Source organism: Mesorhizobium kowhaii, assembly GCF_003253745.1.
GTDB classification, from domain to species: Bacteria; Pseudomonadota; Alphaproteobacteria; order Rhizobiales; family Rhizobiaceae; genus Mesorhizobium; species Mesorhizobium kowhaii.
In genome coordinates this window covers 956,940-1,010,858 of the sequence record NZ_MZXV01000013.1, presented here as the reverse complement: position 1 = coordinate 1,010,858, position 53,919 = coordinate 956,940, and the positions used below count along the sequence as shown (strand labels likewise).

Below are 53,919 nucleotides of genomic sequence, written 5' to 3'. Positions count from 1 at the left end.
ATCGCCGGTGCTTTTGCTCTTGTAGATCTCCGGGAAGCCTGGCGAGGCCGGCGTCAACCGATCGTGCGCGGCGATGTCAGCCATGGCGATGATCCCTCTTTAGGCTGCCGTGCCGTTCAGGCGCGCGATGCGAACCTGGGCAAGATTGGACGCAAAATCACTGACATTGGCGGCCAGCGCCTCGAGTTCGAGAACCGACTTGCCGCTGATGTCGCTGCCGATGTCGGTCAGCCTGAAATTTTGGGCGGCACCGGAGGGCTGTTGCCGCGCCCTTTCCGCCGATATTTCCCGCTCGACTTCGGCGCTAGCGGTAGCCATCCATTTGTCGAACACCGGTTCCTGACCAGCGAAGCCGGCTTCATCTTTCACCGTGCTGATGGCGATCTCGAAAGCCGCCTGGGCGAGGGCAATCGCTTCCTTGGCGTCGTCCATAGCTTCGATTGTTGCGCCGTGGTTCTGTTCGACCATCCGCTTTTCCAGGTCCGCGCGAAGCTCTTCCGTCAGGCCGGAAAGCGCGGCCGGGCCTTCGAAGGCGGCGGCTTGAAATGCCGGGTCGTTCATCACGAGATTGACGATCTTGCCGTGGTCCATGCTGCGAAGCATCGTTCGGATTTCAGAGCGCAGGACGGCGCCGGCCATGTCGGTCTTGTCTGGCTTCGGCACGGCCAGGCGCGACATTTCGCTCTTGATGCTGTTTGCGGCCTTCTCAGCCTCCCAGGCGCCTCGGCGAAGCTCGGGAACGATCTTTTCAGCGGCAATGGCGCGAACGGAATCATTCAGGCCCTTCTGCGAAAGGGTTCCCGGCTTCGACAGTTCAGCGCGATGCGCCGGCAAGCTCTCGATGAAATGCAGCGCCTTGTGAAAAGCGCCGTGCAGGCGCTTCAGATCCGAGCGTTCCGACCATTCAGGACGCCACCGGGCTTTCAGATTATCGATGCGGTTCATTGGTCGTTCCTCCTAGGCCGCCGCGGCCACTACGGTGTTGATGATGTCATTGCCGCGCGACCGGATGGCGTCTTGCCAGTTCGGTCCAACGTCGGGTGCAAAGATCGGATGACGCAGAGGCCAAGGCACGGAATCCGGGATGCCGACGAACGAGCGAACCGGAACCGGACCGACTGGAACGTTGCGGTTTTCAAGGGCCATGTCGTGGCCGGCCAGGTCGATAAATGCCGCCTGCAGTTCGGCAAGAGCAGCTGTGTAGCGCTCACCGGCTGCGGCATGGCTTTCGAGGAGTTCAGAGGGAGTCATGGTGGGGTTCCTATCGTTGGATTTGCGCAAGCGCGCGATCTAAGGCGTCGTACGGGCTGTTGCCGCCCATCCGCACGGAATATGCTGACGATTTGCCGCCGCCAGTTGTGTATGAGGTTGTGTAAAGCGTCGGCGCCGGCTCTTTCTGCAGGAGCAGGTAGACGACGCCCGCAACAGCGTTTGCGACGTCGTCGTGGCCGCCCGGGGCATGGTCGACACTATCGCGGCCGGAGCGGCTGGTGCGGCGCTCAAGCCCAACAAGCTGATCAATCACGCGATCATCGTCCAATAGTGCGATACGACCAGAGTTGAGGGCAGGCACAAGGGCGAGGTAGAGCTCGCTCTTGGGCGCCTCGCTCAGAAGGTATTCGATGCCGCGGCGCCTGAAGGGTTCGCGGCACCACTCACCGCCGAACCTGTCGCCGGTGATGCGCCGGATGCCGTAGGACAGCAGCACCTTGGCAAACTCTTCCGTGACTGCCTCCGGGCTGTAGGGTGGCCGCTTCTCGATGGTCCGATCAAGAACAGCCTTGGTTCCTTCCTTGTGGCCAATCGCGAGCGTCATGCTGTCAGCAGAGCCGCCACTCGGGTCGACAAAGGCGAAGTAGGCCACGCCAGGCACAGGCTCGCGAACCGTCGTGTTCAGGTCGACAGCAGCTTCTACGGTTTCCCGAACAAGCAAGGTCTCGACATCGGTGCGGAACTCGCCGCCATACTCAGCAACGGCCGACGACGCATCGCGCGCATAGGCCTTGTCGATCTCAGCCTGTGGCAGGCTCGGATTGAAGGTGTTGGATGCGCCCTTGGCCACCAACAGCAGCGGATCGGCCTCCGGCCCGTAGTCGCTGCGATATGCCCGGTAAAGCTCTCCTCGGCGTGCGTAGGGCGAGGAGATGACCATCAGCGGGCCACCGGTGGTGATCAGCGCCGGACGGATGGCTGCCAGGATCTCCCGATCGGGGTTCTTCGATCCCTCAATGGCCCAAAAGGCGATCTCGTCGCAGATGGCAGCAACCGCAGTGATCGATCGGACGGTGCGGAAGTTGGCCGGCCTGATCTGCACATCGATCCTGGTCGACAGGCGGATGGTGTCGGCAGTGGGTTGGCCTTCGATCATGCTCGAGAGCACAGGCGAGTGCTGAAGCACACCAAGGACATGCGAGAAGGCTCGATCGGCCTGTGATGTCGAGGCCGCCAGGACTGGCAGCACGCCACGTTCGCCGGGTGCAAGCTTGTCGGTCCAATCGCAGAGGGCGGCCACGTAAGCGCCCATGGTGCCCGCTGCACGCGTCTTGCCACCGCGGCGCCCGACGATGCACCAAAGCTCGTCGATGCGCTCCAGCGGCTCGCGCTCGCGTCCTGTGATGGCAGCGAAGGTTGCGCGCTCGTCATCGGTCAGGGCCTCGCCCATGGCCGCAATCAACAGCGTGCGCCAGATTGACCAGCTCTCGCCAGGAAGCGCATTGCCGAGCAGTTGCGGGTCCGTCAGGGCCTGCCTCATGGTGACACGCGGCTTCAAGCGGCTGCACCGGACAGATAGGCCTCAAGGCTGGGTTTCTGTGGCTTGGTCCTGGCAGCGATGCCTAGGGCCTTCTCGGCCCGCTGCGCTTGGTTTGCGGTGCGCACGACGTCATCGGCCGTGGCGCCGGTGCCAGCCATGAATGCCGCTCGGGTCATCTCGGCAACGACGGCAAGCTCGGCAGCGGCTTCGATCTTCGCGGCCAGCATTGGCGAAACAGCACTGCCCCCGAGTGCAGCAGTGAAGACCGCGATCAACTCGCCACGACGGCGCCATTCGCGCGTGCGGCGATCGATCATATCAACGGCAAGCGGACGGCTCATCACGTGGCTGTCGGCTACGTTGGCGGCGGCTATCGCGGCGGTATCTGCCAGCACTTCAGAAGGCTCCTTATTCGATGCATATGCGATATGTATCACAAATGACAAGCTAAGTCATTGATTTATAATGTTCACGTACGTTCACCGGCATACATGTTTACGCCTTTAGACGGCGAGGACGTGAATGGCGAAGCACTGAGCCCGGTGACATTTGCTGCTCCGGGGAAAAGGCACGGGCTCCGTGCGCGCGTCCGGCAGAACTATGATAAAATAAGAACCGGCATGCGCGTTCGATTGCTCGTCGTCGTGGCCGTGCTTGCGGCCTTTGCCTACGGACTCGCAGAACTCGTCAAGTGTTCTGGCGACATCCCAGGCACGACGCCCGTAGAGCACGGTTCCAAACCTGTAGAGTAAGAACCTCATGCCGGATCACCACAGGCATAGAACAGCTTTGTTCATCCGCTTGGCGTCGGGCGGGGTAATTGTTCTTGGTCGTAAAGCACTGGCTTAGGAGAATGGCTTCCCCTCCCAAGCGAACCTCTCTCGAGGTCTCCTTTCGGTTTCTCTCTCCCTTTCAGGTCTGGTGTCTCTCTCGGTCTCCGTCTGTGTCTCAGGTCTGCAGTCTTCGGTCTGCTCTCTTGGTCAAGGTCTGCGTCTGTGGTCTCTGTCTCTCTCTTTTTCTCGGGTCTTATCTCGGTCTGTGTCTGTGTCTGTGTCTGTGTCTCTATATATCGATAGGGTCTGCATACCGTTTGGAGACAGTATTCAAACCGTACCGGCCTACCGGCCAGGCAAACGGGGAGAACGGGCCTGGAGGGCTGTATAGGCTGGCGCGAACTCCTGCTCCGCCTGCTCTCGGAGCCTGTCGCTTTCGATGTCAGCAATCAGGGCCATAGTGCCGGCCGCGTGTTTCGGGTTCATCGGTGGGCAGAACCTGAACCATCCCGAGACGAACACCTCCTCGGTGTCATTGTCGAAGGCAATGAGCCCGCATTCGACCAGGGGATCACGCGCTGTCCGGTAGTCTTCCGGTAGCCATCCGAGGTCAGAGCACGCATAGCCCTCGCTGATCCGGTAGCAGCCAGCTGAGGTCTGGTGTCCGCAGGTCATATAGAACACCAACAGCAGCCGGCAGCGGTCCTTAGGGAGCGCCAGGAAGCGCTTCGAGCGCCAGAGGGCTGGCGAGACCTTGCTGAACTCGCGCTTGCTCATGAGGGGCGCCCTCCGAGCCTGGCAAGCTCGACCACGGCGCGCGCCGTCGGCGCCGGCAGATGACACCGGGCGGCGATGGTGGCAATCGCGAAATCCATTGCCGAAAAACTGAACGTCGGGTAAGTTCCTCGGGTTGCCATACTTTTCGAATTCCCGCCGTTCCCGATTGCCGTCGGGGCGGCGGTTTCAGTTTCAGGCGGCCACATCGGCGCCTCCCGATCGTAGCTTTTGCGCCAGGCGGATGGCGTCGACCGCTTGGAGCGTCGTGACGCCAAAACGGGTTCGGATCTCGGGCACAAGCGCCTGGCCGACCTGATTGCGACCGCGGACAATGAACTCGGCCGCGAGGCGAACAGCTTCGTCAGGTTGAAGGTCGATCTGTTCCATTTATGCGGCCTCCCGCACAGGAAGAGATTTCAGGTACTCCGAAAGCTCCTCACTCAGGATGATCGTCCGCCTGCCGGCCTTACGCGCGGTCAGCTTGCCGAGTTTGATGGCTTCGAAAATCTTCGTGCGGCCGATGCCAGAGCGGTCAACGGCTTCCTCGATTGTCAGGCCAAATTTTTGGTTTTCCAAGGTTTTGCTCCATGAACGGCGGAACGTCCGCGTGAATTCATGGGCGTATGGTCACTGAAACGGCTGGAACCGTCCAACGCACGAAATGGGCATTTCGTGCTTTCGCAGAAAACCCGGCTACGGCTTGATGAAATTTGAAAGCCGCGTTTCGGCAGCCACGCGATAGCGATCATAGGCACGTTCCACCGTAGCTTCGGAAAGCCGCTGGTCCCGAGCAACTTCGCCAATAGATTTTTCCTGGCTCCACCCATTGACCTCAATTCCGCAGACTACCTGTACCGCTATTTTCGTATCACGATCCTGCAGCGTGACTTCCCGAAAGGCAGATGTTTGCCCCTTGCCATCAGCGCCGAAGCCGAGCATCCGGCCAACCGACTCCGTTTCCTTGCGGCCTCCTCGTCGCGTTCCATCGCGGATCAGCTGATTGAGTATTCCCGCGCTCTCATAGAAATAGCCGAGCACCCATTCCGGAATGGGCAATTCGCTGTCCATTGCAAAGCGAAGGCCAACCCAAGGAAGGATGGGATTGAAGTTTGCCGCGTAACTTTCGCCCAGGCGTGAAATCGCCAGTCTCCTCCACTTCGCCTGCCAATCCGGCTGGCTAACATCAATACCGTTTTGTTTGGCCTCGATCTTGTCCGTTGCTTCGTCCCAAGGCTTGTTGAGGGCCATCACGCGCCGCCCCTCAACTGCACCACGCGGGCGCCGTCATCCTGCGGCACCAGCGGCACGATCGCCGCCCGTGCCATCTCTTCCAGACCAGACGTAATCCACTTCGAATAATGCCGCTCAATCATGGCCGTGCTGGTGTCGTGAAGGGCGGCCACCAGCCGGATCGGGAGATTAGCGCGGATGCCCTTGACGATGCTGGAATGGCGCAGGGCGTAGGGGATCATGTCGGGCAGTTCAGCGCGTTCCTTTATCGCCTGCCAGGGTCGGACCATTTCCGCTGACTGCCATGGGCCGCGCCCTGCCCGCTGCCATTGAATGCCCTTCACCTGTTCGTAGCGCTGGCGCTCCAGCAAGATAGCGTCGGGCGAGCGTCCAGTGGCAACAGGCACAAGTGCATCGATGACATCTCGCCCCACCGGCACCGTGATGGAACCGGATTTTGCTCGGCGACCCTTCCGACTGACGGGAACCATGATCCTGCCGGCGGCAATCTGGCAGTCACTCACCCGAATCCTCGCCACCTGAGAGAAGCGGGCGCCCGTGGCGGCAAGGACAAGAACAATCCTGAAAAGATCCCCGCCCATGTCGTTTTCCGCGTCCACCTCCCGGGCGGCCCGAAGCACCCGGGCGATATCGGCATCTGAGAGAATTTGATTGTCACGCGCAACGGGCTCGGCCTCGTCGGTATGCTCGGGTGCTCGCAATCCGTGCTTTACGATCGCCGGCACGGAAGGCAGGAGCTTGGCCCTGTTGGCATTGTAGGCTGAATTTAGAGCTGCCTTTAGGTCGTTGATAAGCCGCTGGCGCGTGGTCGCCTTCATGGTGGATGGCAGGCTTGCCCGCCATGCTTGCAAATCGTTCTCAGTCATCATGTAGAGCGTAACGCCAGCCAATGGCGTTGCCGGGATTGCCTGTTCTTTGCCCCGCGCGGGCTGTCCCAGGACGTGCCGGCCAAGCCTTCGCGCGGCATCGGAACGGATCGCCCGCCCTGCTCTCTTGGCGTCCCTGTCGTCTCTGGAGGCGATATAGTCCGCAACGGCCTTTGCGATGGTTAGCGCAGGGCCTTCGGCCTCGGAAGCGGCAAGCTGGCGTTCCCGTTCGACCAACGCGCGAGCGGCTTTCTCTGCCGCCTGGAAATTGAGGTTTCCAGCCTTGATGGTATCGTCCGCAATGCCGACGGGAGCCTGTTTGTATCCGACCCCGTTGCGCCAACGAACCAGCCAGACACCGCCCCTTTTCCCCTTGCGGTAGCCAAGGTGAACCTCACGGTCCAAGCCTCGCCAATGCAACCCGGCAGGCAAATCCTTGCGGGCGCTGGGCGTCGTTATCTTCGCTTCAACTAGGGTCTTGGCCACTGTGCTAGCCTCCAAAGTCGTCTAATATGCGTCAAATATATACCCGCGCACCTAGATGAACAATAGCGAACGACTAGCAGCAAAATCCTTTATTTTCTGGTACTTATATGAATGACCCTGAACGGGTTGGCAGGATAGACAGCGCCCTTTGAAGGCGTGAATCGTGGTTCGAGCCCATGAGCGGGAACCAGCCAAATCAATCGCCTAGTCATCCTCGCCGGTGGCAATGCGCATGACGCGGACGGCGTTGCCGATCACGTCGGCGAGCGCCTCTGGCCTTTAGGTCCGGTCGGCATCGGGCTTCTTCCGCTTCAGGAGAGTTACAAGCACGGTCCGCATTGACGAGTGCTCCGCGCTATCAAGCTCAACAATCCAATCAGCATTGCGCTTGTGCCAAGGGAACTTCGCGTTTCGCAATGCCTGCCGAAATGCCGTCGGATCAACACCAACGGTCCCGGCCATATCAGCAGCGTTCGTCAGCTTGGCCATGATGCCTCCTATCCTGTCCTCTGAGCATAGGCCTTTGCACAAGTCGGGCAAGGAATTAGGCGTTTCCGCAAATTTTAACTGAGGCACGACCTGAGATCATCGAGGAAGCGATGTGCGAAACATCGCTACTGCGCCGGCGCGGCGTTCCGGTTTGAGCAATCAGGATTTGACCATTCCGCACACGGAGAGGGAGCATCGCCAACACTGCCATAACGGTCAACGAGTTTTGCGAATCCGTAGGCGAAGGCGAAAAGGAGTGCCAGGACAACAGCTATTCGGACGGCCATATGGGATTGTAGCAGGCCCAGAGCGAAGCGGGCACTATCGAAAACAACGAGAGGCAGGCGCGACTGCGAACTGTATCATTTTAATACAATCCCCAATTGGTAGACTCGCGCCTTGCACCGGCAGTTAGTAGCTCCTCCGCGGGCCAGAGGAGGGCGAAAACGCCCGCGAAGGAGGAAGCGATGTCTGTGCAAAAAGACGACTATCGAACGAACCGAGCCGACTATGCGATTGCTGCGAAGCGGAGTGCGGATGGCGATCGCGATGAGCTGCTGGCAAGAAAAAAGATATCCCTGTGGCTAAGAGACAGGCGATCCGCCAGATTGGCCGCAAACCCATCGGAAAGCAGGCCAGGGCCGAAAGCCAGACCGCGCGGTTAGTTGGCGATCGCGGCATCTATCTTAGGGCTCGCGCTGCCGGTGACTGGTTATGCCTGGCATTTGACGGCGCCGGATTTACGACCTTAGGTCCACGGACCATGGTCCAGCTTGCGACTGTGCGGCAACAGGCGCACTCTTCGAACGAACCCGACGACAAGGGCCTGTGATCGCAACTCTTTCGCGGCCAGGCCCTTTGTCGTATTAGACCAATGCATTGCCTGATGGCGATGTCGTGGGAGCACCGAATTGTTCATTGACTACTACGAACTTCTGGAAATCAGCCCGAACGCCAACTCGGAAACGATAGAACGGATATTTCGTTATTTTGCCATGCGCTACCATCCCGATAACCGGGATACCGGCGACGAATCCCGCTTCAGTGAAATCATAGATGCCCATAATACGCTCAAAGATCCGGTCAAGCGCGCGCAGTACGACATTCAGTACAAAGATCATTTGAACGTTCGCCGCGAGTTGACCGAGGAAGCCAGCAACACCAAAGGCATCGAACGGGATGTCGTCATTCAGGCCAAACTGCTCTCGCTCCTTTATGTCAAACGCCGACAAGACGTGAACAATCCTGGCATTGGCGATTCGGAACTCGAACGCCTGGCAGGCTGCCCGCGTGAACATCTGGAGTTTCATCTCTGGTATCTAAAAGCAAAAGGCTGGATAGCAAGGATCGAAAACGGGATGTACGCGATCACCGTGGAAGGCATCGATCGCACCAACACCGAACATAGCCGTGATATCACCACCAGACTACTGGACCACACAAGCTGAACTGGCAGCTCGCCGCCGAAGTGCCTCGCGCGTCCCAGCGCTCTCTGAGGCCGCGGGCAACACCACAAAAGCTCGCCGGGTTGGGCAATGCGGATCGGTTTTTTAGCGACAGCGAAACCAAGGTCGCACTTCCGCGTTGAGTCTCGTCCAGCATGGGAGCTCAGGGAGTGGATCCGGCAACCGCGGCAGTGATGCTTTTGCTTTCGTGCAGCCCGGGAGAGGCTTCCGTATGCAAGCCCATCGATATGGCGCCAACAATGTACACATCGCTTGATCAGTGCCGGGCTTCACTGGCGCAAAGGCTGGCGAGCTCTCCCAATGGCGAAATCGTCGGAAGGTGCAAGTCAATTGACCCGAACGTCACCGCTTCGCTACCGGCGGAATACACGACGGTCGTGGTCAAGCGAGGCATCGGGCAAGGCACCGTGACGAGCTATTTCGTGCCACGCGATACGAAATGAAAAGGGGCAGCGCCGGAAACCCTTGGCCAGCCTGGCCATCATCGATGATGACGCAGCTCGCCGGGGCAGCCCCAACGCCCTCCCCAGCGAGCCTGTTGCTCCCGTAGAATGGAGCAACTGCTGCTCTATACGAACTCAAGCGTCAATAAGTTTCGGGCGCCATTAAGTTTCACCTCCAGCCATCCTGCTGCCGCATCTCGATCGACAACCGGCCGGAAGCCACCGATGCCGTTTTCCAGGCGGTTCGCCGGATCGGCGAAAGCGTTTCCCTGTCGATCAACGGAAATGCGCAGGATCTGCGGGTATCGCGTGTCGTGCATGTGACGAATGGCACGCCGGAAGGTGCCGCGATCGTCGTCGAAGTGACGACCAACATCCTGTAGGGTCGCGAGCAGTCGGGTCCGGCCTGTCAGCCGGCGGCCCGCTGCTTGCACATCCCAGCGAGCCAACGCCGCAGAAGGCGTGCTGACGCAGATCTATGACAACGGATTGGATGCGCTTGCCGCTCGCATATCAGGGATTGCGCATTCCCGACCCGACCAGCCCTAGCTACCACCGGTTACTGAGCTGGCCGCTACTGGCATTAGCGTCCCTTCCCCGAGATGCAGCGAGGCAAAGAGACCCGCCGTCGGAACGATTCTGGGGACGGTTGAAGCCCGTCGGCCATGTGACGGCGGGCTCGCTGATGAAACGGATGGGCGACTATATATTTGACAGACCCGGTGAACGGGCGGCTAGCGTTTTCGGGTTAGAAAGCGGGCCTCCCGGATAAGCGAAGGCCAATCGTATCCCAAAAAAGCGATAAGCTCGCGAGCCTGCTCTTCTGTGATATGCGCCTCTTTAACCAGGCGCCGAACGACAGAGTTGTCGGGCACGCTGGGTGTTCTGTCCTGTTCGTCAGTCATCGAAACAATCCTTAGGCCGCTAACGCGACCATTTGGATTGAGTTCCCCCGCGGAATGACTCGCCAACCGATTGTCGGAAGCGTACTGTCCTATCGTCGCTCGGTCTTCAACGGCAACGAGCGTTTGAAAGAGTCGATCACGCTTTCGCCCTTGAGGGAGGTACGCGCGATGACCTTACGTGGCACGGCTGACGAAATACAGTTGGCGGCACTCACCAGGATTTTGGACGATTATTGCGAGCAAGCCGGGATTGAAGGCGCGCACCCGGCGCGCGAGCATTTGGCGCGGCGCCTGATCGCTCTTTTCAGCAGCGGCATCGACAGTCCAGACGATATCAGGATGGCGCTGGACGGCACCGCAAAGGACTGGAAACCAAACGGCACCCAGCCATAGGCTTCATTGGAGCCATCTATTTTCTGCGAGTCAGGAATGGGGTTTGGCTCGAAGTCGGTCCATGTGCGGACAGGTATCAATAAATCTGCACGCCAAGCCGCTCGTTCCTTCTCCACCGCACCACGGCACGATAGCTGGCGTCATCCGCAGGCACGTGAAGGACGAAACGGTCGGGAATTGTTACGCCTGGCTCCACCCGTAACTCCGCGCCGTGAGCGTGCTGATTTCTGATGGAGCAACTGATGTTGGCATCTTCCGTGATGATGGTCGCATCCTTCAGAACAATCCCCCGTGCATGAGAGCGTCGCTCTGTTGGCGGATCAGTGGGGCTCATTGTTCATTCCTCCTGGAAATCCTGCAGCGCGGTATGCCGCGGCACAAGCGCAGTGCAAAGTACCATGGCTATGAGCATCACATAGAAACCGGGGGACCGGGAAAGAAAGTCGGCAGCGACGAAAAGGAAGCGGGCGAAGCAGGCCACGGAAAAGAAGTTCCAGCACGGCAACCGAGATCAATCCGTATGAAAGCCATGAACCGCCCGCCTCCCGAAATAGATCGGGAAGCGGGCTCGGCTGCTACAAAAGATTTACTCGACGATCTGCACGACCTTGCGTGTATCCGGATCCACGAGAACTGCATGATCTCCGACAACCGTATACTTGTACCTGACGTCGGGCACGTCGATTGCGTGAAGTTCGACCGTGTCCGGAAGAGCGGTGCCGATGTTGAGTTCGACACCAAGCAGGCTGACTGATGCGAGCTTCTGTTTGTGGATGTATTCGCGAACCACCGTCTGCTGTTCCGGCTTGAGAACGACGACGTCTTCCGCAAAGGAAGCACAAATTCCAGCGACGAGCGCGAAGCCTGCGGCTGCGCTGACAAGATATTTTTTCATGGCAAATCTTTCTTTGTTGCGTCACTTGGCAGCTGGGGTTTTGACTGCCATCACGGATCAGCAACGAGCCCCGCAGCATTGCGTTCCGCCGGTGAGACTAAGGTCCGGGGGTGGTACGACTGAAGTCCTAGCGGGCAACCTATGCCTGGCCGACGCGTTAGAACCGCGCGCCGAGCACGAGCCCTTTCGTCGGCGACCAACCGAGTGTCCACCATTCCCCCATCGCGGGGCACCAGATCTAGCGTCCCCGCAGCGGCGGCGTGGCGTTTCCCCCAAAGCGAGGCGAACAGTGACCTATATCCAGAGACCGAGCACGCATGATGACGAAAGCCGACCCGCAAATGACAACAATGCTCGTGTTCCGGAGGTTCTTTCCGTCCTTGACCTCATCCCCTCGCCTGACGACGACAAAATCGCTGACATTGTCAGGCGCACAGAGCGCCTGGCCATTGCGTTGGTTATCGGAATGGCGATTTGCTTGATCGCTGCGCCGATAGTCTATGTTACCCTGACCTACTATTCTTACTGAGACTTGAGGTCTTACTGAGACTTGAGGTCTTACTGAGACTTGAGGGTTCGCCCGCCTCATAGGAGCGGCGAGCGAACCCTATCAACGCAGGAAGGGACATAGCTGCGCCGATGAGCAGAGGTCGAGGTCGATCTTGGAGGGTCAGCCGAGGGTAATCCCAATCACCAGAAAGGTGATGGCCACCGCGAAGATCGGTGCGAGCAACCAGCGCGCTTGGCCAACACTCCTATCCATAGCTTCCTCCAGCAAATCTAAAGCGGACAACGACCGTGAGAGCTGGCTGTTCCGAGGCGCGCCATTGGCAAGACCATTGCGTTTTGCGATCGGACTTAGGTCGCATGCGCCGCCCGACCGAAGCCCGACCCCTGGAACGTTTTTTGCGGGCGGAACAAGTCCGGCCCTCGGAAATTATCCCGTCGCCCAACAGGCGGAGGACGTTGTGAAAGGTCTGCGCAGTCTCCTTGCCGAACTGTCTTTGAGCTGGCTCAAACGCCGCAAGGCACAAGCGCCCCAGACCCTGAATCCCAAGACCGTGATCCCCAAGACCGTGACCACTGTCAAAGCCAATCCCCGCGCCGCCGAACACAAGACAAGGCAGCGCCCAGCCGAACACAAGGCAAACCAGCGCCCAGCCCACAAGCCCAAGCCACTGTCTTCCCGCGACGTCGCCTCGAACATGTGAGTCCCATTTCCGGCCGCTCTCGCCAGCCTATGCCGTTTATCGCGACGCGGCCGAACGGCTGTGGGAATTGAGCGGGCGGCTGCTATAGTCTGGTGATCCCCACCGGAGAACGCCAGCCATGACCCTGAAAACCCGCAAGCTCGGCAGCCAGGGGCTGCAAGTCTCGGCCATCGGCCTCGGCTGCATGGGCATGAGCCAGTCCTACGGTCCGGCCGATGAGGCCGAATCCATCGCCACGCTGCACCGCGCCATCGAACTCGGCTGCACCTTCCTCGACACCGCCGAGGTCTATGGCCCTCACACCAACGAGGCACTGCTCGGCCGGGCCTTGAAGGGCAAGCGCGACCAGGTGACCATCGCCACCAAATTCGGCTTCCGCATCGAAAACGGCAAGCAGCTCGACGGTACCGACAGCCGGCCCGAGCATATCCGCACGGTCGTGGAGGCCTCGCTGAAGCGGCTCGCCACCGACCATATCGACCTGCTCTACCAGCACCGCGTCGACCCGGCGGTGCCGATCGAGGATGTCGCCGGTACGGTCGGCGAGCTGGTGGCCCAAGGCAAGGTGCGGTTCTTCGGCCTGTCCGAGGCGGGTGCGGCCAACATCCGCCGGGCGCATGCCGTCTATCCGGTGTCGGCGGTGCAGAGCGAGTATTCGCTGTGGGAGCGCAATCTGGAACCGGAGATCATCCCGCTGCTCAGCGAACTCGGCATCGGCCTGGTGCCGTTCTCGCCGCTTGGCCGCGGTTTCCTCACCGGCGAGGTCAAGCGCGCGGAGGACTATCCCGAGGGCGATTACCGCCGCAACGACCCCCGCTACCAGGGCGAAAACTACGACGCCAATGTCGAGGCGGCGGCCAAGGTGCGCGACATCGCGGCGGCCAAGGGCGTCAAGCCCGGCCAGGTCGCGCTGGCCTGGCTGCTGCACAAGGGCACCGGTTTCGCCGTCGATATCGTGCCGATCCCCGGCACCAAGCGGAGAAAATATCTGGAGGAGAATATCGCCGCCGCCGCGATACAGCTCGATGCCGCCGAAATGGCCGCGCTCGACGACGCGCTGGCGCCGGGAAAAATCTCCGGCCCGCGCTATGGCCAGCGCGGCATGGCGATGGTTGATCGGTAGAGCCGATCAAGCGCGTGATCGCGAAACGTGGAATCCGGTTTTCGCTGGAGATCATGTTCAAACAAGAGATAGGGCCCCATCCCGATTCCATCGGGATGGAACAAGGGTCAAAACGCAATCAGCGCCCTGCCGCCAATGGCCGAGACGGGTGGGAAAAGTTGCCGTTCGGCTCAGCAGCCAGAACGAGCACGTTGCGCCCAGAAGCAGACATTCATTTCCCTCAGTAAATCATCGGTACCGAGAAACTCCACCAGTCTCATCGCAGCTGTCCCCTCCGGCCGCGCCAAAGTATCCATAAGCCAAAGTATCCATAAGCTAAGGTGACTTGGCATAGTGCTCGACCGCTATAGGAGACACCTTCCTAAGCGGGTTTCGCGAACGCCGGCTCTGGAGAAGCGCCAGATAGGTCGTCAATTGGCGCGAAGGAGACCTCTTTGCGACCCAGCCCTGGTTTCTGGATGGTTCACCAACCCATGCGAGAGGCTGCCCAACCACCTCTTCATCAATACTTCACCATAGCGACAATGGTTCCGGAACCTTTCTGATTGCTGCGGACTTCTGGGATTCACTGCAAATCCAACCAATGAAGGGGTCCCCGCATGAACGTCACTGCAGCAGGTATCGACCGCATCAAGATCGGCAATGCGGACGCGAGCGGCCAAGGCGCGCAATTCGTCGTTTGGCTTTATCTTCAGGTCGACGAAGGCGGCACACAGACCGGTCAGGAACTGGTCGTGTCCGTGCCGTACGACGCGCGTATGACGTTCGACGATCTCGCCTCCCAGGCTTTCGAGAAGGCGCACGCCATGCTTCGCGCCTGCTGCGAAATTGATGAGTCCATGTGGTGGAAGCAGTTCAACCGCAGCCTTGCGCCGCTGCCCGAATGGACATCGGGTGCGCAGTAGCTGGCAGGCGCCCCGCCGCGCCGGGATCAGCACGGCAGCGGCGCAGCGCGTGCTGAACGGCAAGATGCGCTGTCACGCCAGCCTGTCAACTCACTCCGGCAAGAGCCATTCGATGGCTCGTATCCTCATCGACATATGATGTCCTCGCGCTCCGCACGAAGTCGGCGAGCTCGCGATTGAAGCGGGAGGCGTCTTCGATGAAGGGGGCGTGTCCGACTTCGGAATACCAAGAAGCGCGGCTTGTGAGGCATATCTGAAGGATGCGCTCGCCCATTGCCGGCAGAACCACCGTATCGCCGCCGCCGTGGGTCATCAGCACAGGTTTGCGCAGTGTGGCCAGAACGTCGTCGGAATTGATCGCGCGGGTGACGAGCGCGGCCCGCACCCTTGCCGGAACGATGATGTTCCAGCACAGCGCGACCTCATATTCGTCCCTCGGCAGTGGCCGCGCGGTGCAGCCCTGCACGAATTCGCGCATCGCCTGGATGTTGGAGGGAAGGTCGTCCGCCGTCGCACCGGGCACGTGGTCGAGAAAACCCGGGCCGATCAGGACCCCGAACACCGCGCGGTCGAGCGTGACCGCCGCACCCACGAAGTTGATGCCGGCAATCGCGTCCTGACCGTATGCGCGCAGGTAGTCGCAGATGATGAAGCCTGCATAGGACCAGCCAACGAGAACCGGTCGGTCGAGCCGGAGTTGGTCGATGATCGCAGCGATATCATCCGCCCATGGCTTCGGCTCCGTATACTGCTCCTGTGCCTCAGGCGCTTCCGACATGCCGTGGCCGCGAAGGTCGAAGGCGACGAGGCGAAAGCTTTCCGCCAGGCGGCTCTCATACTGCTTCTTCCAGCACAGGTGATTTTGCGACCATCCATGGATGAAGAGGATGGCTGGAGCATCGGCCTTGCCCCATTCGTGCACATGCAGCTTCACGCCGCCTCCGCCGATCACTGTATGGATCTTCATCTCGGGTCCTCCTTTTGCCTGACTGGCGCCGACAGTCGCCGCCTGGCGTTAGAGGGGGTGTTGTTGCGGGCGTTGAAATGAGCGTAGGAATTCAAGGCTGCGGTAGCGCGGGCCGGCGGTTCCCTCACTCCGGGTAAGCCATGAAGGAGCTGACTTCCCGCAGAAAATCGGCGAAGGCCGGCTCGTCGCCGAGCAGGATATGGTTCGCGCTGTTGAGGTCGACGAAGCGCGCTCCCGGTATGCCGGCCGCGAGCAGCTTGCCTTCCTCGAAGGGGACCACGGCATCGTTCCTGGCATGCAGCACCAGGGTCGGAACGTCGACGTCCCCCAGCATCGCCGAAACGTCTATGTCGCCGAAAGTGGTGTGAAGCAGGCTGGCGTTGAGTGGCGATGTGGTCTGCCTCTGGAGATCGTTGAACCAGGCCATCTGCTCGCGGCTGGCACCCGGAATGAATGCCTCGGTGAACAGCTGGCGGAACGCCGAATTGTCCTTGCCCCAACCCTCGCGGATCAGGGTGGTCATCGCTTCATGCGCGTCGAGTTGGTGGCTGTCCCCACGCTTTCGCCGGCCCCTTGCATAGCCGCCATAGAGGATCAGGCGCGACACGCGCTTGGGGTGACGGACGACATAGGCGATCGATATGGCGCAGCTTTGCGAGACGCCGAGCAGCGGGAACCTGTCGAGGCCACTTGCGTCGGCGACGCTTTCCAGATCAGTGACCATGGCGTCGAAGGAGACGTCGCCGACGTTCCAGTCGGAGAGGCCATTGCCGCGCTCATCGTACCGGATCAGGGTATTCCCGGTCGAAAGCGAATAGATCCAGTGTCGCCACACCGGGCTTTCCCATTCATATTGCAGATGCGACATCCAGTGCGCCGCGCGAAGCAGCGGCGGGCCGCTGCCCGAAACCGCATAGGCGATCCGGACACCGTCCGGGCTGCTGCAATAGTGTATCTCCTGGGAAAGCTGGATGCACGGCACGGGGCCTTCGGCCAACGCCTGGTGCTCCTCGCGCGCCGGTGGCGGTTGCACCGCGCGCTCCCTGGCCGCAGCTGCCAGCGATCGAACCTCCAAGGCGATCTGCTTGTTGGCCGGATCGAGGGACTGCAGTGTCTCCGCGTGCGAAAGCGCCCGCTCAGGGTCCGAGCGCAGCCGCTCGACAAGCGCCTGCAGGATCATTAACCGGGTGCGATCCAGGGCGTCGCCATGGAATGTGCGCCACGCCTCGAACACCGGGCAGCGCGGCAGTTCCAGATCCTCGAGGAACCGCCCCCGGAACAAGGCAGCCGCCGTCTCCAGCCGCTCGGTGTCGAGGGAGCGCACATCGCCGGCGGTCATGTGGGCGACGCCAAGCAGATCGACGTCGAGACCGGAGGTATCGAAAAGCACGCTGTCCCGATCGGTCCTGAGAAAGTCACCATCGTCGTCGATGATGTGCCTGAGCTTCGAGAGGCTCCATCGCAGCGAAGCCCTCGGATCGTCCGGGATTTCCCAGAACATCTGGCACAGATGGTCGCGCCGCTGCCTCCGGTTCGTCACAGCCAGATAGGCGAGCAGGGCGCGGGTTTTCTTCGACGGCGGCAGCGCGATCTCCCGGGCGTCCCGCAGGACAACCAGTTGGCCAAGCACCTTGATCTCCAGTAGGCCCTTCATTTGGGACACCGATCGCCTGTGCCCAGTTTTATCCGATCTCCGATCGCTCCGCCAATGTTCCGTCGGGATAAGAAGCTGGCGTTGGGCGGTCCCATGGGCGCCCTGTCGCCGAGTTGTATGTCACGTGCGCACTTCACCAGCCACTCCGGCCGTAGCGCCAATGCCCAGCATGCACTAACATTCCAGCTTGACCCCGTTGGGGCTGGCCAGTGATCTGTTCAAATTGGGGAAGTACCCATGACCAATCATTGCTGTGGACCGGGCTATGCTTCTCCAGCCGAGGCGATGAGGGCACCTCGCGAAAAGCTGCTCTATACGATTGCCATCTACACCGGCACGGGCATTCAGAAGCCGGACTATTTGTGTACCATTGACGTCGATCCGGAGAGTTCGACCTACAGCCAAGTGATTTCACGTTTGCAAATGCCGGGTATTGGCGATGAGCTTCATCACTCGGGCTGGAATGCCTGTTCGTCGTGCCATGGCGATGCGAGCATGGAGCGGAAATATCTGATTGTGCCAGGTGTGCGCTCGTCCAATCTGCATATTGTCGATTGCGGTACCGATCCCCGCAATCCGACCCTATTCAAGGTCATAGATGGCGCTGAAATCAAAACCAGGACCAACTTGTCGGCACCGCACACGGTGCATTGCCTCGGCTCGGAAATCATCGTTTCCATGCTTGGCGACGCTCAAGGCAATGCCCCTGGCGGCTATTTGCAGCTCAGCAAGGAGTTCGAGATTGTCGGCCGTTGGGAAAACTCCATGGGCAGTATCAAGTTTGGTTATGATTTCTGGTACCAGCCGCGACACAACGTAATGGTCAGCTCGGAGTGGGCCGCGCCCAATACCTTCATGCCTGGTTTTGACCTGGAAGAGGTTGGCCATCTGAAATATGGCCGAGAGATCCATTTCTGGGATTTTGAAAAGAAGGAGCCAAAGCAAACATTCTATCTCGGTGAAGATGGCTTAATCCCGCTGGAAGTGCGATTCCATCATAATCCCGACAGCAGTCACGGCTTTGTCGGCGCGGCCCTTTCTGCAAATATCATCCATTGGTGGAAGGATGCGGCGGGTGATTGGCAATGGGAAAAAATTGTCGATGTCGACAATGAGCCGCATCCCGAATGGCCGATCCCAATACCGGGTGTGATCTCAGTCATTCTGCTCAGTATGGACGATAGATACCTCTATCTGTGCAACTGGTTGCATGGCGACATCCGTCAGTATGACATCTCGGACCCTCACAATGCCAAGCTTACTGGACAAGTGTGGATGGGCGGACTTCTCGGCCGTGCGCCTGAGGTCAATGGCGTGAGAGTGACTGGCGGGCCTCAGATGATACAGCTCAGCCTCGACGGCAAGCGCCTTTATGTGACGACCTCACTCTTCTCGACCTGGGATAATCAGTTCTATCCGGAAATCCGCACCAATGGCGGATGCATGCTGATGGTCAATTGCGATACGGAAAACGGCGGCATGGAAATTGATCCGCTATTTGTTGTTGATTTTGGCAAGGAACCAAACGGACCAAGCCGCTGCCACGAAACCCGTTATCCCGGCGGTGATTGCACGAGTGACATCTGGGTATGACCAGCTTCACCATCACTCTCGCCAATCAAGGCGGTGCGGCCTTTGACGTCGATCACCGCAAGCCCCTCTTGCAAAGCTTGCGCGAGCAGGGCGTGGATCTGCCGTATGGGTGCAAGTATGGCGGCTGCATAACCTGTGCGGCCAAAATAATCAGCGGCAAAGTCGATCAGAAAGCGCAACGGGCGCTGAACAACCGCCAGATCAACAATGGCTATATAATCCTCTGCGTCGCCCGCCCTATGAGCGACTGCACGCTGGAGGTCGGCGTTGAGAGCCACGACAAGCTCTATCGCAACCCGTTCCTTGACCCGCTGGCCGCTCATGAATTGAAAGCCGATATTGCGACCCCGTTGGAAGCAAAGAAATGACCCATATGAATCATGATGAGCCCTATTCGGAGGCTTATCTGCAAGAAATTCTGAAATCGGTCAAAACCATCGCGATGGTAGGGGCCAGCCCCGATAAAACCAAGTTTTCCTATGGTGTACTCAGGGTGCTGCACGAAATCGGCTATGACATGATCCCGGTCAACCCCAGTCCCGGTCTGGATGAAATTCGAGGGCTTAAGGTGTACGCGTCACTAGCGGCCATCGACCGGCCTGTGGATATGGTCGAGGTTTTTCGCCGCTCCGAAGATCTGTTGGAAGTTGCGCAGGAGGCCATCGCAATCAATGCCAAGGTTCTGTGGGGTCAGATTGGGGTGCGCGATGACGCTGCCGCCCAGTTGGCGGAGGAAGCGGGCTTGAAAGTGGTGATGAACCGCTGTCCCAAGATTGAGTTGTTCCGCCCCTTCTGGAAGCCGAAGTTGCACTTGGGAATATGATTGCAGGGTCACGGAATTCGGCGTTGTCGCGGCAACCAACCTGTTCCCCAGGTCTCAGACGTTGAGTCTGCTAAAGCGCGTCGCGTCGAAACGGATTCATGCGACGCGCTTTAAGTCTTTGTTTGTATGCATGTCGTTGTCTCAAAACCGGGGCCACTTTTGAGCGACATGCATTAGCAGATTGAATTTTGCCCGAGGTACGATGCCAGATGGTTGCTGAGATCACGCGCGTCGTCGCCGGCGCCGTCGATCAGCGCAGACTTGCGGCGGCGCAGAAACTGCATCCCCATCAGGTACATGCCCGGATGTTCCGCAACACCGCCGTCGTGCCGGACGTAACCTTTGCGGTCGAGGACCGGCAATTCCAGCCAGGAGTAGTCCGGCCGGTAGCCGGTGGCCCAGATGATCGTCCTGATCGCGCCTGCGGCGAAGTCGATGCCGAGCGGCGGGTTGTCCTCGACACGGGTCGGTGGCGGGCGATCCGGCGGCTCGACCGTAGCGTCCAGGCCGTTGGCGCGCGCCCATTCGTCGATGAGGTCGAGCAGCCGGGCCATCTTGAGATCGGAAAGCGCGCACATGTTGCGCAACGACCCCGCAAACTGGGCCTTGCCATCTTCGGTGATGCCGGCGAGACGGCCGACGAGCCTGACGCCGAGGTCGACCAGCGCATTGAGGTCGAGGGTGGTGCGGTCGGGTGTGCCGGCAAGCTGCAGCGAAGGAACCCGTCGCGCCCGCCTGATGTCGTCTACCTCGTCGTAACGCTCGTCGAGCACGCCGGCGGCGTCCATCCACCATTCCAGGTCCTTGCCGCGATAGACGCGGGGCGCCCGGATGTGCTCGCCCACCGACAGGGTCACTTGACGCCCCGAACGCTGCAGCTCCTGTGCGATCTGGGTGCCGCTCGACGACGCGCCCACCACCATCACGCCACCGTCGGCGACCTGCCCCGGATTGCGGTAGGACTGTGCCGTCAGCATGGCGACCGACGGAGGCACGCGGGCAGCCAAATCGGGCAGGCGCGCGATGTTGCACGCGCCCGACGCCAGCACCACGGTCCGGCACCGCCACTCGCCGCGGTCCGTGCGCACGAGATATCCCGCCCCGTCGCTGCGAACCGAGGTAACGGTCGTGTGTGTTCTGACAGGAGCCGAGATCACCTTGGCATAGTTCCCGAGGAAGTCGATGACCTCAGGCATCGTCCGGTAGCCGTCGGGGTCGTCGCCGTCATAGCGGAAGCCCGGCAGCCGGCTCTGCCAGTTCGGGGTGAGCAACCGTAGCGAATCCCATCGCTCGGTGCGCCAGGTATGGGCGATCTCGCCGCGCTCCAGCAGCACATGGTCGATCGAGCGCTCCGCGAGGCAGCGGCTCATCGCGAGCCCCGCGTGCCCTGCACCGACGATTACTGTCGTGACGGAACTAATCGCGCCCTCTTATCAGGAGAGTCTACGGCTCGAAGTGCCTTTCAATTCACCACGACCGTGACGTTCGTCGGATTGGTGACAATGTCATAGACCGCCGATCGCTTCTGCGACTGAGCGACGAGAGCCTCGATGTCCTCGGGCTTGGCGTCGGCGTCGATGTTGTACCTCACCGTGATGCCGCTGAAGCCGTTGCGGACGTCGCTGTCGATGCCGAGTATGCCCGCGATATCCATGTCGCCTTCGATGGTCGCCTTCACCGACTTCAACTGGATGTTCCGGTTCTGGGCAACCGCGGCGATGCCGGCGGTCAGGCAACTCGCCAGTCCGACCAGCACGTATTCGACAGGCGTGGCGCCCTGATCCAAGGAAGCGAAGACCTCCGGATGGTCCGCATCGAATGCGAAGGTGGTCTTGCGGTGCTGGTCCTGGCCGAGACCGTAGAAACTTTCGACCGTCGAGTGGCTGTGTGTGCCATCCTTCCATTCGCAGGCCGCGCGCCACTTGAACTGCGCGGCCTCCGGGGCGTTGGTAAGCGCTTCGCGGGCGCTGAGCAGCGCCTCGACGTTAACGCCGTTGTTTGCCTGTACTTCGGAAGCCATAATTATCCTCCCTACCTTGCACTGGCTCAAAAACCCGACCGATTCCACTGACCTCCTGATCAGATTTCACCATGGCCTGGCATGCTATGAGTAGCGAAGCGTTTCTTCAAGTTGTTTCCGCCGAGATATGGTCGTCCCTCTTGTACCGAGTTGCGCCTTTGCAGGCTAAGGGTGCCCTGCGTGTCTGTCGGCGTTCCACACCCCTGATGCCAGGCTAGAGGCATCGCGATGCAGTTCTTGAAGGCCGCCGGCAAGCTAGCCGACTGCATTTCCGCAGGGCGATCTTCTGATGCAGCTATGGCCGACGCGCTGCCGCTTCGAGCTGCGGCTACTTTCGGGGTGGTGCGGTCGAGGCGCGTACCACCAGCTTGACGGGCATCACCACGTGACGTGGCGGGCCGCCGTCGAGAAGCAGGGAAGCCGCGAGCCGCCCGTTCTCGAAGGCCGAATGGTGCACTGTGGTCAGCGGCGGCTCGGATCGCGCCGCACCGGCGACGTCGTCGAAGCCCACGACCGACAGGTCCCGCGGCACCGACAGGCCGCGCTTTTTGGCCTGCTCGATTATGTTCAAGGCAACGCCGTCGTTGAGCGCGATGACAGCGGTCGCTTCGGGCGCCAGGTCGAGGGCCATACCGGGACCGTTGCCGAACGCTGCCTCTTCCTCCGGCGTGCCGCATCCTTCCATGACCGGCATGTCATCGAATGAGAGGCCGAACTCGGCTAGTGCATCGGCCACGCCTGCCATGCGCTCGAGGATCGGCGGACCGACCGCGACGAATTGACGAGGAGCCCCGGTCGGAGGGTGGAAGACCGGCGGCACAAACTGCCACATGACGGAGGCGATCACGAAGCGGCGATGGCCGAGCTCCAGCAAGTGGCGTGTCACCTCTCTCGCCCCCTTGCGGTTCTCGATGGTGATCGACGTGATGTCGGGACCGGCGACGCCTGACACGACCACCGGCAATCGGCGACGCCGGGCCGGCTCGATCAGATCGATCTGCTCGGCGCTCTCGAAGATGAAGCCATCCACCAGGGCGTCGTTGATGCCCCACTCGTTCGCCCGGCCCGAGACGAGCGACAGTCCGACGCCCCGCTCCTCGCATGTATGGGCGACACCGCCGAGGAAAGCGTTGCCGTACTCGTGCGTGAAGAACAAGGTGATGCCGAAGTTGCCAATCGGCACCACGCCGATGGCATTGACCTTGCCGGAACTCAGCATCCGCCCCTTCGGGTCCGGGCCGGCATAGTGAAGCTCGCGCGCAACCGCCTCGATCCGCGCGCGCAGCGCCGGGCGGACGCGTTCGGGCCAACTGAAAACATTCGACACCGTCGTCTTCGAAACGTTGGCGGCTCTGGCGACATCCAAGAGGGTGACTGCTCTTCGCATGGCTGCCTCGTATCACGATTCGGACCGGTTCAAAAAACGTCTTGACTTTGATGCCGACTGGGAATGAACTCGGTTTTGTACCGGTACAAATAATGTACAAATATTGTATTGACCGGTACAAAATACAAACTGACCGGTTCAGCTTCTCATCCGGTAGGCCGGTCGCCCAACGGGGAGGACGCCTTCATGCAGGAGATTCCACGTCGAGAATTCATTGCCAACGGCAGCGCAGCACTTGTGGGCCTGGCGGCCTTCTTCGCTACCCGCCACGCCGATGCCTTTCCAAGCCGCCCCGGCGAGGAAGTCGTCAAATGGCTCGATCAGCTGCCGCCGAACCCGGTTCCGCAGGTCATCAAGAATCAGCTCGTCTGGGAGGACCTCGATTCCTGGGTAACGCCCAACGACAAGTTCTTTTCAATCGCGCATTTCAACCGGCCGGCCATCGAGGAAAGCGCGTGGAAGCTGGAAATCGGCGGCCTGGTCAAAAAGCCGCTGGTCCTGACGCTTGCCGACATCAAGGCCCGGCCGCGCCAGGAAGTCACCTTCACGATCGAATGTTCGGGCAATACCGGCCTGCCGTTTTTCAACGGCGGAATCGGCAATGCGCGCTGGGCGGGTACGCCGCTCGCCCCGATCCTGAAGGAGGCCGGGGTCCTCGACAGTGGCATCGAGGTCGTCTTCTGGGGCGCCGACGAAGGCGAGATCAAACGAGCCGACGAGGTCACGTTCAAGCAGAATTTCGCGCGCAGCATGTCGCTCGCCGACGCCATGGATCCAAAAAACATCCTTTGCTACGAGATGAACGGAACTCCCTTGCCGCCCGACAACGGCTTCCCGCTGCGGCTGATAGCGCCGGGCTGGTACGGGATAGCGAACGCGAAATGGCTCAAGCGCATCGACGTGCGCGAACAGCGCTTCGAGAGCCGGTTCATGGGACGCGACTACGTCACGGTCCGCGAGGAAGACCATAACGGCGAGACCGTGTGGGTGGAAACCTCCGTCGGACGGGCAAGGCTCAAATCGGCGCCGGCCCGGGTTACCCATATCGGCAACGACTACCGGATCGTCGGCGCCGCCTGGGGCGCGCCGGTCGACCGGGTCGAGGTGAAGATCGACGATGGGCCGTGGATGCCGGCGACCATCGACGGCACCGACAAGGCGGAGTTCGCCTGGAAGATGTGGTCTCTCGATTGGCCCAAGCCTTCCGCCGGGGAGCACACCGTCACCTCGCGCGCGATCGATACAAGCGGCAACATCCAGCCGGCGATGAGCGATCCGTGGATTGCCAAGAAACACACCTACTGGGAGAGTAACGGTCAGGTGACCCGCCGCATTCAGGTCGGTTGAGGCTTGCCGGGTCGCTCACAGCGGCCTTGCGGTGAAACAAGTCGAGATTTGCAGTTCTCGCAGGGTGGGAAGCCGACATTCGAAGCCTCGTCGGAAAGGCCGCTAAGCGCCACAAGCGAACAATCCGCTATCGGATGCTTTCCCGTAGCGAACGCGAACATCCGTTCAGGGCAGCGAGCGGCGCGACCGAATTTGCCACGGCCGCGCACCTTTTCCGATGCCGATCCCGGCAGAGACGCGCAGTATTTAGCTTAGCCTGGGTGAAGTAGAGAGATCTTCACACGAGGTGCGAAAAAACAACGCAAATACAGCTGATTGGTTACGACGTAGGTATTCTCGCAGATGTGGTATTGATCGTCTGGGGATTCCTGTACACGGTCCCGTGGGATGATGAAATTGTGCGGCAGGTAAATGTAACCGCCGTCGACCCTCATCCGCACCGAAGAGCGCGGTATGGCACGGCAATCGGAACCACCGCAACACTTGAATTTCGTCTGCGGGTCAAACTTGTTTTCGTACCAATCATGGGCGCTGGCGGCTGTTGCGGCGGCGATACACATTGCCGTGAAGATGAATCTTCGCATGGCCTTCCTCAGGTATCTGGCAGGCGCCGCTCCTTCGAGCGTCCATGTATATTAGCGTTCCATTAAAAATACCATTGGCCCCCTGACCACCAATGGCCCCCTGACCAACGCAGCTCGAGCAAGCGACGCTCGCAACGGAACGACTGCAAAGTGTGGGAAACGGACATTCGAAACCGCTCGTCCGAAAGGCCGCTACGCGCCAGGTGCTCATGGATGGCCGATCGGGAACGTCGTGATCCGACCCATATCAGGCGAACGGGTTGAGGATCGGTATGGTCCCTTGCTTGCGCAACGCCCCATATGACGGCAATAATTTGGTTTCGGCAGGCTGACGATGGGGGGTAAGCGTCATGGAAAAGCTGATGCCGCTGCTTGTGGTCGGGGCGATGCTCTTGATCGTTGGCAGCCTGATCTATCGCGGAGGAAAAGGCATTGCCGGGCTGTTTTCCGGTTCGGCTTCAAAAGGCAAGCCACAGCCAAGGCGTGAGAGAACCTCTTCCCCACTCGCCGATGCAACCGAACCGTCAAACGACGCTCGGGACAGTTCCGCCTTGCCGGTCGGCAAGGCGCGTCAGCGCACGCTGGCATCGTCTCAAGCGGCCCATGCTGCATCGCCCCGGTCTAACTCTGCAGCAGAAAAGCTGATCGCCGAAATACAGCAGCAAGCCAAGGACAGCGACGACCAGCGCAAGGCGAAGTTCAAAGCGCATGTCGAGCGCAAGATCCCGCCGATTTCCGTCGATGGCCGCGAAGCGATCGAACGCGGGCAAGCCGCGCGCCTTGCGATCAAACACGTCTTTCCGCCGCGCCTTCCCCAACGGAGCATGAGCTATTTTGGCGGGCTGCCGATTGTCCCCGATGAATTCGACTGGCCGACGGTTCACAATCGGAAGGGATTGCTCGAGCGCCTCAATTTCATGGCGCAAATTGACTGTTCGGATCTGCCACCGGGACCTGGACGAGATCTGCTGCCCGAAAAGGGCTACCTCTATTTCTTCGCGCCGATGTCCGACACGTTTGGGGCGGACGCGATGCACTTCGTGACGCGGTATGAACCGCGTCACGTGACACAGAAGTGGCAGCCGCTTGACATGCCCTTCACCGCCAAGATTCTGGGATCGGATCCGATTGACGAAATCTTGCGGGGCAAGCGAACTCACTATGATCGGGTCGAGGTCGAGTTTGCCTGGATCGAGGAGCCGACCGACGCCGAAGTCGCGGCGCGCGCGGGCGAAGGTCATGCTTTCGAGGTCGCGGACAAAATTCGGACCGAAAGGGTTGAGGCCTTCTACGGTCCGCAAATCGCCCCGGATCCGCTGCTTTCCGCTCATCATGCGCCGAAAGACACGCTTTGGGCGCCGTACCCGGGATTTCCGGCCAATTGGCATTCTGCGCGGATCGTTCGGAAGCTTGTGGAGGCCTATCACCGCGAAGAGACGGCCGATGTCACGGCACAACTGAAGGCGCTTGGCGATGTTGCCGAAGATGATCCGGAGGCCAAGCGGCTACGGGTGGTGCAGCGCGAACTGTCGGCGTTCGGTTCGAAGATGTTCAACGCATTCTTTCCGACGGTTCATGCCGGACTGAAGGAATATGACGCACCTCCTCCCGAGCTGAAGCAACAAATCCTAGCCTTCCTGGAGGACTTGCGCGTCAACGGCATGCCGTCATCTTCGGCACGGCGGCCGCATCGCCGTCAACTTCCGCTGGTGATGAATGATTGGCTTTCAATCGCGGCGATCCAAGGCGCCGAGGGGGGACTGACAGATCCGGACGGGGCAGCCCTCATAGGCCCTGACGTCGTAGCCGCCCTGTCTCCCCGTCACCTGTCCCGTAGCCATCAGATGCTTGGCAAGGGTGAAGTCGTCCAGGTCGCAGCCGACGAGATGAAGGACCGCTACCTGCTGTTGCTTCAACTTGGGCCGGATATGGCGCTCAATTGGACCGTCGGGGAGATGGGGCCGCTTCAATATTGGATTACGCCTGAGGACCTTGCGGCCAAGCGATTCCAGAACGCAATTCTGACAATCGAAGCCTACTGAGTCAGTGACCCCTGGCCGCTTTACCACCCTCTCGCGACGTTCTCGCCGGCTATCCGCAATGGCGGGATCGGGTCAAATGCTGCCATTCGTCTCGTCGATTGGAACGAGAAAGTGGCGCCAAGTCGAGACACTGGCGCTGGACGTAGCGAACGTCGCGATCCGTGCTAGAATTAGGCACATTGGGGTCTCGATGAACGATACTGACTACGTGCTGGGGCATGCAGAGGCGGAACTGCGCCGCCTCAGTACCCAGGCGCGGTTGATCGATCCGATCACGCGTCGCTTTCTGGAAGCTGCCGGGATCGCAAAAGGTATGCGCATCCTCGATAAGGCAGCGGGGCCGGCGATGTCGCGTTTCTCTGCAGCGAACTCGTTGGACCGACTGGCGAGGTTGTGGGAACTGACCTTGCCCTTGCAGCTGTCGAACGGGCGGAACTGCGCGCCAAGAATGCCGAGTCAGGCAGAATCTCCTTCAGACACGGCGATCCGGCTGAACTGATTTTTGACGAACCATTCGATGCGATAGTTGGTCGCTACGTTCTCCAGTTCATACCCGATCCAGCACAGTCGCTTCGACAGATCGTCCGTCATTTGCGGCCTGGTGGGGTCGTCGTATTCCACGAACTTGACTGGGATGGCGCTCGTTCGTCGCCCCCCTCGCCAACATACGATCAGGTATGCGGGTGGCTCAGCCGTACAATCGAGGGGCGGGAGCGCAGGTGCGCCTTGGTGCGCGACTTGCCTCTCTGTTTGAAGAGGCTGGTTTATCCTCGCCGATCCTGAGGTTGGAGGCGGTCATCTCGTCAGGACCACAGGCAGTTGACGTTGTGCACCTTGTGACCGATCTCGTGGAGACACTACTGCCGACCATGGCGAGGCTAGGGATCGTGGCAGCTTCGCAGGTCGACCCCTTTACACTCGCTGACCGTATCCTTTCAGAGGTCGGTGCCGGCGGCACGTTGATGGGCCGATCGGAGATAGCTGCCTGGACCACCAAGCCGGAGTGAACGCACACGACCCTAGCTCGCGGTTGCGGCCTGAACCTTTTTGGGGGCGGCCCGCTGCCGGCGCATACGGCGTTTGGCGATCAGCTTGACGGCAACCGGCGGCTCGTTTGACAGCGCGCCGACCACGGCGTCGACCATGCCATGGGCCACGAAATCCGCGTTCATGTCATGGGCAAGCTTCTCGGCCGTTTCCTTGTCGTCATTGCCGGTCTCCGACCAGAACACGATGCCCACCCGAAGTGCGGCCTTCGCACGCTTCAGCCGGCGAACCAGAAAACGCGCGTGCTTGACGGAATCCCGGTTCAGGAAGCCGACCACGACCGTGTCGATGGCATCGAGCTCAAGGCGGCGAATGTTCGCAGGGTCGATGTCGGCGAAGCCCACCTTCGACACTGTCGCGCCCTGCACTTCCAGTACCTGCGCAAGCATCGCCGCGGCGGCATCGTCGAGTTCGCCACGCCCGCCGGCGCACAGCACCGACATATCCGTGCCATCGGGCAGGTCGGCCTCGTCCGCGCCCGCGGCATCGTCATGGTCGCCCGGCTCCCCGGCCTCGGGCGGGACATCCTCCTCGGCCGCTTCCTGTTGCGCGTCGTCGTCGAGGTTGGCCACCAGCGTCAGGGCACTGGCCGCCACCTGCCGCCTTTGCAGGTCGCCCATGACGCCGCGCACACGGTCGCGCTCGCCCAGCAGAAGTGCCGGAATGGCCACCTTGTCGTAGAATTCGAAAAGATATTTCTCTTCCAGCATCTCCTCGGCGTGGTCGGTGGCTTCCTCCGGATCACCAGCCAGCAGCCGCTGGTAGAGGCGCGCATGGGGTTCGAGCACGGGCTCGTTGCCGAACAGTACGTCGAGGAATTCAAACTGCGGCACGTGCCTGCCCAGCACCACCAGACAGACGGTGAGCGGCGTTGACAGGATCAGTCCGAGCGGCCCCCAGAGCCACGTCCAGAAGATGGCCGCAACGATGATCGCCAGCGGCGACAGCCCCGTTCGCGAACCGTAGAGCCAGGGTTCGACGACGTTGCCGGTGACCAGCTCCATCACCACGAACAGGGCGGCCGTCCACAGGACCAGCGACCAGCCGGGTGCCACGGCCAGCGCCAGGAACAGCGGCAGCAGCATCCCGATGGCCGGGCCGATATAGGGAACGAAACGCAGCGCCAGCGCCAGCAGCCCCCAGAGCAGTGCGTTCGGAATGCCGAGGATCCACAGTCCGGCTGCAATCGGTATGGCGTAGACGATGTTGACGACCAATTGCATGAGCAGATAGCGGCCCACCCGTTTGCCGGCCTCCTGGAGCGCCTCGGTGGTGCGGTGAAGGTCGCCATAACCGACAAGCCGGATGAAGCGGTCGCGCAAATCCTCCCGTTCGAGCAGCATGAAGATAACCACGACAATGATCAGCCCGGCCGATCCGAGCGGGCTGATCAGCGGGCCGACGATGTTCTGCAGGACCTCGAGCGGCCTTTCGCGCGCGATGATCTCGACGGGCACCGGCTCGCGTGGTGGCTTTTCCGGCGTGGCGGCCGGCAGCGACGCGTCCTGCCTGTCGATCTCCTGGCCGACACGCTCGACCACGCGGCTCAATTTGGCAATGATCCCTCCCCCGACACCGGTTTCCTTGAGCGACCGGATCTTGGTCAGGATGTTGGTCTGGTAGACCGGGATGTTCTGCGCCAGTTCGCTGACCTGCGTGACGACAATGAAGCTGAACAGGGCAAGTGCCGCGAAAGCGCTGAGCACGCTGGCGATGACAGCCGCAATCCTGGGGATGCCGACCCGTTTGAGCGCCGAGACGAGCGGCGCAAGCGCGAAGGTCAGCAGCAGCGCGATGGCGATCGGCAGGAAAACCTCGCGCCCAAAATACAGCGCCGCCACCGTCGTGACGGTGGTCGCCACATTGGGCAATGACGTTCGCGGGCGGGGCGCTGCGGCCGAAAGAATGTCCTCCAACCCTTGAGCCGGAGACGCCGTGCCGTTTCGACGATTGGCCGTCACTTGGTTTCTCCCCTGCCAACGGTCATGATCGGGCATATTGAGCCGGCGTGCAACTTTCGCCAGTGACGAGTTGCTCGTCACTGGCTGCGGGGCATTTATCAGGATGGCGCGAGATGGCCGCACTCGACGAAGCACCGGCGCCGCGAAAATCTCCGGCCCGCGCCATCCCGGCCGCGCCATGGCGATGGTCGACCGGTAGAGCGCGCGGGGGCATGGTCCGAAGAGTCGGAACGGCTTTTCGCTGGAGATCATGCTCAAAACAAGAGATAAGGCCCCATCCCGAATCCATCGGGATGGGGCAAGGATCATAACTCAATCGGCTGGCTGCCGGAAATGGCCGAGATGGGTGGGACGTTGCCGTTCGGCTCAGCAGCCAGAACAAGCACGTGCGCCAGAACAGACATTCATGTCCCCTCGGTAAATCGATGGTACCGGGAACTGTATTTCCCCAGTCTCATCGCAGCGGTCCCCTTGTCGCGAGGAGGGTTCTATGTACTCTCGAAAATGCTGTGGAGAAGACCCGGGATGAGACTTGCAGTGTTAGTCGCGTTGGCCACGGCAGTAACTGGATGTGTGAGCTCTCCGGTCGATTATGGAGCGTCGCTTTCGACGCAAGACCCGAAATGGGTATCGCCGGAGTGCCAACAGGCCCGTGTTGACGCTTCGAACTATGATGCTCGCGAAAAAGAGCATCCCGGTTGGGGGACCGGTATCTTCCTTGGCCCCTACGGATTAGGGCTCGCAGCGGCCATCAAAGAGCACGAGCAAAAGGAGCGAAAGATCTTCGCCCGCGAAATACATTTGCAGTGCTCAAGTTTGCCACTGCCGAAGGAACTCGAGGGCGATCCGAGCCCCCCGGCCACGACAAAATATCCATAAGCTAATGCATGTCGCCCAAAAGTGGCCCCGGTTTTGGGAGAACGACATGCATAAAACAAAGACCTAAGGCGCGTCGTCTGAATCCATTCAGACGCGACGCGCTTTAGGTTGGGCGACGATCGACCAGTGGAAGACTTGGGCTATCGGGGTTTCTCGACCTCGCCGTAACCTCACCGTCGCGGATAGGCTGCCCGGCACACGGACATCACGGTGTCGCGCAGCCAGCGATGCGCCGGGTCGGCATCCATGCGAGGATGCCACATGGCCGATATCTTGAACTCCGGCACGGGCAGCGGAAGCTCGAAGCTCTCGAGACCCGCCGTGGCGGCGTGGTCACTTGCCATTGTGTTGCCAAGACACGAACGCGGCACGGCCGCGACCAGATCCGATTGGCGCGCGATCCGCATTGCATCCGGGTAGCCGGGCACGACAACCATTATAGCCCGTCCAAGGCCAAGCTTCTCCAAAGCGCCATCGATCGTCTCGATCCTGTCCCCTTCCTTGGACGCCACGACATGGTTGCAGGCCGCATATCGTTCGGGCGTCACCACTGCTCCCAATAGCGGATGCCCGATCCGGGCCACGCCGACAAGCCTGTCATGGAACAGCAATTGGGTGCGTATCTCCGGCGCTGACGTTCCAAGCACGCCGATCTCCAGATCAATGAGACCTTCCCGAAGCGGGCGCGCATCCTTGTCGGGCTTGGCTACAAAACGCAGGCGCATGCGTGGCGCTGCCTGGGTGACGGCGGTCACGACGGGACCGGACAGAAATTCCAGGAAGGCTTCGCTGACACGTATGGTGAATGTCAGGTCGAGTGAGGCGACGTCCACGTCGGTGATTTGCGGCCGCAGCACCGCCTGCACATCCCGCGCAAGCGCACGGACGCGATCGCGCAACTCGGCAGCGCGCGGTGTCGGCACAAGTCCGCGCCCGGCGCGGACCAGCAGCGGATCGCCTGTCGCGGCCCGAAGTCGTGTCAGCGTCCGGCTCATCGCCGATGTGCTCAGGCCGAGGCGGCGGGCCGCCCCTGTCACACTGCCCTCGGCGAGCAGCGCATCCAGCGCCGCGAGAAGGTTCAGATCGACATCGCCATTGTTCATGACACGAGCCTATCCCACTCGCTCCGTCTGACATAGCGCCTGATGCAACTATACTTTGATTTTGATGCGTCTGGCGCCCGGCGTGCGGTTGCCTATATCCGCGGGCACCCTCACAGTCGGAAGAGATTCACCCATGTCCACCGCCGTTTCGAGCGACCGAGCCCCTGCAATCCTCCTCATTGGCGCATCGCGTGGCCTCGGCCATGCCATGGCGGCCGAGTTCCTGAAAAAGGGATGGAACGTCGTCGGCACGGTACGCAGCGGCGGAACCCGGACTTTGCTGCACGATTTGGCGGACGAATACAGCGGTCGGGTCGAGATCGAGATCCTCGACATTTGCGAGCCCGATCAACTCGCGGCGTTGCGCGATCGTCTGTCGGGCAGAGTGTTCGACATGCTGTTCGTCAATGCCGGCGTGACCAACAACCCAACCGAAACGATCGCGGATGTGACGACCGACGAGTTCGTAAGGGTGATGGTCACAAATTCGCTGAGCCCGATGCGCGTCATCGAATGCCTGGAGCCATACGTCCCGGCGACGGGTCTGATTGGCGTGATGTCATCGGGGCAAGGCAGCATCGCCAACAACGAGACCGGCCAGCGTGAGGTCTATCGCGGCAGCAAGGCGGCGTTGAACATGTTCATGCGAAGCTTCGCCGCCCGCCAGGCCGGGACATCGCGCGCCATGGTGGTGATGGCGCCGGGCTGGGTCCGAACCGATCTGGGCGGTCCGGACGGGCGGCTGAGCATCGAAGAGAGCGTTCCCGGCCTGGTGAACGTCCTTCTCGCCAAGCAGGGGAAACCGGGCCTGGAATATCTCGATTATCTCGGCCGCACCGTCCCTGGTGACATCGTGACCGTGATGGCTGGGCAGCGGTGAGCCTGGATGCGTCTGCCGGTGGCCTCACGCTACAGTGATTGGCAACGATGCAACCCAGCGCCGCCCAGAAGCGTTCACGACTGCAACGCAGTCGAGGTTCCAATGCAAACCGCATGGTTCTCCAAACCCGTGGTGGTTTCGGTCGGCGTCACCGGTTCCACCCGCAACCTGTCCAATACCCAGCAAGCCATCGAATTGCTCACGACACATTGGCGCGACGCAGGCAGCGTGAAACATCAGTCCGCGCTGCGCGCCTGCCGCCGGGCGACGAGCGGCGAAGTGTCCCCCGACATCGCCAGGGAGGCTTTTGTCGAGGCCGCGCGCGAGGCGCATATCCTGGTCGAGTAGGCCGGGTCGAGTAAGCTGGCCGCATTCACGGATCGTAGCGGCCGTTCACAATTTCGTGATCGCCGGAACCGTTTGAAACGGCAGGCGTTTTTTTGCAGACGTCTTTTTCTCAGGCAACATTAGGAGGCGTTTATGCGTAACATGAACCTCGTCACCCTCGCCCTCATCATCCTTGGCGGTCTCAACTTTCTGTCCATGGGTGTAACGGGCTATGACGTAATCGGCACGGTCCTCGGGGGCGCCATGCTGGCCCGCCTGGCCTATCTGATCATCGGCCTTGCAGCCGTATGGCAGCTCATGCCGGGCTTCCAGAGCTTTACGGTTGGGGAAGTCGATGCCGAAAGGCATATCCATCATCATCCGTGACCGGTAAGATGTGGGGCGGCGGAAAATCCACCGCCCACATCGCGTAAAGGCCCCACATCGCCTAAAGCCCGATCAGGCGGCCACCATCAGCATTCCCTGGCAAAGATTCAGACTGTTCGCGCGCCATGCCTGGCCAGCGCGTGCTCGATCAGCACGTCGATGGTCTGGCTGTAGCCTATGCCTGATGCCGCCAGCGCCTTGGCATACATCGAAATATCGGTGAAGCCGGGCAGCGTGTTGACCTCGTTGACCAGCAGCGAACCGTCGGCGCGCAGGAAGAAATCGACGCGCGCCATGGCCTCGCAGCCGAGCGCCTGAAAAGCCTGCCGAGCCATGTCGCGCGCCCTGTCTGCGACCGCGGCCGGGACATCGGCGGGCACTTTGACCACCGCGCCGTCGGCATCGAGATATTTGGCCTCATAGGTGTAGAAGCCGTGCTTGCCGGCCGGAATGATCTCGCCGGGCAGCGACACCGTCAGCGTGCCGTCGGCCCGCTGCAGCACCGAGCACTCGATCTCGCGGCCTTCGACGAACTCCTCGATCAGCACTTTGCCGTCATAGCGGAAAGCCGTTTCGATGGCCTGCTGGAAGCCGTCCCTGTCATCCACCTTGCTCACCCCGAAGGACGATCCCTGGCGCGCCGGCTTGGCGAAGAACGGCAAGCCGAGCGCCCCGGCGATCTCCTGGAATGAACTGACATCGTTTCGATGCAAGGTCACCGAGCGGGCGACGGCAAGGCCGGCCTCGCGCATCAGCCGCTTGGCGACATCCTTGTCCATGGCGGCGGCCGAAGCGAGGATGCCGCAGCCGACATAGGCAACGTCGGCGACCTCGGCATAGCCCTGCACCGAGCCGTCCTCGCCGAATGGCCCGTGCAACACGGGAAAGACGACATCGACGGGGTCAGCCTGCGTTCCATCCCGCGACACCAGCCTGCCCTTGCCGCCGGGCAGCAGGGCGACCTCCAAACCGTCCTCGGATACCGGAGCCCCTGCCGCATCGCCGACCGACGAACCTTGCAGCAGCCACCTGCCATCCCTGGAAATGGCGATCGGCACGATCTCGTAGCGCGTCCGGTCGATGGCCTTCAGCACATTGGCGGCCGAGAGGCGCGACACGTCATGTTCGGCCGAACGCCCGCCATAGAGGATGGCCACCCTTGTCTTGTCCGTCATCGAAACTCCTCAACTGTCGAAAATCAAATGGCGACCGCAATGCCGCGATTGGCGAAGAAGCGGTCGAAATCGGCCGGCGCCAACATTGCGTTCTCCTGTATGGCACTGGTATGGCCGGACGGATTGTGGAAGCGGAAACCCTGGTCCGACGCCGCGGTGACCAGCACCAGATGGCCGCCCTTCGAGGGCGGCTCGCGCTCGGGCCAGCGGATCGAGCTGCTGACCGAAGCGATGAAGAACCGCGACCGCGCCAGGATCGTCGGAATGTATGACGTCGCGACATTGGTCATCACCTCGGCCTGCAGGCCAAAAACCTCCCGCACGAAGCTGACGAAGGGCGCGTAGATCAGCCCCTTGATCGATCCCTCGGTGACGACATAGCCGCCATATCTAGTGCAGCGCCTGGCGAGTTCGATCGTCGGCACGATCTCGCCGCGCGTCGCCAGGATCATCTTCAGGCATGCCATGCCGCAGATATTGGCGGCCCAGATTGCATATTCGTCCGGTGTTTCCGCCCCCGAATTTTGCCACAGCGGATCGCGCCGCAGCGCGACTTCGGCGCCCTCGGCGAGCACGTCCATGGTCATGTCTGATGTTTCCCACTGGCTGAAAAACGGCACGGTTTCAGGCAGCGGACTCATGCGACTCCTTGATCAGTTTGCGGATTCTCGTATACGAGGATACGCAATGAGTGGGAAGCCACCCAGAGACTGTTTCGAAATTCGCTCTGGCGAGTCATATGGTGGTGGTTTCGAGAACCGGCGCGCAGCGGACATTTGGGTCCGTGAGCACCGGAAGCGCAGAAAACGCCGCGAGATGGCCGCCGAAGTAGAATTTCCAAACAGTCTCTCAGAAGGTGATCTTCACGGAAGCAGCACTGCGCGCGGCCGGGCCGTGATGGACGGCCTCGATGTTGTTGCCGTCCGGATCGAGCAGGAAGGCGGCGTAATAGCCGGGATGATAGGGCCGCTCGCCCGGCGCGCCATTGTCCTTGCCGCCGCCGGCGAGCCCGGCCTTGTAGAAGGCATCGACCATGGCGTGGTCCCTTGCCTGGAAGGCGAGATGATGGCGGCCGGTGAGCTTTCCCAGTGCCGCGGGGCTGTCGGCACTGGAGACGAACAGTTCGTCGGCCCAGAAATAGCCCTCGCCGATACCGCCGATCGGAACATCGAGCACCTGCAGGACCGCCTCGTAGAAACGCCGGCTGGCAGGCAGATCCCTGACCACCAGCTGGATGTGGTCGATGAGCCGGCCGCGATGCAGTTCCATGAAAATTCCTCCTCGCAAGGCTTTCGAATTTAGGCTCGGACAGGACGCCGTCAATGTGGGTGCTTGCTGACCGCCAAGTCCTACCACACGTCCTGCCCAGCGGAGCCCTCGGTCTATCTTTCAAACAGAAAAGCCCGCCGGGAGGGGGATCCGGCGGGCCTTTGGAAAGCTCATAACGAGCTTTCAGACGTCTGACGGGGGATCAGACATGGTGAGAACTTTTATGTGCCGCAGAGGTTCCACCTCGAACAAAAAAGATTGCCAACGGGTCGTCGAATTGACGGAATTCAAGCGGTGGAGGCGATTTCTTTTCGCGAGAACCCCTCTCGGCTGGAACTTTCCCTTCCAAAGCAAGTTTAGAGGCGCGGCTGGGAGGAATTAAGTTGGACAGTTTTCAGAGGCTCGAAGCACTGGTCGACAGTGCCGGCGTCGGCAGCATCGAAGAAGCGAACGCTTTGCTGCGTCGCTTCAAGGGCAGATCGCAGATGATCACGGCGGCCGTTGACGAGTTCATGCTGGATTTCATGACACTGGTCTTCGTCGTCGAAACCGGCGAGGAAGGGTTCGAAAACCCAATCCGCAAGCTGGCTCGCGGCAGGCTTTCGAATCTCAATCACCTGGTGAACGTGGCGGCGTAGGGTGCCGACATCAGGCGTGGGCTCAGCCCTTCAGGATCGCCGCCAGCCGGGGTATGCCCTCGCTCACGGCGCGCCGGTCGGCGAGCGTGAACGACAGCCGCAACGTGTTGCGTCCGGTTGCGTCGGCAAAGAACGCACTGCCGGGCACGAAGGCGACGCGTGCCTCCTTCACCGCCCGCGCCAGAAGTGCCGTGGCGTCGGACCCCTCGGGTAGCGTCACCCAGACGAACATGCCGCCTTCCGGGCGGCTCCAGGTCACGCCTGCCGGCATGTTGGCTTCGAGTGCCGTGAGCAGGCCGTCGCGGCGCTCGCGGTAGGCGCCGATGAGCTTTTCCACCTGGCCGTCGAACACGGCCTCGGCGACACGATGCATCACCACCTGGTTGATCGACGGGCTGTGCAGGTCGGAGGCCTGCTTCATCAGCACCAGCTTTTCGACGATGTGGCGCGGCGCGCACACCCAGCCGACGCGCATGCCCGGCGACAGGATTTTCGAGAACGAGCCGCAATAGAGCGTGCGCGCCTTGTCGATGCCGCCTGAACGGGCGCAGTCGAGCGCCAGAATCGGCGGCACGCCCTCGCCGTCATAGCGCAGCGCGCGATAGGCGGCGTCCTCGATGACGGCAATGTCGAGCTCGCCGGCGAGGTCGAGCACGGCCTCGCGCTGCTGCCGGTTCAGCGTTTCGCCGGTCGGGTTAGCGAAATCCGGCACCAGATAGGCGAACTTGGCCCGGCCGCCATTCGTGGCGGCGGCAGCGCGATAGGCCGCCGGCGTCATGTTGCCGCCGTCAATCGTCAGCCGCTCATAGCGCGGCTCATAGGCGTTGAACGCCTGCAGCGCGCCGAGATAGGTCGGCCATGTCACCAGCGCGGTATCGCCCGGCGACAGGAACAGCTTGCCGAGATAATCCAGCGCCTGCTGCGAGCCGGAGGTGATGAAGATGTTGGCCTCGTCGCATGCGACGCCGAGCTTGCCCATCTGCCACGCCAGCCAGCGTCGCAACGGCAGATAGCCTTCCGAGACCTGGTACTGCAGCGCCGCGCCCGCCTCGCCGCCGCCCAGCACATCGGCATAGGCGTCGCGGATCGCTTCGGCCGGAAACAGCGCCGGATCGGGAATGCCGCCGGCGAACGAGATGATGTCGGGCTGGTCGAGCAGCTTCAGCAGTTCGCGGATTTCGGACGCCTTCATGCGCGACGAGCGCGAAGCCAACAGATTCATCAACGTCAAAACGCGCCTCCCGCGACAGTTTTTATATAGGTCAACCTGACTGACCTATATCAGCCCTCCCCGGCAACTTGAATAGAGCATGACAGCCTCCCGCTATGCGCCAGTCGCGGCCGGCCTGGAACCGCGCCTGGCATCACAAGGCCTTCTTGTAGCCGAGATGGCTGCCGGTGAAGCCGAGGTCCTCATAGAAGCGGTGCGCGTCCGCTCGCGACCTGTCGGTGGTGAGCTGGACCAGGCTGCAATTGCGCGCCCGGCATTGCGCGATCGCCCAGTCGATCATCTGCCTGCCGATCCCGCCCGAGCGCCGGTGGCTGGCAATCCGGACCGCCTCGATCTGCCCGCGCCAGGCACCTTTGTGCGAGAGCCCTGCAAGGAAGGTGATCTGCAAGGTACCGATCACCTCGCCGCCGTCCATGGCGACCGCCAGCAGCTGATTGGGATCGGCGTCGATGGCGTTGAAGGCATCGACATAACCGCGCGCCAGCGGCACCGAGGTGTCCTCACGGCCGGCGCCAAGCGGATCGTCGGCCAGCATCGCGACGATATCAGGCAGGTCGGACGCTTGCGCTCGGCGGAATTCGATCATGGTTGCATGACTTACGGCGCAGTGCCGGTGGCAGCAAGGCACTTCAGTTGGCAGCGGGGGCGCCAACTTTACAGGCTACAGTTCACCTTCATACACCAGTTGCGCCTGCATCAGCGCTCGATCGAGCCTTTCGCCCTCGGCATAGCCGGACAGGTTTTGCGGCCGTTTGATACCAGGCAGCAGCCTTGGGCACGGCTCGGCAGCGCCGATCACCATCCGCACCGGAATGACGCCGGCCCACACCGGATGCCCGTAATCCTCCTCGTCGTCGCCGACGCCCTTGGCGCGCACCTTTGCCGACGCCTCCTCGATGCGCATGCCGATCACCGTCGTCGCCTTGGCCTCCTGCACTGAGATGGGCCGCAGCGTCTCGGATCGGCCGGGGTAGAAGCGGTCGACGACACCGGCCAGCGCCTTCAGCTTCTCCTGCGGTTCATCGATGATCCGCGCCGTGCCGAAGCACATAGCCGAGCGGTAGTTGGCGGAATGGTTGAAGCCAGAGCGCGCCAGCACCAGCCCGTCGAGATGCGACACTGTGAGACACGCCGGCGTGCCGCCGCGCAGCTGGCGCAGCATGCGGCTGGCCGAAGAGCCGTGCCAGTAGATCCTATCGTCCTCGCGCCAATGGATGGTCGGCGTGCAATAGGGCTGGCCGTCGAATGTGTAGGCGACATGGCACAACAGCCCGGCATCCAGCACCGCGAAGACGGCGGCACGGTCGTAGCTGCCGCGCTCGTGCAGGCGCTTCACCCGGTTGCGGCTGGTGTTCGGAAAGCTGGCGGCGACGTCGTTCACGGCTTGCATCCTTGTCTCTAGTCTGCCAACCATGCGCCATGGCATTGGTCGATAAAAGAACCAATCACAGTGAGAAAATTCAGACCAATCCGCCGGATTGGTCGGCGCTGATCCCGGTCCTGCCGGGCGATGGCCCGCGCAGCCGCGAGCTCTATGCGGCACTGCGGCGGCTGATCGAGACCGGCGCGCTGGCCGCCGGCGCCAAATTGCCGACCACCCGCGACCTCGCCCAACGCTTCGGCCTGTCGCGCTCGGCGGCGGTCGCCTGTTTCGAGATGCTGATTTCGGAGGGCTTTGCCACAGCCAAGGTCGGCGCAGGCACCTTCGTCGCGCCTGACGTGCCGCATCTGCCGGTTGCCATGATCAGGCCGCGTCCACCCGAGATCGACATCGCGGCCTCGCTGCCTTGCGGCCTTGGCGTGGCGGTATCCGATCCGCGCACGCTGAACCTGTTTCGCATCCTGTTGTCGCGTCACCTCGCCCGCCCCGGGTCGGAGCATTTCCGCTATGGCGATCCGCGTGGCGGCCTCGCCCTGCGCAGCGCGATAGCAACCTATCTCAGGACCGCGCGAGGCGTGCGCTGCGATGCCGGCCAGATCGTGCTGACCTCGGGCACGCAGCAGGGGCTGGATCTTTTGGCGCGCGCCGCCATCCGGCCAGGTGACGCCGTCTGGATCGAAAACCCCTGCTATCCCATGGCGCATGCCGTGCTGGCCGGCAGCGGCGCCAGGGTTGTCGGCGTTCCGGTCGACGAGGAAGGGCTCGATCCCGAGATCGGCGAAAGCCTCTGCCCAAGGGCGCGCGCGGCCTATGTCACGCCCTCGCATCAATATCCGCTCGGCGTGACGATGACGATGCGCCGCCGCCTGGCGCTGCTCGACTGGGCGCGGCGCAACGATGCCTGGATCATCGAGGACGATTACGACAGCGAGTTCCGCTATGCCGGCCCGCCGCTGACCTCGCTGCAAGGCATGGATGGCGCGGGCCGCGTCGCCTATCTCGGCACCTTCTCGAAAATCCTCTTCCCCGGCCTGCGCATCGGCTATGTCGTGGTGCCGGAAGCGCTGCTCGATGCCGTCATGGCGGTCAGGGCGCGCTCCGACCGCTTCCCCTCGACGCTGGCCGAAGGCGCGCTGACCGACCTGTTGAACGAAGGCCATTTCGCCGCGCATCTGAGACGCGTGCGCCGCCGCGTCCAGGCCGCGCGCGACGTGCTGGCCGCCGGCCTCGAGGCGCATTGCGGCGACAGCCTCGACGTGACCGTGCCCGAACAGGGCTTGCACCTGATGGCGACGCTGAAGGGGGCCGGACCGGACACCGCGATCGTCGAGGCGGCGAAAGCGGCGGGCGTCGGCGCCCGTGCCTTGTCCTCGATGTTCATCGGCGGTCCGACACGCAAAGGCCTGGTGCTGGGCTTTTCGGGGTTTTCGGACGAGGAGCTTTTGGCGGCCACGATCAGGCTGGGCACACTGTTCCGGTAGGTTCAGCTGCGCCGCGTGACAAAGCCGGCGGCGCGGGCGACATGCGAATCGCGGTGCGTTCTGGCCGCCAGCGCCAGCCATTCTCGCGCGACGGCGTCGGCCGTCTCAGGCCGATCCAGCTTCAGATTGACTTCCACCTGGCTCGCCAGGATTTCCACTTGCAAACCGGCATAACTGTCGGTGTCGCGCATGCAGCACCGGCGCGCCTCGCCCAACCACTCCATGGCCGGCTCGAACGCCTCTTCTGCTGCATAGGTCAACGCCAGCGCGCGGGCCACAGCCCCTTCCCAGCAGGGATCGTTCATCTGACAGCTCAGCGCAAAGGCTTCCTCCAGCCGGGGACGCAAATCATCGGGACGCGCTTGCTGGCGGGTGCGGGATTCGCTGAGCACCGCCACCGGCCAAGGCCGGAACGAAATCCAACGTTGTTCTTCGACCAGCGCCAGGCAGTCCGCCAGCCAGAGGTCGGCTTCCTCCAACCGATCGGCGGCGAGCAGCCCCCAGCCGCCAAGTCCCAGCGACCAGATCTCGCGGCGGCGGTTGCCGGCCGAGCGCGCATGCTCCAGTGACAGCGCGTAGTGATCGAGCCCTTCACCGACCCGACCCCAGTCGACCAGATTGAAACCGATGACGCCATGGATGCCTGCCAAATCGTCGTCCCCACCGGCCAATTCCAGCGCCTGCGCGAGATAGGTCGCGGCCGACGGGCGCCGCCCGGCTAGCGCCTCGACATAGCCGAGTTCGCGAAAGCCCGCCGAAGCGATGGCTGCATTGCCCCCTGACGCGCCAATTCCGTGCTCTGGCGCAGCAGCACCGAGCCTTCGTCGTCATAACCTTTGACCGAATGCACAAGCGCTGCGCCAAGCTCGAACATGGCGCGCGAGGTCAGATGCGCATCCTTGTGCTTTTCGGCGTCGCGCACGGCGCGGCGCAGGCAGTCGATGCCGGCGTCCACGGCACCCGCCGAAAGCGCGGCAAGCCCCGACTGCATCAGCGAGATGACGAAGGCCTGGCGTGAGATGCCGCTGGGCGGAGACGAGATGGTGCGGCGCGCCGCACTGCGCAACGCGGCCGACGGCTTTTCGCCAAGCTCGGCCACGAACACAGCCTCGGTCGCCTCGACCTGTTCGAGCGCCGCTTGGTAGCGGCCGGCCAGCGCCAGGCTCTTCACCAGCAATATATGCGCGCTTTCGTCATAGGGGCTGCGCCGCACGCCAAGTTCGGCCAGCCGCGTGGCGCGGCCATGATCCTCGACCGACATGGCGCGGATGGTTTCCTGTCGAATCCGGGATTCGACGATGCCGGCGATGCGCTCGCGCTCGACCAGCAGCCAGGTGGCGAATTCCGGACTGCAGCGCGGCTCCAGCGCGCCGAGCAGCGGGCCGGCGGCCTCGATGTTGAAATCGTCGCGGTCGAGGCGCAGCACGTCGATGTCCAAATCGTCGGCAAAGCGGCCCTCGATCGGGTCACCGTTCAGACAGTCGGCGGTGTTGAGCGCCTTGCGCAGCGAGGCCAGGCACCAACGCAGCGAACCCAGCGGATCGACGGTCTCGGGAAACAGCTCCGCCGCAAGTGTGCGCCGGTCGAGCGGCGCGCGCGCCAGAAGCACGCGGGCCAGCAGCGCCCAGGCCTGATGACCACGCACAGGTTGGCTCCGCCCATTCGCATCGAGAATGGCGGGGTCGCCAAGAAGCCTGATGGTAGCGCCCAATTTTTCCACCATGTGCCTGCCCATCCTCGCAAATGGCATGCGCCACCACCGTGGGACGAAGCGTGTGACCGTTCTCGCGGCGTTTCCTTGGCGGGCAGCACACCGGGTCGAACGTCGATCGGTTTTATCGGGCCGTCAACCTACAACGGAGACCGACAATGCCAACTTTCATCATCGAACGCGAGATCGCAGGCGCCGACAGGCTGAGTGCCGACGAGCTCAAGGAGATCTCGGCCAAGTCCAACGAGGTCGTGGCCGGCCTCGGCGTACCCTACAAATGGCTCACCTCCTTTGTCGCCGGCGACAAGATCTACTGCGTGCACGAGGCCGAAAGCGCCGAGATCATCAAGCGACATGCCCGCGAGGGCGGCTTTCCCGCCAACAAGGTGACGGAGATCGCCGCCTTCATCGGCCCGCAGACCGCAGGCGCCTAACCAGCCTTGGTGGCGGACCACGCGTTCGTCCACGACCGAGGCGCTCGGGCCGATACGGCCGGTGCGCGATAGCAAACTTATGGAGTTAACATGACAATCTTTCCTTGGACCCGGCGCCTTGCCGCCCTGTCCATGCTGTCCGCCGTCGCGTTGACGGCGGTTCATGCCCATGGGGCCAACACCTCTGTAGCCAGTGACATGAACGTCCTGGCGCAAAAGGTGCGCGCCACCAACGGCCGGTTCGAGAATGTGGCGACGGCCACCGCCGAAGGCTACGCACCGATCCCTTGCGCCAGCGGCATCACCGGTGGGGCCATGGGCATCCACTATGTCAACGCGGCCTACCTGAAGGACGATGCGGTCGATCTCGCCAAGCCGGAAGCGGTGATGTACGAGCCGATGGCAGAACGGCATGCTGAAGCTGGTGGCGGTCGAATACATCACCTCGAAGGGTCCGGCCTCACTCGAGGGGCAGCTGTTCAACTTCAACAGCGCGCCCAATCGCTATGGCCTCGGGGCCTTTTACGAGCTGCATGTCTGGGCGTGGAAGAAGAACCCGACCGGCACCTTCGCCGACATGAACCCCACCGTATCCTGCGATGCGATGAGGATGGGCGACTGACGCCTCGTCAGGGTTTGCCGGCGCGACGCCGGCAAGCCCTTCGCGCTGAATTCCGAGGAAACCATGACCGAAATTGAAAGCGTCCCGAGGAACGCCCGACAATGGCGCTTGCCCTCGACCCTGCTGGCACGCCTGGCGCGCCGCTGGCGCCACCGTCGCGACCGACGCCATCTGGAGGCGATGCCCGACTTCATGCTCAAGGACATCGGCATCAGCCGGTCCGATATCGATTATGTCGCGGCGCATGGCGAGACCACGCGGTAGACGCCGCATCACACAAGGCGTTGGCGGTGCTGCAAAGGCCCGCGCCTCAATCCCCATCCGCAGGCGCCGCCTTGCCGCATTGCGCCAGCACCTTGCCTATTGCCCCGCTCGAGCCCTTCAGCGGAAAGCTGGTCTGGCCGTATTTGGCGGCACCGACGCTGACATCGCCTTTCCCGCGCAACAGGTCCAGCAGCGGATCGGCTTTGGCCAGGTTCACCACGAAATAGTTGTACATGGCTTCGAGCTGCAGCGTCTTGGTCACGGTCTTGCCGTCGGCCTTGAAATCGAACGAGCCGCTTATGCCGGGCTCCAGCTGCTGGCCGGTGGCGCCGAGGTCGTAGCTCAGCACCGGCGTGTCGAAACAGGTCAGCATCAGATGCGCATCGCCTTTCGGCCCGCCGCAGACCGAGGCGGTCAGCACGCTGCCACCCTCGTCTTCCTCCATCTTGGCGCTCCAGCCGCTGCAGGACGCGGCAAACGCCGGCTGCGCGGCCTGCAAGGCCGCCACCGCACCCACGACGATCAGATATCTCATGACTTCCCCCCTCAGACATTTGCGGCCGCACCCGCCGGCATTCTATAGGAAAAGCCATCCGGTGGCATCGCCCGTTGCGGCGTCCTGTCCTGATTGTGCGGAGAGCGGTGTTGAGAGCCTGTGTTCATCTGTGCCTTTTGCTGGCCGCCCTGCTGGCCTCGCCGCTCGCCGCCCATGCCGACTGGAAGCCGGTCGAGAAGGTCGAGACCTACGCCATCTCGGGCCAGTCCGGGCCGGAACTCTACCGCTCGATCGGCGAGAACGGTCCGAAGCTCGGCGTTGCCCGCGCCATCGCCCACACCAATTTCAAGCTGACCTGGACCAGGGACTATCAGGCGCGAGCCGGAGCCTGCGTGCTGGTCTCGGCACGGCCGAAGCTCATCATCACCTACACCTTGCCAAGCCCCTCGGCGCCGCTGCCGCCAGCCGTCGAGAAAAACTGGGAGGTTTTCATCGCCGGCGTCAGCGCCCACGAAAAAGTGCATGGCGCTGATATCATCGACATGGTGCGCAAGATCGAGACAGCGACCGTCGGCCTCAGCGTCGCCGGCGACCCCAAATGCAGCAAGATCCGCAGCGAGATGACGAAGCGCCTGTCCGAACTGTCACAGGCGCAGCGGCAAGCGAGCCGCGATTTCGACCGCGTCGAACTCGGCCAGGGCGGCAATCTGCAAAAACTCATCCTTGCCTTGGTGAATGGCGGCTGACGCTAGCTTTCAGAAACGAGACCGTCGAGAAGCGCAAAACCTTGCGGCCAGTCGCCCAGGCCACTCTCGGCATTGATGTGACCGAACGGGCCGATGACGGCAAGGCCGCTGCCCCACTGCTTCGCCCTCGCCTCTGCATAGTCCGGCGCGCCATAGGGATCGTTGGTGCTGGTCACCACCAGCGAGGCAAAGCGCAGCCGGCCCTCGGGAATTTTGGCAAAGGCCATGCCGTAGGTCGGGAAGACGGCCGCTGTCGGATCGGGAACGCCGACCAGCAAGGCCGCCTTGACCGGGCGCCGCGAGATCTTCTGCCAATGTGCCACCAGCAGGCAGGACAGGCTGTGCGCGACCAGCACCGGCGGTTCGGGCGCCTCGATCACGGCAGCCTCCAGCGCCGCCAGCCAGTCGGTCAAATCGGGCAGGTCCCAGCTCGATGGCTGGAACCGCCGCATCGCCGGGTTGGCGCTTTCCCAGCGCGTTTGCCAGTGCGCCGGACCCGAACCGCCGCTGCCGGGCAGGATGATGAAATGCGTCATGTTGCCTTGCTCCTATCAGTAAGGAGAGCATGGTGGCGTCTTGCTTCACAGCTGAAAATGGGAAACCATCGGAAAAGTCGCTAGACTTCCGATGGATTCAAGGTGGTCATGAAAAACAGTGATGAGCGCGCGCCGCTCGACCCGACCGACATCGCCATTGTCGAAGCCATGCAGGAGAACGGCCGCATCGGCATGTCCGAGCTTGGCCGCCGGGTCGGCCTGTCGCAGCCGGCGACCTCCGAGCGGGTGAAACGGCTGGAGGAGCGCGGCATCATTGCCGGCTACACCGCTGTCATCGATCCGGCCGCACTCGGCCTCGGCATGACGGCGATCATCCGGGTGCGCACCACGCATGAGCACATCCGCCCCTGCCTGAAGCAATTCGCCGAGATGCCGCAGATCACCGAGGTGCACCGACTGACCGGCGAGGATTGCTTCATCCTGAAAGTGGTCGTCCCCTCGCCGGCGCAGCTTGAAACCATCGTCGACGCCGTGGCCCGCCACGGCGCGGTCACGACGGCGCTGGTGCTGCGCAGCGAGACGCCGAAGCCGATCGGCCGCGACCTGATCCGGAGATCAGGCAGTTAGAGCAATATGCGGTCCGCCCTGCCCTACCGGCTGAGGTCGAGCGCAGCACTCAGGTCGCCCATCGGCGGCTGGTCGTTGTTGCGCAGCGCCTTGTCGCGGGCGACGATGCCGGACAGCACCGGCAAATCGTAGCGGGCGGTGATGAAACGCAGGATCGACGTCGTGTCGTATTGCGTGTGGTCGACCGTGCCCATCTTCGCATAGGGCGAGATGATGAAGGCCGGGATGCGGTTGCCCGGCCCCCAGCGGTCGGCCTTCGGCGGCGCGACATGGTCCCAGAAGCCGCCATTCTCGTCATAGGTGACGACCACCAGCATATGGCTCCACTGCGGGCTTTTCTCCAGATGCGAGACGACGTCGGCGAGATGCTGGTCGCCGCTCGCCACATCGGCGTAGCCGCCATGCTCGTTGAGATTGCCTTGCGGCTTGTAGAAACTCACCGCCGGCAGCTTGCCGTCGTCGATCGCCTTGATGAATTCGGCGCCATCCATGCCGCCGTCCCTGAGGTGTTCGGTTCGCGCGGCCGTGCCGGGCGCGTAAGCCGCGAAATAGTTGAATGGCTGGTGATGAAACTGGAAGTTCGGCACCGGCGTCGCGTTCTTGCCGTCGAGCGTGGCCTGCCAGGCGCCGGCATACCAGGCCCAGCTGACACCCTTCAGCGACAACAGATCGCCGATGGTAATGTCGTGCTGCGGCGGCAGCGTGGTCGGCTGCGCCGGATCGGCGAGTGCCTTGTCGCCGCCTTCGGCCGGCTTGTTGGCGCTCGGCTCGTAAGGCGGCTGCATGGTGTTGACGGCGTAGAAGTCGGGCGTGATGGCGCCGTCATTGACGAATTTCGGCGCGCCGCCGAGTGCCGAGGCCGGCGAGTTGTCGGCAACCTTCAGCGTCGTGCCATTGGCTTCGACCGCGGAGATCTGGCCCTTCACCGGGCTGGTGTCGGCGTGCGGATAGACCGGCACGCAGGCGCAAGCGAGCATGAAATGGTTGAGGAAGGAGCCGCCAAAGGCGCCCTGGAAGAAATTGTCGGCCAAAACGTATTTCTTCGCCACGGCCCACATCGGCAGCACCGAGCCGTCATAATGGCCCATGACCAGGCCGCCGGAATCGGCCCAGGCGACGAACTTGTCGTTCCGGCCAGCGTCGATCTGCATCTGCTCCTGATAGAAGCGGTGCCAGAGGTCGCGCGTGATGACGGAGGTCTTCTCGTTGAAGCCGCTGGCGTCGTCGATGGCGAAGCTGGCATTGCCGAGATGCGCCGACTGCGCCTCGGTCACCGGCGGCGTCACGCCCTTGGCGGTCAACCCGCCCCAGGCCGGCGGCAATTCGGTCAGCGGCTTGCCGTCGCGGTCGAGCTGGCGCACCTGGCCGGCCGAAAGGTTGGCCAGGCCGTTGGCGCCGGGGAAGCCGCCATAGAGATTATCGAAACTGCGGTTCTCGGCATAGATGACGACGACCGTGTCGATCTTGTCATAGCCAGGAGGGGCGGCGATGGCGGTAGCCGGAATCGAGGCCAGCGCCGTGCCGGCCAAGCAAAGCGAGGTAAAAAGCGTGAGCCGCGTCATGGGAAGTCCTCATGGCTAGGGTGATGGCTAGAGGGGCAATATATGGCTGGGGCGACGAGCCATGGCTGCAGACGCTAGGTCGGCGCCTTGTCACCTTTGTGACATTTGCCGTCCATCCGAACACGGTTGCGTGAGCGGGTGGGCTGGTCATCAATCCGTTGCAGTGCGGACCTAATTCCGGAACAAACCGGACTGAACCTTATGACGGCAAGACGACGGAAAGGCCTGATGATCGCGACCGCCGCGGCATCGATGTTTGGCCTTGGCATGACCCTGTCGGCAACCCTTGTTCATGCCGGAAGCGGCAGCGTCCATCCCGGGCCGATGTCGCGCGCGGATGCTTTCGCGCGGGCGCAGGCGCTGACGGCGCTTGGCCGCAAAATGTTCTTCGACCCGTCGCTGTCTGCCTCGGGCAAGCAGGCCTGCTCGTCCTGCCATGATCCGCACCATGCGTTCGGCCCGGCCTCGGCGGCACCGGTCGAGATGGGTGGGCCGCATCTCGACCAGCCCGGACTGCGCGCCGTGCCCTCGCTGCGCTACCTGCAGGCGGTACCGGCCTTCACCGAGCATTTTTACGATTCCGAGGATGAAGGCGACGAGAGCGTCGACAACGGCCCGACCGGCGGCCTGACCTGGGACGGCCGCGCCGACCGCGGCCGCGATCAGGCCAGGATCCCGCTGCTTTCGCCGTTCGAGATGGCCAACAAGGATGCCGCCGCCGTCGCCGCCGGCTTGCGCAAGACCGCCTATGCCGACGAATTCAAGGCCGCCTTCGGCGATGCCGTGTTCGACCACCCGGACGACGCCTTCGACGCCGCCGCCGAGGCGCTCGGCACCTTCGAGCAGAGTGCGGCCGAATTCTATCCCTATTCCAGCCGCTACGACGCTTTCCTCGCCGGCAAGGCGGCGCTGTCGGCGCAGGAATTGCACGGCCGCGCGCTGTTCGAGGATGAGACCAAGGGCAATTGCGCCTCCTGCCATCTGAGCGAACCCGCCAATGACGGCGAGCCGCCGCAGTTCACCGATTTCGGCTTGATCGCCGTCGCCGTGCCGCGCAACCCGGCCATCCCGGCCAATGCCGACCCCGCCTATGTCGATCTCGGCCTGTGCGGACCGCTGCGCACCGACTTCCACGGCCGGTCAGAGTATTGCGGGCTGTTTCGCACGCCGACGTTGCGCAATGTCGCGCTACGGAAAAGCTTCTTCCACAACGGCTATTTCCACACGCTGCGCGACGCGGTCGCCTTCTACGCCAGCCGCGACAGCGATCCCGGCCACTGGTATCCCAAAAAAGCCGACGGCACGATCCGGCAAAATGACGATTTGCCAAAGGCTTACTGGGCCAACCTCAACCAGGACCCGCCCTTCGGCAAGAAGCCCGGCGACAAGCCAGCGCTGACCGACCCCGAGATCGACGACATCGTCGCCTTCCTGCACACGCTGACCGACGCGGATCAGTTGGCGGAACACTGACAGCAGCCGGCATAGATCCAATCCGAGACACCGAGGGACAGCACCCTCTCTGGCCTGCCGGCCATCTCCCCCGCAAGGGGGGAGATTGATAGCTTCATCTGCTGCGCCTGTCTTGCGACGTTGGAAATTGGCGAAAGCCGAAATCAGAGGGCAATCTCCCCCCCTTGCGGGGGAGATCAGCACTCCACCCTCACTGCGTATCCGCGTGTGCCCTCAGTTCCGCCCGCTTCTCGTCCGACACCACGGCGAGGTCGAGCACCTTCTGCAGGCCGGCGGCGTGGCGGAAGCTGGGCTCGCTCTGCACGCCGCTGGCGACGGCATCGACGAAACGCTGGTAGTTGGTCGCCACCGTGCCGGCGTCGAGCTCTTCCCATTTGGCGTTCTCGACATTCGCGCCGACGCAGGCCTTGAGCGCCGAGCCACCACTTCGATGCCGCCTTTGTCGCCATAGATGCGCAGACGCAGTTCGTTGAGATGGCCGGTCGCCCAGCGGCTGGCATGCACCACGCCGAAGGCGCCATTGGAAAAATCCAGCGTCATGGCGAAGCTGTCATTGGCGTCGAGTTCGTAGTCGCCGATGCGGTTGCCGGGCGCCTTGTCGAAGGCGCGCAGCCGGCAGAAGACATGGTCGATGTCGAGAGCGGCACCGTAGCTGGCGAAATCGAGGATGTGGATGCCGACATCGCCGAGCACGCCATTCGAGCCGTGGCCGCGCGACAGCCGCCAGAGCCATTTCGGATCGGTGTGCCAGTCGCCCCAGAATTTCGACACCAGCCAGCTTTGCAGATAGGACGCCTCGACATGCCTGACCGTGCCGATTTCGCCCGCCTGCACCATCTGGCGGGCCTTCTGCAGCGCCGCGACATTGCGATAGGTGAGGTTCACCATGTTGACGAGGCCGGCAGCCTCGGCGGCGTCCGCCATCTCGGTGGCCTTGCCGAAATTTTCGGCCAGCGGCTTCTCGCACAGCACCGGCTTGCCGGCGGCGATCAGCGCCATGGTGGTCGGGTGATGGATGCGGTCCGGGGTGACATTGGCCACCGCGTCGAAGCCGCCCCATTCCAACGCCTCCTCCAGCGAGGTGAAGCGGTTGGGGATGTTGAAGCCGTCGGCGAATTCGCCAACGCGCGCCGCATCGACATCGACGGCACCGACGATGTCGACGCCGTCGATGGCGCTGAACCGCCTTGCATGTTCTTGCGCCATCCAGCCGGTGCCGAGTATCAAAAGCCGCATTCTTTGCTCCTTGGGTGAGATGTCAGAATCCGTGGTCTCAGAGGTGCTGCCAGATCACCTTCAACGGCGAACCCATGAAGGCAGCCTGGCTCATCGCCGCCTCAGATAGCGCGGATGATGCCGCCGTCGACCCGGATGTTCTGGCCGGTGATATAGCCGGCGCCTTTGGAAGCCAGGAAGGCGATGGTTGCGGCGATCTCCTCCGAGGTGCCGTAGCGCTGCATCGGCACGCTGTCGCGGCGCTCCTCGGTGGCCGGCAGGCTGTCGATCCAGCCAGGCAGCACGTTGTTCATGCGCACATTGTCTGATGCATAGGTGTTGGCGAAGATCTTTGTGTAGGCGGCAAGCCCTGCGCGGAACACCGCCGAGGTCGGGAACATCGGGCTCGGCTCGACCACCCAGGCGGTCGAGATGTTGACGATGGCGCCGCCCTTCTGCTTGACCATCTGCGGTGCCACGATGCGCACCGGCCGGATGACGTTCAGCAGGTAGACATCCATGCCGGTGTGCCACTGCTCGTCTGATATCTCGAGGATCGGCGCGCGCGGCCCATGGCCGCCGCTGTTGACCAGCACGTCGATGCGGCCATAGCGCTCCAGCGTCAGGTCGACCAGGCGCTGCAGATCGTCGTTCGACTGGTTGGAGCCGGTGACGCCGAGCCCGCCAAGCTCCTTGGCCAGCGCCTCGCCCTTGCCCGACGACGACAGGATCGCGACCTTGAAGCCATCCGCCGCCAGGCGCTTCGCCGCCGCCGCACCCATGCCGCTGCCGCCGGCCACGACAACAGCTACTTTTTCTACACTCATTGGATTTCCTCTCGGGTTGGCAGGACTCTGCAAGCAGTGTTTTCAAGCTTCGGGCAGTGATATAGCTGGATTCTACGGCTGGTTCGAACCAGAATGCCTGAAATCAAGCTGTAGAAAAACTACTGCATGCCCGAAGCCTTCCTGAGCCTGCCGCCGCTGAATGCGCTTCGCGCCTTCGAAGCCTCGGCGCGTCATCTCAACTTCCGCATCGCGGCCGAGGAGTTGAACGTCACGCAAGGGGCGGTGGCCCAGCACATTCGCGGGCTGGAGGCCGATCTCGGCGCAAAACTGTTCGAGCGGCTGCCGCGCGGTCTGGCGCTGACCGACGAGGGCCGCGCCTATGTGCCCAACATCCGCCGCGCCTTCGATCTGATCTCGGAGGCGACGCTGCTGTTGCGCCCCGAACCGGCGCGGCTGACGATCAGCGTGACGCCGAGCTTCGCCACCAAATGGCTGATCCCGCGACTGCAGGATTTCGTGGCGCACAATCCGCTGGTCGATCTGCGCATCCTGGCCAGCGAGAGCCTGTCGAGTTTCCAGGCCGATGGCGTCGACATTGCTGTCCGGCAAGGACGCCCGCCTTTCGGCGCCGGCCTGATTGTCGACCTGTTGTTTCCCCAGCAGATCATCGCCGTCTGCAGCCCGGCCCTACTGCCGGCCAGCGCCAGTGAGATCGCGGCGGCTGAAATCCAGCATCATGTGCTGCTGCACGACACGCATAATCTGTGGCCGGAATTCATGGAAAAGGTCGTCGGCCTGAAGCTGACGACCGAACTGAAACGCATGCGTTTCAACCAGACGGGGCTCGCCATTGACGCGGCCATCGCCGGCCAGGGCATAGCGCTGGCCAGCCGCTTTCTGGTCGCGGCCGATCTCGCCGCCGGCCGGCTGGTTCAGCCGGTCAGTGGCGAAATGCGCGGCACTCAGGATTTCTACGTCGTGATGCCGAGAAAACAGCGGCATCCCGAGCCGACGCAAGCGGTGCGGCAATGGCTGCTCGATGCCGGAGCAAGGCCACCGGTCCAGTCCAGCGGATGAGTCGCTGGTGGCCGCGTGGGTTGGGCTTCAGCCCAACCGCACCCAATCTATGGCTTCGAGCACATAGGGAGCGAACAGGAAATCTCGGATCTCGATGATCCGGCTTTCCGACCAGTCGATCAGGACAAAATGCGCAGGTCTTTCCATCGGGCCGGTGCTGTCGAAGACCAGCATGGCCGGCTGTCCTTCAACCGCGCCGAGCGCGTACCGCCATTTCGTCTCTTCCGCATAGCGCGTGAAATAGAGGCCAATCTTGTCGCGCCCTTCCAGCCGGAGCCGGTTCACCAGATCGAGCTTCACGTCATCGGCGAGCATGGCGCGGATTGCGTCGAAATCGCCGCTCCGAAACAGATGGACATAAGCGGTGATCTTCCGCCGGTCCTGATCGGACATCAGCGGCAGCCTTGTGTCTTCAGGCGCCTGCGCCAGCCGCCGCAGCGCAGCGCGCCCGCGCTGAAGCGCCGATTTGGCGGCTGTCGCAGAGCACTCGGCGATGCCTGCGATCTCGTCGACCGAATGACCCAGAACATCCCTAAGGATCACCGCGCAGCGCTGAAGTTCAGGCAGTCGCAGAAACGTCTGAAAGCTGATCGCGACGATGTCCGCTTCGGGTATGGGCGCCGCTTCGACGTCCTCGGTGAGCGGAACGACCGTGTTCCGGGACCTGTCGCGCAGGAAATCGAGGCTGGCATTGTGGGCGATGCGAAACAGCCAGCCCTCGAGATTGTCCACCGCGACGCCCTGGGTTCGCGCGTGAAGGGCCTTGACGAGGGTATCCTGCAATACATCCTCGCCATTGACCGCCGATCCCGTCATGCGCGCGCAGTAGCGATGAAGGCGCGGCCGCAAAGCTTTCAGACGATCCTCGAATTCGTTCGTGTTCATGTATCGAGACCTACAGCGCTTCCGCGCTCTGTTGCGCCACCCCTGCGCCGGGAAGGTCGAGCGTCAAAGCCGCGAAGCCGTTGGCTTCAAGTATTGGCGTAACTCTGTCCCACGCCGAATGGTTGTGCCAGCCGCCGTGGATCAGGACAAAAACTGCTTTGGTTGCCGACATCGCTCATTCCTCTTCGTCTGACTTTACGATCTTTACGACCTGTATAAGCGGCCGCCCGCCATTTCGGGTTCAAACTTCCCTGTTGTCGAAAAGGAACATTTGAACGCCCGAGTCATCAGGCGCAAAAAGTCGGCGATCCGCCCCAGCCGCCTGTCCTTCCGCGCTTGCAAACGCCTTCTCGATCGCCGCAAGGTCGTCGAAATACAACGTTCCGATCCGATGAATATTGGAGGCACCGACCGGCGTTGCGATGGGGCCGTCGCTGACCTCGTATTTCCTGAGACCCGGAATCTTCTTGGCAAGAGGCACGTGGATTTCGAAGTAATGCCGGTCAAATGCCTCGACGTCTTTCGGTGTCCGGTAAATCACGACCATCCGAGCCATTGCGGTTCTCCTTTGTTACTTGTGTGACGCAAAATTACCTGTGTGTTCACCCTCA

Annotated in this window: 63 protein-coding genes and 3 pseudogenes (2 of these 66 running past the window's edge); 27 read left to right on the top strand and 39 right to left on the bottom strand. The window is 62.1% G+C overall.

The genetic code is table 11. The annotated features are described in order from the left end of the window. The 11 genes from B5V02_RS07495 to B5V02_RS07440 all read right to left on the bottom strand — a co-directional run. Positions 1–84: the beginning of a hypothetical protein gene (locus B5V02_RS07495; RefSeq protein ID WP_111543489.1), read on the bottom strand. 330 nt of this gene lie to the left of the window's left edge; 84 of the gene's 414 nt are visible here — the first part of the coding sequence; it begins with the start codon at positions 82–84; the stop codon falls past the left edge of the window. Positions 85–99: 15 nt separating this feature from the next. Beyond that, on the bottom strand, positions 100–945 hold the full coding sequence (locus B5V02_RS07490; protein WP_111543488.1) for a hypothetical protein: 846 nt from the start codon (positions 943–945) through the stop codon (positions 100–102). Positions 946–957: 12 nt separating this feature from the next. Next, entirely contained in the window at positions 958–1,251 is a 294-nt protein-coding gene (locus B5V02_RS07485; RefSeq protein ID WP_111543487.1) for a hypothetical protein, read from the bottom strand. Between the two features lie 10 nt (positions 1,252–1,261). Next, positions 1,262–2,752, bottom strand: coding sequence for a hypothetical protein (locus tag B5V02_RS07480; RefSeq protein ID WP_208647049.1), 1,491 nt, complete (start codon positions 2,750–2,752; stop codon positions 1,262–1,264). Between the two features lie 14 nt (positions 2,753–2,766). Beyond that, a complete protein-coding gene (locus B5V02_RS07475; protein WP_111543486.1) occupies positions 2,767–3,147 on the bottom strand; it encodes a hypothetical protein in 381 nt (126 codons plus the stop codon). Positions 3,148–3,870: 723 nt separating this feature from the next. Next, positions 3,871–4,302, bottom strand: coding sequence for a hypothetical protein (locus B5V02_RS07465; protein ID WP_111543484.1), 432 nt, complete (start codon positions 4,300–4,302; stop codon positions 3,871–3,873). A 192-nt stretch (positions 4,303–4,494) separates the two neighbouring features. Beyond that, positions 4,495–4,689, bottom strand: coding sequence for a hypothetical protein (locus tag B5V02_RS07460; protein ID WP_111543483.1), 195 nt, complete (start codon positions 4,687–4,689; stop codon positions 4,495–4,497). After that, positions 4,690–4,878 carry a helix-turn-helix domain-containing protein gene (locus B5V02_RS07455; protein ID WP_245445758.1) on the bottom strand — a complete coding sequence of 63 codons (189 nt, stop codon included), beginning with the start codon at positions 4,876–4,878 and terminating at the stop codon, positions 4,690–4,692. Between the two features lie 117 nt (positions 4,879–4,995). Continuing rightward, a complete protein-coding gene (locus tag B5V02_RS07450; RefSeq protein ID WP_111543482.1) occupies positions 4,996–5,550 on the bottom strand; it encodes a hypothetical protein in 555 nt (184 codons plus the stop codon). Next, the gene (locus tag B5V02_RS07445; RefSeq protein WP_111543813.1) at positions 5,550–6,905 is read right to left on the bottom strand and encodes a tyrosine-type recombinase/integrase; all 1,356 of its coding nucleotides are present in this window, start codon (positions 6,903–6,905) and stop codon (positions 5,550–5,552) included. Before B5V02_RS07445 ends, B5V02_RS07450 begins: the two co-directional genes overlap by 1 nt. A 279-nt stretch (positions 6,906–7,184) precedes the next feature. Next, complete coding sequence (locus B5V02_RS07440; protein WP_146606022.1) at positions 7,185–7,394, bottom strand: hypothetical protein; 210 nt, start codon at positions 7,392–7,394, stop codon at positions 7,185–7,187. Between the two features lie 911 nt (positions 7,395–8,305). Between B5V02_RS07440 and B5V02_RS07430 the strand changes: the two genes are divergently transcribed. Both B5V02_RS07430 and B5V02_RS07425 read left to right on the top strand, forming a co-directional pair. After that, entirely contained in the window at positions 8,306–8,842 is a 537-nt protein-coding gene (locus tag B5V02_RS07430; protein ID WP_111543480.1) for a J domain-containing protein, read from the top strand. A 257-nt stretch (positions 8,843–9,099) separates the two neighbouring features. After that, the gene (locus B5V02_RS07425) at positions 9,100–9,303 is read left to right on the top strand and encodes a hypothetical protein (RefSeq protein ID WP_245445756.1); all 204 of its coding nucleotides are present in this window, start codon (positions 9,100–9,102) and stop codon (positions 9,301–9,303) included. A gap of 125 nt (positions 9,304–9,428) precedes the next feature. Here the strand turns inward: B5V02_RS07425 and B5V02_RS41070 are convergent, their stop codons facing one another. Then, positions 9,429–9,737, bottom strand: a complete 309-nt coding sequence (locus tag B5V02_RS41070; RefSeq protein ID WP_208647048.1) for a hypothetical protein — start codon at positions 9,735–9,737, stop codon at positions 9,429–9,431. A gap of 300 nt (positions 9,738–10,037) precedes the next feature. Next, positions 10,038–10,208 carry a hypothetical protein gene (locus tag B5V02_RS40465; RefSeq protein WP_167458392.1) on the bottom strand — a complete coding sequence of 57 codons (171 nt, stop codon included), beginning with the start codon at positions 10,206–10,208 and terminating at the stop codon, positions 10,038–10,040. 54 nt (positions 10,209–10,262) lie between these two features. Here B5V02_RS40465 and B5V02_RS07415 point away from each other — a divergent pair, with 54 nt between their 5' ends. Next, complete coding sequence (locus B5V02_RS07415) at positions 10,263–10,601, top strand: hypothetical protein (RefSeq protein ID WP_245445754.1); 339 nt, start codon at positions 10,263–10,265, stop codon at positions 10,599–10,601. 76 nt (positions 10,602–10,677) lie between these two features. Here the strand turns inward: B5V02_RS07415 and B5V02_RS07410 are convergent, their stop codons facing one another. Next, the gene (locus B5V02_RS07410) at positions 10,678–10,935 is read right to left on the bottom strand and encodes a PilZ domain-containing protein (protein ID WP_111543479.1); all 258 of its coding nucleotides are present in this window, start codon (positions 10,933–10,935) and stop codon (positions 10,678–10,680) included. A gap of 252 nt (positions 10,936–11,187) precedes the next feature. Beyond that, positions 11,188–11,496, bottom strand: a complete 309-nt coding sequence (locus B5V02_RS07405; RefSeq protein WP_111543478.1) for a DUF1236 domain-containing protein — start codon at positions 11,494–11,496, stop codon at positions 11,188–11,190. A gap of 289 nt (positions 11,497–11,785) precedes the next feature. Here B5V02_RS07405 and B5V02_RS07400 point away from each other — a divergent pair, with 289 nt between their 5' ends. From B5V02_RS07400 to B5V02_RS07385, 4 genes are all read left to right on the top strand, one after another. Beyond that, entirely contained in the window at positions 11,786–12,025 is a 240-nt protein-coding gene (locus tag B5V02_RS07400) for a hypothetical protein (RefSeq protein ID WP_111543477.1), read from the top strand. Positions 12,026–12,200: 175 nt separating this feature from the next. Next, positions 12,201–12,707, top strand: coding sequence for a hypothetical protein (locus B5V02_RS41065; protein ID WP_208647047.1), 507 nt, complete (start codon positions 12,201–12,203; stop codon positions 12,705–12,707). Positions 12,708–12,825: 118 nt separating this feature from the next. Next, positions 12,826–13,830 carry an aldo/keto reductase gene (locus B5V02_RS07390; RefSeq protein WP_111543476.1) on the top strand — a complete coding sequence of 335 codons (1,005 nt, stop codon included), beginning with the start codon at positions 12,826–12,828 and terminating at the stop codon, positions 13,828–13,830. A gap of 599 nt (positions 13,831–14,429) precedes the next feature. Beyond that, the gene (locus B5V02_RS07385; RefSeq protein WP_111543475.1) at positions 14,430–14,735 is read left to right on the top strand and encodes a hypothetical protein; all 306 of its coding nucleotides are present in this window, start codon (positions 14,430–14,432) and stop codon (positions 14,733–14,735) included. Between the two features lie 85 nt (positions 14,736–14,820). On the opposite strand, the gene B5V02_RS07380 is transcribed toward B5V02_RS07385, so the two are convergent. Both B5V02_RS07380 and B5V02_RS41455 read right to left on the bottom strand, forming a co-directional pair. After that, the gene (locus B5V02_RS07380) at positions 14,821–15,702 is read right to left on the bottom strand and encodes an alpha/beta fold hydrolase (RefSeq protein WP_111543474.1); all 882 of its coding nucleotides are present in this window, start codon (positions 15,700–15,702) and stop codon (positions 14,821–14,823) included. A 124-nt stretch (positions 15,703–15,826) separates the two neighbouring features. Next, positions 15,827–17,356, bottom strand: a complete 1,530-nt coding sequence (locus B5V02_RS41455; RefSeq protein WP_245445752.1) for a bifunctional AfsR/SARP family transcriptional regulator/alpha/beta hydrolase — start codon at positions 17,354–17,356, stop codon at positions 15,827–15,829. Between the two features lie 237 nt (positions 17,357–17,593). Here B5V02_RS41455 and B5V02_RS07370 point away from each other — a divergent pair, with 237 nt between their 5' ends. The 3 genes from B5V02_RS07370 to B5V02_RS07360 are packed head-to-tail and all read left to right on the top strand — an operon-like array spanning position 17,594 to position 19,772. Then, positions 17,594–18,949 carry a selenium-binding family protein gene (locus B5V02_RS07370; RefSeq protein WP_111543473.1) on the top strand — a complete coding sequence of 452 codons (1,356 nt, stop codon included), beginning with the start codon at positions 17,594–17,596 and terminating at the stop codon, positions 18,947–18,949. Then, a complete protein-coding gene (locus tag B5V02_RS07365; protein ID WP_111543472.1) occupies positions 18,946–19,317 on the top strand; it encodes a 2Fe-2S iron-sulfur cluster-binding protein in 372 nt (123 codons plus the stop codon). Before B5V02_RS07370 ends, B5V02_RS07365 begins: the two co-directional genes overlap by 4 nt. Positions 19,318–19,322: 5 nt before the next feature. After that, a complete protein-coding gene (locus tag B5V02_RS07360) occupies positions 19,323–19,772 on the top strand; it encodes a CoA-binding protein (protein WP_208647058.1) in 450 nt (149 codons plus the stop codon). 173 nt (positions 19,773–19,945) lie between these two features. Here B5V02_RS07360 and B5V02_RS07350 read toward each other — a convergent pair whose 3' ends face one another. The 3 genes from B5V02_RS07350 to B5V02_RS07340 form a co-directional block, all read right to left on the bottom strand. After that, positions 19,946–21,172: an NAD(P)-binding domain-containing protein gene (locus B5V02_RS07350; RefSeq protein WP_281004919.1), complete on the bottom strand. Its 1,227-nt coding sequence runs from the start codon at positions 21,170–21,172 to the stop codon at positions 19,946–19,948. A 62-nt stretch (positions 21,173–21,234) separates the two neighbouring features. Next, on the bottom strand, positions 21,235–21,792 hold the full coding sequence (locus B5V02_RS07345) for an OsmC family protein (RefSeq protein WP_111543469.1): 558 nt from the start codon (positions 21,790–21,792) through the stop codon (positions 21,235–21,237). A gap of 328 nt (positions 21,793–22,120) precedes the next feature. Next, complete coding sequence (locus tag B5V02_RS07340) at positions 22,121–23,179, bottom strand: LacI family DNA-binding transcriptional regulator (protein ID WP_111543468.1); 1,059 nt, start codon at positions 23,177–23,179, stop codon at positions 22,121–22,123. Positions 23,180–23,365: 186 nt separating this feature from the next. Between B5V02_RS07340 and B5V02_RS07335 the strand changes: the two genes are divergently transcribed. From B5V02_RS07335 to B5V02_RS42625, 4 genes and pseudogenes are all read left to right on the top strand, one after another. Beyond that, positions 23,366–24,526: a sulfite oxidase gene (locus B5V02_RS07335; protein ID WP_111543467.1), complete on the top strand. Its 1,161-nt coding sequence runs from the start codon at positions 23,366–23,368 to the stop codon at positions 24,524–24,526. 934 nt (positions 24,527–25,460) lie between these two features. Beyond that, on the top strand, positions 25,461–27,152 hold the full coding sequence (locus B5V02_RS07325) for a DUF1963 domain-containing protein (protein WP_111543465.1): 1,692 nt from the start codon (positions 25,461–25,463) through the stop codon (positions 27,150–27,152). 190 nt (positions 27,153–27,342) lie between these two features. Further along, the gene (locus B5V02_RS41450) at positions 27,343–27,651 is read left to right on the top strand and encodes a hypothetical protein (protein ID WP_245445750.1); all 309 of its coding nucleotides are present in this window, start codon (positions 27,343–27,345) and stop codon (positions 27,649–27,651) included. Next, positions 27,543–27,935, top strand: a pseudogene (locus tag B5V02_RS42625) (class I SAM-dependent methyltransferase); the annotation flags it as partial. The gene B5V02_RS41450 and the pseudogene B5V02_RS42625, both read left to right, overlap by 109 nt. Before the next feature lie 236 nt (positions 27,936–28,171). Here the strand turns inward: B5V02_RS42625 and B5V02_RS07310 are convergent. Beyond that, on the bottom strand, positions 28,172–30,160 hold the full coding sequence (locus B5V02_RS07310; RefSeq protein WP_167458390.1) for an AI-2E family transporter: 1,989 nt from the start codon (positions 30,158–30,160) through the stop codon (positions 28,172–28,174). Positions 30,161–30,685: 525 nt separating this feature from the next. Here B5V02_RS07310 and B5V02_RS41445 point away from each other — a divergent pair. Continuing rightward, positions 30,686–31,039 carry a hypothetical protein gene (locus B5V02_RS41445; protein WP_111543805.1) on the top strand — a complete coding sequence of 118 codons (354 nt, stop codon included), beginning with the start codon at positions 30,686–30,688 and terminating at the stop codon, positions 31,037–31,039. Positions 31,040–31,209: 170 nt separating this feature from the next. On the opposite strand, the gene B5V02_RS07300 is transcribed toward B5V02_RS41445, so the two are convergent. Beyond that, entirely contained in the window at positions 31,210–32,142 is a 933-nt protein-coding gene (locus B5V02_RS07300; protein ID WP_111543462.1) for a LysR family transcriptional regulator, read from the bottom strand. 133 nt (positions 32,143–32,275) lie between these two features. On the opposite strand from B5V02_RS07300, the gene B5V02_RS07295 reads away from it, so the two are divergent. From B5V02_RS07295 to B5V02_RS07285, 3 genes are all read left to right on the top strand, one after another. Continuing rightward, positions 32,276–33,022, top strand: coding sequence for an SDR family NAD(P)-dependent oxidoreductase (locus B5V02_RS07295; protein WP_111543461.1), 747 nt, complete (start codon positions 32,276–32,278; stop codon positions 33,020–33,022). A gap of 102 nt (positions 33,023–33,124) precedes the next feature. Next, on the top strand, positions 33,125–33,370 hold the full coding sequence (locus B5V02_RS07290; RefSeq protein ID WP_111543460.1) for a DUF982 domain-containing protein: 246 nt from the start codon (positions 33,125–33,127) through the stop codon (positions 33,368–33,370). Positions 33,371–33,502: 132 nt separating this feature from the next. Next, positions 33,503–33,736, top strand: coding sequence for a DUF378 domain-containing protein (locus B5V02_RS07285; protein WP_111543459.1), 234 nt, complete (start codon positions 33,503–33,505; stop codon positions 33,734–33,736). A gap of 107 nt (positions 33,737–33,843) precedes the next feature. On the opposite strand, the gene B5V02_RS07280 is transcribed toward B5V02_RS07285, so the two are convergent. The 3 genes from B5V02_RS07280 to B5V02_RS07270 form a co-directional block, all read right to left on the bottom strand. Continuing rightward, positions 33,844–34,911, bottom strand: a complete 1,068-nt coding sequence (locus tag B5V02_RS07280) for a D-alanine--D-alanine ligase family protein (RefSeq protein ID WP_111543458.1) — start codon at positions 34,909–34,911, stop codon at positions 33,844–33,846. A gap of 23 nt (positions 34,912–34,934) precedes the next feature. Continuing rightward, the gene (locus B5V02_RS07275) at positions 34,935–35,552 is read right to left on the bottom strand and encodes a C39 family peptidase (RefSeq protein ID WP_111543457.1); all 618 of its coding nucleotides are present in this window, start codon (positions 35,550–35,552) and stop codon (positions 34,935–34,937) included. Between the two features lie 208 nt (positions 35,553–35,760). Further along, on the bottom strand, positions 35,761–36,180 hold the full coding sequence (locus B5V02_RS07270) for a VOC family protein (RefSeq protein ID WP_111543456.1): 420 nt from the start codon (positions 36,178–36,180) through the stop codon (positions 35,761–35,763). Positions 36,181–36,563: 383 nt separating this feature from the next. Between B5V02_RS07270 and B5V02_RS07265 the strand changes: the two genes are divergently transcribed. Further along, on the top strand, positions 36,564–36,818 hold the full coding sequence (locus B5V02_RS07265) for a hypothetical protein (RefSeq protein ID WP_245445748.1): 255 nt from the start codon (positions 36,564–36,566) through the stop codon (positions 36,816–36,818). A 22-nt stretch (positions 36,819–36,840) separates the two neighbouring features. On the opposite strand, the gene B5V02_RS07260 is transcribed toward B5V02_RS07265, so the two are convergent. The 3 genes from B5V02_RS07260 to B5V02_RS07250 all read right to left on the bottom strand — a co-directional run bounded on the left by B5V02_RS07260 (position 36,841) and on the right by B5V02_RS07250 (position 39,463). Next, positions 36,841–38,040, bottom strand: coding sequence for an aminotransferase-like domain-containing protein (locus tag B5V02_RS07260; RefSeq protein ID WP_208647057.1), 1,200 nt, complete (start codon positions 38,038–38,040; stop codon positions 36,841–36,843). Positions 38,041–38,182: 142 nt separating this feature from the next. After that, positions 38,183–38,635 carry a GNAT family N-acetyltransferase gene (locus B5V02_RS07255; protein ID WP_111543453.1) on the bottom strand — a complete coding sequence of 151 codons (453 nt, stop codon included), beginning with the start codon at positions 38,633–38,635 and terminating at the stop codon, positions 38,183–38,185. 75 nt (positions 38,636–38,710) lie between these two features. Beyond that, positions 38,711–39,463 carry a pyridoxamine 5'-phosphate oxidase family protein gene (locus tag B5V02_RS07250; RefSeq protein ID WP_167458389.1) on the bottom strand — a complete coding sequence of 251 codons (753 nt, stop codon included), beginning with the start codon at positions 39,461–39,463 and terminating at the stop codon, positions 38,711–38,713. Between the two features lie 5 nt (positions 39,464–39,468). On the opposite strand from B5V02_RS07250, the gene pdxR reads away from it, so the two are divergent. Further along, complete coding sequence (gene pdxR, locus B5V02_RS07245; RefSeq protein ID WP_111543452.1) at positions 39,469–40,911, top strand: MocR-like pyridoxine biosynthesis transcription factor PdxR; 1,443 nt, start codon at positions 39,469–39,471, stop codon at positions 40,909–40,911. A gap of 2 nt (positions 40,912–40,913) precedes the next feature. On the opposite strand, the gene B5V02_RS07240 is transcribed toward pdxR, so the two are convergent. After that, positions 40,914–41,561 (bottom strand): hypothetical protein, encoded by a 648-nt coding sequence (locus B5V02_RS07240; RefSeq protein ID WP_146606021.1) that lies wholly within the window; start codon positions 41,559–41,561, stop codon positions 40,914–40,916. A gap of 68 nt (positions 41,562–41,629) precedes the next feature. Next, entirely contained in the window at positions 41,630–42,634 is a 1,005-nt protein-coding gene (locus B5V02_RS07235; RefSeq protein ID WP_167458388.1) for an AfsR/SARP family transcriptional regulator, read from the bottom strand. A 146-nt stretch (positions 42,635–42,780) separates the two neighbouring features. On the opposite strand from B5V02_RS07235, the gene B5V02_RS07230 reads away from it, so the two are divergent. The 3 genes and pseudogenes from B5V02_RS07230 to B5V02_RS07220 all read left to right on the top strand — a co-directional run bounded on the left by B5V02_RS07230 (position 42,781) and on the right by B5V02_RS07220 (position 43,942). Next, on the top strand, positions 42,781–43,056 hold the full coding sequence (locus B5V02_RS07230) for a DUF4242 domain-containing protein (protein WP_111543449.1): 276 nt from the start codon (positions 42,781–42,783) through the stop codon (positions 43,054–43,056). A gap of 90 nt (positions 43,057–43,146) precedes the next feature. Continuing rightward, positions 43,147–43,678, top strand: a pseudogene (locus tag B5V02_RS07225) (hypothetical protein). 63 nt (positions 43,679–43,741) lie between these two features. Next, positions 43,742–43,942 carry a YjiS-like domain-containing protein gene (locus B5V02_RS07220; protein ID WP_111543448.1) on the top strand — a complete coding sequence of 67 codons (201 nt, stop codon included), beginning with the start codon at positions 43,742–43,744 and terminating at the stop codon, positions 43,940–43,942. 46 nt (positions 43,943–43,988) lie between these two features. Here the strand turns inward: B5V02_RS07220 and B5V02_RS07215 are convergent, their stop codons facing one another. After that, positions 43,989–44,477, bottom strand: coding sequence for a hypothetical protein (locus B5V02_RS07215; protein WP_245445746.1), 489 nt, complete (start codon positions 44,475–44,477; stop codon positions 43,989–43,991). Positions 44,478–44,587: 110 nt separating this feature from the next. Between B5V02_RS07215 and B5V02_RS07210 the strand changes: the two genes are divergently transcribed. Further along, positions 44,588–45,184, top strand: coding sequence for a DUF922 domain-containing Zn-dependent protease (locus B5V02_RS07210; RefSeq protein ID WP_111543447.1), 597 nt, complete (start codon positions 44,588–44,590; stop codon positions 45,182–45,184). 2 nt (positions 45,185–45,186) lie between these two features. Here the strand turns inward: B5V02_RS07210 and B5V02_RS07205 are convergent, their stop codons facing one another. Next, positions 45,187–45,720, bottom strand: a complete 534-nt coding sequence (locus tag B5V02_RS07205; protein ID WP_111543446.1) for an RBBP9/YdeN family alpha/beta hydrolase — start codon at positions 45,718–45,720, stop codon at positions 45,187–45,189. 108 nt (positions 45,721–45,828) lie between these two features. Between B5V02_RS07205 and B5V02_RS07200 the strand changes: the two genes are divergently transcribed. Beyond that, entirely contained in the window at positions 45,829–46,308 is a 480-nt protein-coding gene (locus B5V02_RS07200) for an Lrp/AsnC family transcriptional regulator (RefSeq protein ID WP_111543445.1), read from the top strand. A 23-nt stretch (positions 46,309–46,331) separates the two neighbouring features. Here the strand turns inward: B5V02_RS07200 and B5V02_RS07195 are convergent, their stop codons facing one another. Beyond that, complete coding sequence (locus B5V02_RS07195; protein WP_111543444.1) at positions 46,332–47,870, bottom strand: acid phosphatase; 1,539 nt, start codon at positions 47,868–47,870, stop codon at positions 46,332–46,334. A 252-nt stretch (positions 47,871–48,122) separates the two neighbouring features. Here B5V02_RS07195 and B5V02_RS07190 point away from each other — a divergent pair, with 252 nt between their 5' ends. Further along, on the top strand, positions 48,123–49,343 hold the full coding sequence (locus B5V02_RS07190) for a cytochrome-c peroxidase (protein WP_245445794.1): 1,221 nt from the start codon (positions 48,123–48,125) through the stop codon (positions 49,341–49,343). Between the two features lie 190 nt (positions 49,344–49,533). On the opposite strand, the pseudogene B5V02_RS07185 reads toward B5V02_RS07190, so the two are convergent. After that, positions 49,534–50,579: pseudogene (locus B5V02_RS07185) on the bottom strand (Gfo/Idh/MocA family protein). Between the two features lie 101 nt (positions 50,580–50,680). Further along, the gene (locus B5V02_RS07180; RefSeq protein ID WP_111543442.1) at positions 50,681–51,385 is read right to left on the bottom strand and encodes an SDR family oxidoreductase; all 705 of its coding nucleotides are present in this window, start codon (positions 51,383–51,385) and stop codon (positions 50,681–50,683) included. Between the two features lie 126 nt (positions 51,386–51,511). On the opposite strand from B5V02_RS07180, the gene gcvA reads away from it, so the two are divergent. Next, a complete protein-coding gene (gene gcvA, locus B5V02_RS07175; RefSeq protein WP_111543441.1) occupies positions 51,512–52,423 on the top strand; it encodes a transcriptional regulator GcvA in 912 nt (303 codons plus the stop codon). A 27-nt stretch (positions 52,424–52,450) separates the two neighbouring features. Here gcvA and B5V02_RS07170 read toward each other — a convergent pair whose 3' ends face one another. The 4 genes from B5V02_RS07170 to B5V02_RS07160 all read right to left on the bottom strand — a co-directional run. Then, positions 52,451–53,308 carry a sigma-70 family RNA polymerase sigma factor gene (locus B5V02_RS07170; RefSeq protein WP_111543440.1) on the bottom strand — a complete coding sequence of 286 codons (858 nt, stop codon included), beginning with the start codon at positions 53,306–53,308 and terminating at the stop codon, positions 52,451–52,453. 10 nt (positions 53,309–53,318) lie between these two features. Beyond that, a complete protein-coding gene (locus B5V02_RS40460; RefSeq protein ID WP_167458387.1) occupies positions 53,319–53,480 on the bottom strand; it encodes an alpha/beta fold hydrolase in 162 nt (53 codons plus the stop codon). A 69-nt stretch (positions 53,481–53,549) separates the two neighbouring features. Next, positions 53,550–53,864, bottom strand: coding sequence for an EthD family reductase (locus B5V02_RS07165; RefSeq protein ID WP_111543439.1), 315 nt, complete (start codon positions 53,862–53,864; stop codon positions 53,550–53,552). 52 nt (positions 53,865–53,916) lie between these two features. Next, positions 53,917–53,919, bottom strand: the final stretch of a protein-coding gene (locus B5V02_RS07160) for a putative quinol monooxygenase (RefSeq protein WP_167458386.1). Its footprint extends 303 nt past the window's final position; only the last 3 of its 306 coding nucleotides appear in the window; the start codon falls outside the window, past its right edge — the gene reads right to left on this strand; its stop codon occupies positions 53,917–53,919.

Excerpts from the sequence above, each read along its gene's own strand:
- B5V02_RS07270 (WP_111543456.1), bottom strand. The coding sequence starts at position 36,180 with ATGGAACTGCATCGCGGCCGGCTCATCGACCACATCCAGCTGGTGGTC.
- B5V02_RS07425 (WP_245445756.1), top strand. The coding sequence starts at position 9,100 with ATGTACACATCGCTTGATCAGTGCCGGGCTTCACTGGCGCAAAGGCTG.
- B5V02_RS07465 (WP_111543484.1), bottom strand. The coding sequence starts at position 4,302 with ATGAGCAAGCGCGAGTTCAGCAAGGTCTCGCCAGCCCTCTGGCGCTCG.
- B5V02_RS07450 (WP_111543482.1), bottom strand. The coding sequence starts at position 5,550 with ATGGCCCTCAACAAGCCTTGGGACGAAGCAACGGACAAGATCGAGGCC.
- B5V02_RS07360 (WP_208647058.1), top strand. The coding sequence starts at position 19,323 with ATGAATCATGATGAGCCCTATTCGGAGGCTTATCTGCAAGAAATTCTG.
- B5V02_RS07485 (WP_111543487.1), bottom strand. The coding sequence starts at position 1,251 with ATGACTCCCTCTGAACTCCTCGAAAGCCATGCCGCAGCCGGTGAGCGC.
- B5V02_RS07200 (WP_111543445.1), top strand. The coding sequence starts at position 45,829 with ATGAAAAACAGTGATGAGCGCGCGCCGCTCGACCCGACCGACATCGCC.
- B5V02_RS07405 (WP_111543478.1), bottom strand. The coding sequence starts at position 11,496 with ATGAAAAAATATCTTGTCAGCGCAGCCGCAGGCTTCGCGCTCGTCGCT.
- B5V02_RS07170 (WP_111543440.1), bottom strand. The coding sequence starts at position 53,308 with ATGAACACGAACGAATTCGAGGATCGTCTGAAAGCTTTGCGGCCGCGC.
- B5V02_RS41450 (WP_245445750.1), top strand. The coding sequence starts at position 27,343 with ATGAACGATACTGACTACGTGCTGGGGCATGCAGAGGCGGAACTGCGC.
- B5V02_RS07275 (WP_111543457.1), bottom strand. The coding sequence starts at position 35,552 with ATGAGTCCGCTGCCTGAAACCGTGCCGTTTTTCAGCCAGTGGGAAACA.
- B5V02_RS07215 (WP_245445746.1), bottom strand. The coding sequence starts at position 44,477 with ATGAGATATCTGATCGTCGTGGGTGCGGTGGCGGCCTTGCAGGCCGCG.
- B5V02_RS07195 (WP_111543444.1), bottom strand. The coding sequence starts at position 47,870 with ATGACGCGGCTCACGCTTTTTACCTCGCTTTGCTTGGCCGGCACGGCG.
- B5V02_RS07415 (WP_245445754.1), top strand. The coding sequence starts at position 10,263 with ATGACTCGCCAACCGATTGTCGGAAGCGTACTGTCCTATCGTCGCTCG.
- B5V02_RS07325 (WP_111543465.1), top strand. The coding sequence starts at position 25,461 with ATGGAAAAGCTGATGCCGCTGCTTGTGGTCGGGGCGATGCTCTTGATC.
- B5V02_RS41445 (WP_111543805.1), top strand. The coding sequence starts at position 30,686 with ATGAGACTTGCAGTGTTAGTCGCGTTGGCCACGGCAGTAACTGGATGT.
- B5V02_RS07480 (WP_208647049.1), bottom strand. The coding sequence starts at position 2,752 with ATGAGGCAGGCCCTGACGGACCCGCAACTGCTCGGCAATGCGCTTCCT.
- B5V02_RS07440 (WP_146606022.1), bottom strand. The coding sequence starts at position 7,394 with ATGGCCAAGCTGACGAACGCTGCTGATATGGCCGGGACCGTTGGTGTT.
- B5V02_RS07220 (WP_111543448.1), top strand. The coding sequence starts at position 43,742 with ATGACCGAAATTGAAAGCGTCCCGAGGAACGCCCGACAATGGCGCTTG.
- B5V02_RS07165 (WP_111543439.1), bottom strand. The coding sequence starts at position 53,864 with ATGGCTCGGATGGTCGTGATTTACCGGACACCGAAAGACGTCGAGGCA.
- B5V02_RS07290 (WP_111543460.1), top strand. The coding sequence starts at position 33,125 with ATGCAAACCGCATGGTTCTCCAAACCCGTGGTGGTTTCGGTCGGCGTC.
- B5V02_RS07280 (WP_111543458.1), bottom strand. The coding sequence starts at position 34,911 with ATGACGGACAAGACAAGGGTGGCCATCCTCTATGGCGGGCGTTCGGCC.
- B5V02_RS07380 (WP_111543474.1), bottom strand. The coding sequence starts at position 15,702 with ATGAAGATCCATACAGTGATCGGCGGAGGCGGCGTGAAGCTGCATGTG.
- B5V02_RS07180 (WP_111543442.1), bottom strand. The coding sequence starts at position 51,385 with ATGAGTGTAGAAAAAGTAGCTGTTGTCGTGGCCGGCGGCAGCGGCATG.
- B5V02_RS07190 (WP_245445794.1), top strand. The coding sequence starts at position 48,123 with ATGTTTGGCCTTGGCATGACCCTGTCGGCAACCCTTGTTCATGCCGGA.
- B5V02_RS07385 (WP_111543475.1), top strand. The coding sequence starts at position 14,430 with ATGAACGTCACTGCAGCAGGTATCGACCGCATCAAGATCGGCAATGCG.
- B5V02_RS07205 (WP_111543446.1), bottom strand. The coding sequence starts at position 45,720 with ATGACGCATTTCATCATCCTGCCCGGCAGCGGCGGTTCGGGTCCGGCG.
- B5V02_RS07255 (WP_111543453.1), bottom strand. The coding sequence starts at position 38,635 with ATGATCGAATTCCGCCGAGCGCAAGCGTCCGACCTGCCTGATATCGTC.
- B5V02_RS07340 (WP_111543468.1), bottom strand. The coding sequence starts at position 23,179 with ATGCGAAGAGCAGTCACCCTCTTGGATGTCGCCAGAGCCGCCAACGTT.
- B5V02_RS07300 (WP_111543462.1), bottom strand. The coding sequence starts at position 32,142 with ATGAACAATGGCGATGTCGATCTGAACCTTCTCGCGGCGCTGGATGCG.
- B5V02_RS41455 (WP_245445752.1), bottom strand. The coding sequence starts at position 17,356 with ATGAAGGGCCTACTGGAGATCAAGGTGCTTGGCCAACTGGTTGTCCTG.
- B5V02_RS07370 (WP_111543473.1), top strand. The coding sequence starts at position 17,594 with ATGACCAATCATTGCTGTGGACCGGGCTATGCTTCTCCAGCCGAGGCG.
- B5V02_RS07335 (WP_111543467.1), top strand. The coding sequence starts at position 23,366 with ATGCAGGAGATTCCACGTCGAGAATTCATTGCCAACGGCAGCGCAGCA.
- B5V02_RS07230 (WP_111543449.1), top strand. The coding sequence starts at position 42,781 with ATGCCAACTTTCATCATCGAACGCGAGATCGCAGGCGCCGACAGGCTG.
- gcvA (WP_111543441.1), top strand. The coding sequence starts at position 51,512 with ATGCCCGAAGCCTTCCTGAGCCTGCCGCCGCTGAATGCGCTTCGCGCC.
- B5V02_RS07295 (WP_111543461.1), top strand. The coding sequence starts at position 32,276 with ATGTCCACCGCCGTTTCGAGCGACCGAGCCCCTGCAATCCTCCTCATT.
- B5V02_RS07365 (WP_111543472.1), top strand. The coding sequence starts at position 18,946 with ATGACCAGCTTCACCATCACTCTCGCCAATCAAGGCGGTGCGGCCTTT.
- B5V02_RS07390 (WP_111543476.1), top strand. The coding sequence starts at position 12,826 with ATGACCCTGAAAACCCGCAAGCTCGGCAGCCAGGGGCTGCAAGTCTCG.
- B5V02_RS40465 (WP_167458392.1), bottom strand. The coding sequence starts at position 10,208 with ATGACTGACGAACAGGACAGAACACCCAGCGTGCCCGACAACTCTGTC.
- B5V02_RS07285 (WP_111543459.1), top strand. The coding sequence starts at position 33,503 with ATGCGTAACATGAACCTCGTCACCCTCGCCCTCATCATCCTTGGCGGT.
- B5V02_RS07345 (WP_111543469.1), bottom strand. The coding sequence starts at position 21,792 with ATGGCTTCCGAAGTACAGGCAAACAACGGCGTTAACGTCGAGGCGCTG.
- B5V02_RS07410 (WP_111543479.1), bottom strand. The coding sequence starts at position 10,935 with ATGAGCCCCACTGATCCGCCAACAGAGCGACGCTCTCATGCACGGGGG.
- B5V02_RS41065 (WP_208647047.1), top strand. The coding sequence starts at position 12,201 with ATGGCCACCGCGAAGATCGGTGCGAGCAACCAGCGCGCTTGGCCAACA.
- B5V02_RS07460 (WP_111543483.1), bottom strand. The coding sequence starts at position 4,689 with ATGGAACAGATCGACCTTCAACCTGACGAAGCTGTTCGCCTCGCGGCC.
- B5V02_RS07250 (WP_167458389.1), bottom strand. The coding sequence starts at position 39,463 with ATGGTTGGCAGACTAGAGACAAGGATGCAAGCCGTGAACGACGTCGCC.
- B5V02_RS40460 (WP_167458387.1), bottom strand. The coding sequence starts at position 53,480 with ATGTCGGCAACCAAAGCAGTTTTTGTCCTGATCCACGGCGGCTGGCAC.
- B5V02_RS07235 (WP_167458388.1), bottom strand. The coding sequence starts at position 42,634 with ATGGTGGAAAAATTGGGCGCTACCATCAGGCTTCTTGGCGACCCCGCC.
- pdxR (WP_111543452.1), top strand. The coding sequence starts at position 39,469 with ATGGCATTGGTCGATAAAAGAACCAATCACAGTGAGAAAATTCAGACC.
- B5V02_RS07260 (WP_208647057.1), bottom strand. The coding sequence starts at position 38,040 with ATGAATCTGTTGGCTTCGCGCTCGTCGCGCATGAAGGCGTCCGAAATC.
- B5V02_RS07490 (WP_111543488.1), bottom strand. The coding sequence starts at position 945 with ATGAACCGCATCGATAATCTGAAAGCCCGGTGGCGTCCTGAATGGTCG.